Origin of the sequence: Paenibacillus allorhizosphaerae (genome assembly GCF_042659105.1) — a bacterium.
Lineage (GTDB): Bacteria > Bacillota > Bacilli > Paenibacillales > NBRC-103111 > Paenibacillus_G > Paenibacillus_G allorhizosphaerae.
Map to the genome: position 1 here is coordinate 173015 of NZ_JBHSRV010000003.1, position 57671 is coordinate 230685.

General features: G+C 47.0%; 52 protein-coding genes (2 of these 52 running past the window's edge). 14 read left to right on the forward strand and 38 right to left on the reverse strand.

Features of this window, described 5'->3' with window-relative positions:
- Window positions 1-58, reverse strand: the start of a protein-coding gene (locus ACFQI7_RS14075) for a Crp/Fnr family transcriptional regulator (protein ID WP_218097555.1). 647 nt of this gene lie to the left of the window's left edge; only the first 58 of its 705 coding nucleotides appear in the window; the start codon lies at window positions 56-58; its stop codon lies off the left edge, out of view.
- A gap of 301 nt (window positions 59-359) precedes the next feature.
- Here ACFQI7_RS14075 and ACFQI7_RS14080 point away from each other — a divergent pair, with 301 nt between their 5' ends.
- A complete protein-coding gene (locus ACFQI7_RS14080) occupies window positions 360-788 on the forward strand; it encodes a GAF domain-containing protein (protein WP_218097556.1) in 429 nt (142 codons plus the stop codon).
- 115 nt (window positions 789-903) lie between these two features.
- Here the strand turns inward: ACFQI7_RS14080 and ACFQI7_RS14085 are convergent, their stop codons facing one another.
- The 3 genes from ACFQI7_RS14085 to ACFQI7_RS14095 all read right to left on the reverse strand — a co-directional run bounded on the left by ACFQI7_RS14085 (window position 904) and on the right by ACFQI7_RS14095 (window position 2859).
- Window positions 904-1425, reverse strand: a complete 522-nt coding sequence (locus ACFQI7_RS14085) for a hemerythrin domain-containing protein (protein WP_218097557.1) — start codon at window positions 1423-1425, stop codon at window positions 904-906.
- 107 nt (window positions 1426-1532) lie between these two features.
- Entirely contained in the window at window positions 1533-2276 is a 744-nt protein-coding gene (gene mobA / locus ACFQI7_RS14090; RefSeq protein WP_329958206.1) for a molybdenum cofactor guanylyltransferase, read from the reverse strand.
- Window positions 2277-2415: 139 nt separating this feature from the next.
- On the reverse strand, window positions 2416-2859 hold the full coding sequence (locus ACFQI7_RS14095; protein WP_230414661.1) for a globin domain-containing protein: 444 nt from the start codon (window positions 2857-2859) through the stop codon (window positions 2416-2418).
- A gap of 305 nt (window positions 2860-3164) precedes the next feature.
- Here ACFQI7_RS14095 and ACFQI7_RS14100 point away from each other — a divergent pair, with 305 nt between their 5' ends.
- Window positions 3165-3641, forward strand: coding sequence for a DUF3574 domain-containing protein (locus ACFQI7_RS14100; RefSeq protein WP_218097559.1), 477 nt, complete (start codon window positions 3165-3167; stop codon window positions 3639-3641).
- A gap of 93 nt (window positions 3642-3734) precedes the next feature.
- Here ACFQI7_RS14100 and ACFQI7_RS14105 read toward each other — a convergent pair whose 3' ends face one another.
- Complete coding sequence (locus tag ACFQI7_RS14105; protein WP_377517130.1) at window positions 3735-4964, reverse strand: cytochrome P450; 1230 nt, start codon at window positions 4962-4964, stop codon at window positions 3735-3737.
- Window positions 4965-5301: 337 nt separating this feature from the next.
- Here ACFQI7_RS14105 and ACFQI7_RS14110 point away from each other — a divergent pair, with 337 nt between their 5' ends.
- Window positions 5302-5904 (forward strand): TetR/AcrR family transcriptional regulator, encoded by a 603-nt coding sequence (locus ACFQI7_RS14110; RefSeq protein WP_218097561.1) that lies wholly within the window; start codon window positions 5302-5304, stop codon window positions 5902-5904.
- Window positions 5905-6126: 222 nt separating this feature from the next.
- Here the strand turns inward: ACFQI7_RS14110 and ACFQI7_RS14115 are convergent, their stop codons facing one another.
- Complete coding sequence (locus ACFQI7_RS14115; RefSeq protein ID WP_230414662.1) at window positions 6127-6696, reverse strand: hypothetical protein; 570 nt, start codon at window positions 6694-6696, stop codon at window positions 6127-6129.
- A 358-nt stretch (window positions 6697-7054) separates the two neighbouring features.
- Here ACFQI7_RS14115 and ACFQI7_RS14120 point away from each other — a divergent pair, with 358 nt between their 5' ends.
- Complete coding sequence (locus tag ACFQI7_RS14120) at window positions 7055-8041, forward strand: hypothetical protein (protein ID WP_218097562.1); 987 nt, start codon at window positions 7055-7057, stop codon at window positions 8039-8041.
- Between the two features lie 114 nt (window positions 8042-8155).
- On the opposite strand, the gene ACFQI7_RS14125 is transcribed toward ACFQI7_RS14120, so the two are convergent.
- From ACFQI7_RS14125 to ACFQI7_RS14170, 10 genes are all read right to left on the reverse strand, one after another.
- Entirely contained in the window at window positions 8156-8377 is a 222-nt protein-coding gene (locus ACFQI7_RS14125; RefSeq protein WP_218097563.1) for a dihydrofolate reductase family protein, read from the reverse strand.
- Window positions 8378-8521: 144 nt separating this feature from the next.
- Window positions 8522-8731, reverse strand: coding sequence for a hypothetical protein (locus ACFQI7_RS14130; protein WP_218097564.1), 210 nt, complete (start codon window positions 8729-8731; stop codon window positions 8522-8524).
- A gap of 154 nt (window positions 8732-8885) precedes the next feature.
- Window positions 8886-10391, reverse strand: coding sequence for a glycoside hydrolase family 43 protein (locus ACFQI7_RS14135; RefSeq protein ID WP_218097565.1), 1506 nt, complete (start codon window positions 10389-10391; stop codon window positions 8886-8888).
- Between the two features lie 169 nt (window positions 10392-10560).
- On the reverse strand, window positions 10561-12999 hold the full coding sequence (locus tag ACFQI7_RS14140; protein ID WP_218097566.1) for a GH116 family glycosyl-hydrolase: 2439 nt from the start codon (window positions 12997-12999) through the stop codon (window positions 10561-10563).
- Window positions 13000-13469: 470 nt separating this feature from the next.
- Window positions 13470-14786, reverse strand: coding sequence for an ABC transporter substrate-binding protein (locus tag ACFQI7_RS14145; protein ID WP_218097567.1), 1317 nt, complete (start codon window positions 14784-14786; stop codon window positions 13470-13472).
- Between the two features lie 449 nt (window positions 14787-15235).
- Window positions 15236-15847 carry a flavin reductase family protein gene (locus ACFQI7_RS14150; RefSeq protein WP_218097568.1) on the reverse strand — a complete coding sequence of 204 codons (612 nt, stop codon included), beginning with the start codon at window positions 15845-15847 and terminating at the stop codon, window positions 15236-15238.
- Between the two features lie 89 nt (window positions 15848-15936).
- Window positions 15937-16623: an ArsR/SmtB family transcription factor gene (locus ACFQI7_RS14155; protein ID WP_218097569.1), complete on the reverse strand. Its 687-nt coding sequence runs from the start codon at window positions 16621-16623 to the stop codon at window positions 15937-15939.
- A gap of 213 nt (window positions 16624-16836) precedes the next feature.
- On the reverse strand, window positions 16837-18168 hold the full coding sequence (locus ACFQI7_RS14160; protein ID WP_218097570.1) for an ABC transporter substrate-binding protein: 1332 nt from the start codon (window positions 18166-18168) through the stop codon (window positions 16837-16839).
- A gap of 290 nt (window positions 18169-18458) precedes the next feature.
- Window positions 18459-18920 (reverse strand): VOC family protein, encoded by a 462-nt coding sequence (locus tag ACFQI7_RS14165; RefSeq protein ID WP_218097571.1) that lies wholly within the window; start codon window positions 18918-18920, stop codon window positions 18459-18461.
- Window positions 18921-19024: 104 nt separating this feature from the next.
- Window positions 19025-19639: a hypothetical protein gene (locus tag ACFQI7_RS14170; RefSeq protein ID WP_218097572.1), complete on the reverse strand. Its 615-nt coding sequence runs from the start codon at window positions 19637-19639 to the stop codon at window positions 19025-19027.
- Window positions 19640-19761: 122 nt separating this feature from the next.
- On the opposite strand from ACFQI7_RS14170, the gene ACFQI7_RS14175 reads away from it, so the two are divergent.
- On the forward strand, window positions 19762-20643 hold the full coding sequence (locus ACFQI7_RS14175) for an AraC family transcriptional regulator (protein WP_218097573.1): 882 nt from the start codon (window positions 19762-19764) through the stop codon (window positions 20641-20643).
- A gap of 234 nt (window positions 20644-20877) precedes the next feature.
- Here the strand turns inward: ACFQI7_RS14175 and ACFQI7_RS14180 are convergent, their stop codons facing one another.
- From ACFQI7_RS14180 to ACFQI7_RS14195, 4 genes are all read right to left on the reverse strand, one after another.
- Window positions 20878-21291 carry a winged helix-turn-helix transcriptional regulator gene (locus ACFQI7_RS14180; protein ID WP_230414663.1) on the reverse strand — a complete coding sequence of 138 codons (414 nt, stop codon included), beginning with the start codon at window positions 21289-21291 and terminating at the stop codon, window positions 20878-20880.
- Between the two features lie 97 nt (window positions 21292-21388).
- A complete protein-coding gene (locus ACFQI7_RS14185) occupies window positions 21389-21844 on the reverse strand; it encodes a dihydrofolate reductase family protein (RefSeq protein WP_218097574.1) in 456 nt (151 codons plus the stop codon).
- 236 nt (window positions 21845-22080) lie between these two features.
- Window positions 22081-22800 carry a YebC/PmpR family DNA-binding transcriptional regulator gene (locus tag ACFQI7_RS14190; protein WP_218097575.1) on the reverse strand — a complete coding sequence of 240 codons (720 nt, stop codon included), beginning with the start codon at window positions 22798-22800 and terminating at the stop codon, window positions 22081-22083.
- Between the two features lie 164 nt (window positions 22801-22964).
- Window positions 22965-24428 carry a DHA2 family efflux MFS transporter permease subunit gene (locus ACFQI7_RS14195; protein ID WP_377517132.1) on the reverse strand — a complete coding sequence of 488 codons (1464 nt, stop codon included), beginning with the start codon at window positions 24426-24428 and terminating at the stop codon, window positions 22965-22967.
- 344 nt (window positions 24429-24772) lie between these two features.
- Between ACFQI7_RS14195 and ACFQI7_RS14200 the strand changes: the two genes are divergently transcribed.
- From ACFQI7_RS14200 to ACFQI7_RS14210, 3 genes are read left to right on the forward strand one after another with little or no spacing between them, the layout of a single operon-like run.
- Window positions 24773-26206: a spore germination protein gene (locus ACFQI7_RS14200; RefSeq protein ID WP_230414714.1), complete on the forward strand. Its 1434-nt coding sequence runs from the start codon at window positions 24773-24775 to the stop codon at window positions 26204-26206.
- Window positions 26203-27360 carry a Ger(x)C family spore germination protein gene (locus ACFQI7_RS14205; RefSeq protein WP_218097577.1) on the forward strand — a complete coding sequence of 386 codons (1158 nt, stop codon included), beginning with the start codon at window positions 26203-26205 and terminating at the stop codon, window positions 27358-27360. The genes ACFQI7_RS14200 and ACFQI7_RS14205 overlap by 4 nt, the downstream gene beginning before the upstream one ends.
- Window positions 27361-27404: 44 nt before the next feature.
- Complete coding sequence (locus ACFQI7_RS14210; protein ID WP_218097578.1) at window positions 27405-28490, forward strand: GerAB/ArcD/ProY family transporter; 1086 nt, start codon at window positions 27405-27407, stop codon at window positions 28488-28490.
- 155 nt (window positions 28491-28645) lie between these two features.
- Here the strand turns inward: ACFQI7_RS14210 and ACFQI7_RS14215 are convergent, their stop codons facing one another.
- The 4 genes from ACFQI7_RS14215 to ACFQI7_RS14230 all read right to left on the reverse strand — a co-directional run bounded on the left by ACFQI7_RS14215 (window position 28646) and on the right by ACFQI7_RS14230 (window position 33741).
- Window positions 28646-28864, reverse strand: coding sequence for a hypothetical protein (locus ACFQI7_RS14215; protein ID WP_218097579.1), 219 nt, complete (start codon window positions 28862-28864; stop codon window positions 28646-28648).
- A 192-nt stretch (window positions 28865-29056) separates the two neighbouring features.
- Window positions 29057-29725, reverse strand: a complete 669-nt coding sequence (locus ACFQI7_RS14220) for a DUF4309 domain-containing protein (protein ID WP_218097580.1) — start codon at window positions 29723-29725, stop codon at window positions 29057-29059.
- 95 nt (window positions 29726-29820) lie between these two features.
- Window positions 29821-30366 (reverse strand): CBO0543 family protein, encoded by a 546-nt coding sequence (locus ACFQI7_RS14225; RefSeq protein ID WP_218097581.1) that lies wholly within the window; start codon window positions 30364-30366, stop codon window positions 29821-29823.
- A gap of 189 nt (window positions 30367-30555) precedes the next feature.
- Window positions 30556-33741: a bifunctional cytochrome P450/NADPH--P450 reductase gene (locus ACFQI7_RS14230; RefSeq protein WP_218097582.1), complete on the reverse strand. Its 3186-nt coding sequence runs from the start codon at window positions 33739-33741 to the stop codon at window positions 30556-30558.
- 183 nt (window positions 33742-33924) lie between these two features.
- Here ACFQI7_RS14230 and ACFQI7_RS14235 point away from each other — a divergent pair, with 183 nt between their 5' ends.
- Window positions 33925-34827: a LysR family transcriptional regulator gene (locus tag ACFQI7_RS14235; protein ID WP_218097583.1), complete on the forward strand. Its 903-nt coding sequence runs from the start codon at window positions 33925-33927 to the stop codon at window positions 34825-34827.
- A gap of 132 nt (window positions 34828-34959) precedes the next feature.
- Here the strand turns inward: ACFQI7_RS14235 and ACFQI7_RS14240 are convergent, their stop codons facing one another.
- Both ACFQI7_RS14240 and ACFQI7_RS14245 read right to left on the reverse strand, forming a co-directional pair.
- Window positions 34960-36159 (reverse strand): MFS transporter, encoded by a 1200-nt coding sequence (locus ACFQI7_RS14240; protein WP_268966808.1) that lies wholly within the window; start codon window positions 36157-36159, stop codon window positions 34960-34962.
- Between the two features lie 58 nt (window positions 36160-36217).
- Complete coding sequence (locus tag ACFQI7_RS14245) at window positions 36218-37048, reverse strand: metallophosphoesterase family protein (RefSeq protein WP_218097585.1); 831 nt, start codon at window positions 37046-37048, stop codon at window positions 36218-36220.
- A gap of 281 nt (window positions 37049-37329) precedes the next feature.
- Here ACFQI7_RS14245 and ACFQI7_RS14250 point away from each other — a divergent pair, with 281 nt between their 5' ends.
- The gene (locus tag ACFQI7_RS14250; protein ID WP_218097586.1) at window positions 37330-38097 is read left to right on the forward strand and encodes a DeoR/GlpR family DNA-binding transcription regulator; all 768 of its coding nucleotides are present in this window, start codon (window positions 37330-37332) and stop codon (window positions 38095-38097) included.
- A 60-nt stretch (window positions 38098-38157) separates the two neighbouring features.
- On the opposite strand, the gene ACFQI7_RS14255 is transcribed toward ACFQI7_RS14250, so the two are convergent.
- Window positions 38158-39477 (reverse strand): ABC transporter substrate-binding protein, encoded by a 1320-nt coding sequence (locus ACFQI7_RS14255; RefSeq protein WP_218097587.1) that lies wholly within the window; start codon window positions 39475-39477, stop codon window positions 38158-38160.
- Window positions 39478-39605: 128 nt separating this feature from the next.
- Window positions 39606-41903, reverse strand: a complete 2298-nt coding sequence (locus ACFQI7_RS14260; protein ID WP_218097588.1) for a hypothetical protein — start codon at window positions 41901-41903, stop codon at window positions 39606-39608.
- Window positions 41904-42079: 176 nt separating this feature from the next.
- On the opposite strand from ACFQI7_RS14260, the gene ACFQI7_RS14265 reads away from it, so the two are divergent.
- From ACFQI7_RS14265 to ACFQI7_RS14275, 3 genes are all read left to right on the forward strand, one after another.
- Window positions 42080-42904 carry an AraC family transcriptional regulator gene (locus tag ACFQI7_RS14265; protein ID WP_230414716.1) on the forward strand — a complete coding sequence of 275 codons (825 nt, stop codon included), beginning with the start codon at window positions 42080-42082 and terminating at the stop codon, window positions 42902-42904.
- A 452-nt stretch (window positions 42905-43356) separates the two neighbouring features.
- On the forward strand, window positions 43357-44838 hold the full coding sequence (locus ACFQI7_RS14270; protein ID WP_218097590.1) for an oligosaccharide flippase family protein: 1482 nt from the start codon (window positions 43357-43359) through the stop codon (window positions 44836-44838).
- A gap of 43 nt (window positions 44839-44881) precedes the next feature.
- Window positions 44882-45352 carry a GNAT family N-acetyltransferase gene (locus tag ACFQI7_RS14275; RefSeq protein ID WP_218097591.1) on the forward strand — a complete coding sequence of 157 codons (471 nt, stop codon included), beginning with the start codon at window positions 44882-44884 and terminating at the stop codon, window positions 45350-45352.
- A 46-nt stretch (window positions 45353-45398) separates the two neighbouring features.
- Here the strand turns inward: ACFQI7_RS14275 and ACFQI7_RS14280 are convergent, their stop codons facing one another.
- The 5 genes from ACFQI7_RS14280 to ACFQI7_RS14300 all read right to left on the reverse strand — a co-directional run bounded on the left by ACFQI7_RS14280 (window position 45399) and on the right by ACFQI7_RS14300 (window position 49175).
- Entirely contained in the window at window positions 45399-45767 is a 369-nt protein-coding gene (locus ACFQI7_RS14280) for a DoxX family protein (protein ID WP_218097592.1), read from the reverse strand.
- A gap of 52 nt (window positions 45768-45819) precedes the next feature.
- Window positions 45820-46719 carry a sensor histidine kinase gene (locus ACFQI7_RS14285; protein WP_329958207.1) on the reverse strand — a complete coding sequence of 300 codons (900 nt, stop codon included), beginning with the start codon at window positions 46717-46719 and terminating at the stop codon, window positions 45820-45822.
- Between the two features lie 17 nt (window positions 46720-46736).
- The gene (locus tag ACFQI7_RS14290; RefSeq protein ID WP_218097593.1) at window positions 46737-47486 is read right to left on the reverse strand and encodes an ABC transporter permease; all 750 of its coding nucleotides are present in this window, start codon (window positions 47484-47486) and stop codon (window positions 46737-46739) included.
- Entirely contained in the window at window positions 47479-48402 is a 924-nt protein-coding gene (locus ACFQI7_RS14295) for an ATP-binding cassette domain-containing protein (RefSeq protein WP_218097594.1), read from the reverse strand. Before ACFQI7_RS14295 ends, ACFQI7_RS14290 begins: the two co-directional genes overlap by 8 nt.
- Before the next feature lie 80 nt (window positions 48403-48482).
- Complete coding sequence (locus ACFQI7_RS14300) at window positions 48483-49175, reverse strand: response regulator transcription factor (RefSeq protein ID WP_218097595.1); 693 nt, start codon at window positions 49173-49175, stop codon at window positions 48483-48485.
- A gap of 175 nt (window positions 49176-49350) precedes the next feature.
- On the opposite strand from ACFQI7_RS14300, the gene ACFQI7_RS14305 reads away from it, so the two are divergent.
- Window positions 49351-50214, forward strand: a complete 864-nt coding sequence (locus ACFQI7_RS14305) for a hypothetical protein (RefSeq protein ID WP_218097596.1) — start codon at window positions 49351-49353, stop codon at window positions 50212-50214.
- Between the two features lie 74 nt (window positions 50215-50288).
- Here the strand turns inward: ACFQI7_RS14305 and ACFQI7_RS14310 are convergent, their stop codons facing one another.
- The 5 genes from ACFQI7_RS14310 to ACFQI7_RS14330 all read right to left on the reverse strand — a co-directional run.
- Window positions 50289-51173: a sugar phosphate isomerase/epimerase family protein gene (locus ACFQI7_RS14310; protein ID WP_218097597.1), complete on the reverse strand. Its 885-nt coding sequence runs from the start codon at window positions 51171-51173 to the stop codon at window positions 50289-50291.
- A 184-nt stretch (window positions 51174-51357) separates the two neighbouring features.
- The gene (locus tag ACFQI7_RS14315) at window positions 51358-52692 is read right to left on the reverse strand and encodes an ABC transporter substrate-binding protein (protein WP_218097598.1); all 1335 of its coding nucleotides are present in this window, start codon (window positions 52690-52692) and stop codon (window positions 51358-51360) included.
- A 440-nt stretch (window positions 52693-53132) separates the two neighbouring features.
- A complete protein-coding gene (locus tag ACFQI7_RS14320; RefSeq protein ID WP_218097599.1) occupies window positions 53133-54956 on the reverse strand; it encodes a carbohydrate-binding protein in 1824 nt (607 codons plus the stop codon).
- Window positions 54957-55481: 525 nt separating this feature from the next.
- Window positions 55482-56333: an aminoglycoside phosphotransferase family protein gene (locus tag ACFQI7_RS14325; RefSeq protein WP_218097600.1), complete on the reverse strand. Its 852-nt coding sequence runs from the start codon at window positions 56331-56333 to the stop codon at window positions 55482-55484.
- A gap of 194 nt (window positions 56334-56527) precedes the next feature.
- On the reverse strand, window positions 56528-57671 hold the 3' portion of the coding sequence (locus ACFQI7_RS14330) for an MFS transporter (RefSeq protein ID WP_218097601.1). 122 nt of this gene lie beyond the right edge of the window; the window shows 1144 of its 1266 coding nt (coding positions 123-1266); its start codon lies off the right edge, out of view; its stop codon occupies window positions 56528-56530.

A 57671-nucleotide genomic window follows, 5' to 3' on the forward strand; every position in this document is an offset into this window, starting at 1 on the left:
TATCAAGGCTTTCAACTGATAACACCTGGTCAATTCCTCTTCGCTGGATTTCGGGCATTGCACACGAACCCCTTTCAATTTCTTGTTAATCTAATCATAGCGCTGTTCGAATCTTTTTTTTATCGGGAGTTCCACTGATCTTTCAAGAGAAAAGTCCTTATTTTGTTGTGAGGTTCAGCACAGGAAATCCCCATATAGATTGGCACTTCTATCGGGAAATCGGCAAAAATGAGGGAAGTTTTCCTGATGTACTTTTAAGGGAATTCCCTGACTTACAAACGATCCAAAAAGAACTACAATAATTGATGTGAGCACGAATGGTGATCTCGCTTCACGGTGGAACGGAGGTGGCCCAAGAGATGCCCCTGATCACGCAAAAAATAACAAACGAGCTGGAGCGCCTGTGTCATAAAACTTCAAGCCATTTCGCCGCGTTATCGTTGGCATTGCCGAACGAGCAGCGATTTCGGTGGCTATATGCTTACGGCAACCGGAGCGAACGCTACAAGAGAATGGCTGTGAAGCCAGGGGCCGGACCCGACGGCTTATCCCTTAGAACGGGCAAACCCGTGTTATGGAACGAACAAACGGATCACAGTGGCAGGGTGATGTACGAATGCCCGCTGCTGACGGCCGAAAAACTTAAAACAGCCGCGGTTATGCCTTTAAACGAGGTAACCGGTCTGCTGTTCATAGCAAGACGCACTTCAGAGGCATACACGAATCGGGAGTTGATCTGCCTGCAAGAACAGCTGCCTTATTTATCCGAAATCCTGATATCTTCCTGAATAGGCAATTACGCCGACGTTTCGGAAGCCCGCGTCGCCATCCGGGACCAGACAAAAAACCTACTATGCGGAGGTTATCTGCGGATAGTAGGTTTTTTGTCTTCCAACTTTCAGCTTACTCCGGCAGCTCGGCCATTAAGGGATAAATCGTTTCTTCTTCCATTTGCAAATGGCTTTTAACCAAACGGCATGCCTGCAGCAGTTGCTCGGTACAGCGCCCGATGCCGGACGGATCCGGATTCCTGAAGATTTGCTCGGTCTCCTCCAGGAAGAGATGGAAATACATCGCAGCCAGCTCTTGTTCCTTTTCCAGCATCCATAGCGAAGTCGTCACGACCGGCCGGATCGGTAACTGAGAATATTCCGTCAAGAACGGGAACAGCTGCGTATCTTCCCAGTCTGAATGTTCGTCCAACTCCGCCAGTAAAGCTAGCGTTGTGTCCCTCAGTTCCTTCAGCCGCTCACGACGCACATTACGCTCCGCTACATTTTTGAGCTGGCTGGCCATTGTTTCCAGGCAATCTATAACGTCATACAAGTGATTATGTTCATTGCGCAAACGAGCGAAAGCGCAAGCGGGATCAGCCGTAACGTGCGTGGCGCCCGAACCGAATGAATAAGAAAGCCGTTCCGTCATACACATACACTCCTTATATCAGGTTTATCTTTGCCAGTCCGCCGCTATCCGATGAGTAAGTTCTATGTTGCGTTTTTCACAATCTTCTCGCTGCGACATGCCTCACACTACAGACCCAACCGATAATTCATTTGAAGCGATTCGTAAAAGGAAACCGCTTGTTCATAATCTTCCGGCGTGTTAATTGCGGTAACAAAACGGGGATCGATCTCTTTCTCTTTAAATAACGCTTCTGGCAGTTCACACCATAGCAATTTTTTAAGCATTGCCGAGAACGAGACCTCATCATTCTTAAGGAGTTCTCGAATCGGCTTGGCACAGCTTTTGTCGTATATGCCATGGAGCGGATATACTTGATTGCCGATCCAAGGAATGACCGCATCAATGGCATCCTTCTTACACGATAACATGAGCTCGGCTGCCTCGGCCGAGATAAAGGGCATATCGCATCCGACCACCCATACGTTTGAATGAAACGACAGAGTTAGTCCCGAAAACATTCCTCCAAGCGGACCTTTTTCTGGAAAATAGTCGGTAATAATCCGGATTCCTCGGTCTAACGTACGCAGATACGGTGCTGGATCCATCGCTACGATGACGATTTCACTGCAAATTTTATTCATTTCACGAATTTGCCGATCAATAAAGGTCATGTGATCCAGAACAAGAAACGCTTTGTTTTGCCCGTTCATTCTACTGTTTTTGCCTCCTGCCAAAATCACCCCGGACAGCATATCTGATCTTCCCCTCTCTGTGATAGACTCCTTTTCTCTTCGTTCATATATTAATAACACCATATTAATTAACTGTTGACAGTGATATGTGTCACTGGGCTTAGCGCATCCGGACATTAAAATCAAGCTTCTGACATTTAGATTTGCATAAAGGTACAGGGATAGATGATCTTGAATTCATTCGATAAGGGTAAAAAAAGAGAAGCAACCCACCTGGGGATGCTTCCTTGGTTTAGCGATATTCCAAATCGATTTGTTAATTATCAGCATGCTCCTCCCCGCCATGGAACGTATTCACAAACCGATGGGCGGCGTTCGTCAGCATCTGAAAAAGCATTTGTCCGGGATATTCGTTCAATCCGATCTCGTTCATTGCTTCGCGCATGCAGGACAACCATGCCTCAGCGCGTTCGGGTGTGATCCGGAAATGAGCATGCACTTCCCGCATGTTTCCGAATCCGTATTTATCCGTATATAACGTCGGCCCACCGGTAAACTGGGTCAGAAACAAATATTGTTTGGCCCGAATTTCTTCAACGCCGTCTGGAAATAACGGTTGAAGGGCCGGGTGCCCATACACTTTCGGGTAAAAAGCGTGAACGAGCCGATCGATCGTATCCGCTCCTCCAATTTGTTCGTAAAGGGATGGCAATGCATTGCTCTGGTTTGCCGCGGAATAACTCCTATTTGTATACATCATATTAATACCTCCGTTTTAATTTCGTACATATCTCATTTTAACCGGAGACTTTCCTTCGAGTTGTGATTCCACTCACATTATGACTACGATCATATCCCCCATTCCGCTAAATCGGACTCCGGCCTCAGCCTGGTAGGCTGGCAGACTCTGGCCATTTGGACTGATAGATTTTTCACATTACAAAATTCCCCTTTTTTTAATACGGAATTCCCATTGAACCACAACAACAGCCGCCTGTATAATATTTCCATACCATACCGCCCAGTTGGTATTGGAATATCGAACAAGCAAAGGAGATCGGCTTAGTGAAGAAAAGATTTTGGACCATTGGACTATCATTTGCATTTTTATTGGCCTTATTGATCGTACCCGTACAGCAATCATTCAGTGCATCCGAATCATCGGCCAATGCGGACAGCGTCTCTAGTAGTGCATTGAACGGGCAATATCATCTGGACCATGTCGTAAAAATTTATGTTCCTTCCACGATCAAAGGAGATATACCCATCAGTAAAGAAGCGCATGAAAAGTTCGTTGATCAGGCGCTTGCGCAATTTTCAGACTGGTTCGGCGGCGCTACGGCCGTCGAGGGAACAGGCGCTTGGATGGACAAAGACAAAAAATTGATCAAAGAAAAAGTGACGATCGTATATGCCTTCGCGGAAAAGCTGGATAAAGAGGACGTGAACCGAGTCGTTACCTATGCGAAGCAATTGAAAGAGGATCTCGTGCAAAATTCCGTATCCATCGAAGTTGACGGCAAGATGTATTTTATTGAATAATTCCAAATCACAGCAATTAATCAAGAGACAGAAGCGGCCCTTCTGTCTCTTGGATAAGCAATTGGTGATCGATTGTTTCACTATATAATAGTATTACTTATTATGGTCAACCATAATAGGCAAGTTCTCAAGAGATTGTCCTAACACCGAATCGGCTAAATGTTCGGTGACCTCGAATCCCGCCACCGGCCGAATATCGGCGAAACGTTTGACAAATGCGGTCAAAGCGATGCGCGCTTCCATACGAGCTAGCGGGGCGCCCAAACAGAAATGCGGTCCTGATCCAAAACTGAGATGGTGTTGAATATTCGGACGATGAATATCAAACTCTTCCGCATGGGCAAATTCGGATTCATCCCGGTTGGCGGAGCCAATCCACGCTACGATTACTTGCCCTTCCTTCATCTCATGCCCAAAAACATTAGTATCTTGAGCTACCCTGCGATCCATATGAGCCGTAAAACGGAAGCGCAGTACCTCCTCAATCATATTGGGAACTAATGATACGTCGGATCTCAACTCCTGATAAATACCCGGCTTGTCAAACAATATGCAATAAAAGACATTGGAAATCAGTTTCGTCGTTGTTTCATTCCCCGCACCGAGCAGTCCGATGGCGGACATGACCACTTCTTCATCCGTTAATTGTTCCCCCTCCAGTTCGGCTTTCGTCAAGTCAGAGATAATGTCATCCACAGGATGCTTCCGTTTTTCTTGGACGATGGGAAACAAATAATCACGAAATTCCTTCATTGCCTGCCTTTTTTGTTGGTCGATATCGACAAAAGCTTCTTTATTATAAGGGAGAAACAGGATATCAGACCAGGATTTAATGAGTCGACGATCTTTGGAAGGAACACCGAGCAACTCTGCGATGACAGTCACCGGAAGAGGGATCGCCAGCTTTTCCATAATATCCAACGTTGATTCGCCTTCCATATCCGCTATCAATTCATCAACAATGGCTTGAATTCGAGGTTCCCACTCTTTAAGGCTGCGGGGAGTGAACGCTTGGGATTGAAGAGCGCGACGTTTTCGATGTTCCGGCGGATCGACCATATTAACATTGCTTCGATTATCAAAACTCTTACTGGGAGTGGGGATTAAGCTTCGCTCTTTTTTATTGGAAAATAATTCATGATCAAACAGTACTCGCTTGGCATGTTCATATAAAAACACATTCCAGACATCCTGTTCGGCATCGTAAAAGACAGGGCTGTTCTCCCTCATCTCTTTGTACCAAGCAAAAGGTTCCCATTGCGATTGCTTCGACTTCAGCTTCGAAATTTCGTTCAAAAGGATATTTTGATTCATTGAACCAATTCCTCCTCAGACTAAATTTACACCATGTTTTATAATTTACACAATGTAAATTTATTTTATCCTGACATTATTGTACTTACAAGCTACATTCTTTGCCGCGGTGTAAACTATCATGCATTCAATTCTTTTTTTGTTGTTTATCTCGAAGTAATAAGACGCAATGCCTGGAATTTGTAGTTTATTGTTTTGGACATCGTAGACTTAAATTACACTGTGTTGTATAATTAACATCATATAAAATAGATGATATGGGTAGACTCATAATTACAAGCAACACATAGCGATCAAAATCGTGAAATTGTAGCTTCTATATGAATAAGGAAGGGAGAAGCAAAGGATGGATAATACAACAGCTCGCACGGACCCCCGCATACTTCGCACACGCCAGTTGCTTAAGGATTCTTTTATTGATTTGCTTCAGGAAGTGGATATAGAGAAAATAACGGTAAATCGCCTCGCCCAGCGGGCCACCATCAACCGCGTAACCTTTTATCTTCATTATCGGGACATTCCGGATATGCTGGAAAAAATGGCAGACGAAATGAATGAAGAGATTTATAGGGTATTGAAAAAAACGCCGGAAAATCCGAATTCCGTGGAAGAAGAAGAGCTGACGATGCTGGTTAATTTGCTCGAGCATATTGCAGAACATGCGAAATTTTACAAAGTTATTCTTGCCAAACAGACCCCCATCTTTACGGATCGTCTGTTGAAGCTTCTGACAGAATTGATTACTGCAAAAATAGAGAGAATGGATGGTGACTCCTACTATTTATCGGCCGGTTTTCAAAAAGACATCGCCATTTGGTACGGCTCTTCGGCCTTGATTGGTACAATCGTGGCTTGGCTTCGAAACGACTTGCCGTATACGCCACTCTTTCTTGCTAAGCAATTTTTTTTGCTTCACAAACTTGATACTTGTTGCAGGACCCCAGGTTGATTATAAACAAGACGCATATTGTATGTTTTAATACATCGAATTCCCTTTTATTGTGAACGCCAACCGTGCGCTGCAGGAGTTTTTTCCGATGAGATAGCGCTGGCCTGCTTTGACGATGGGAGCGCAAATTAGCCGAGTAGCCGCGAGGAAATGATCCTGCATCTACTCGGCTTTTATTATGCTACTCCGCTGTTGGCCAACCATCTCCTCAATCCGAAATAATTACTTTCTTGCTTTTCTCCAAACAAAGAACGTCGCCGTTCCTATTACAGCAATTCCAATCATTATAACCCAGATATATGGATGTAACCTGTAAAGTTCACCTTCAAGATTAACTTGTTCCGTTGGAATTTTGCCTTCACCTAATACAGCTAAATCCTCTTGCGCTTGACCTAATACATTCGTCCGGTCGCAGATTATTGTTATAAGTAACTCTTTGTCTCCGTACATGGTAGATGGGTGGGCATAAACTAAGTATTCCTTACTTTTTTCAAAATGAAATCCACAGTCTCCTCCACCGCTTCCCGTGTGAATAATGATTTGAGATTCATTTCCACCTTTCCATATATGGCTCACTTCGAATAGTACAGCTCTCGTTACGCTTCCATTCAAATATCTTTGCTCCTTTACTTCAAGGACACGACCTGCAAAAACTTCTTGCGACCGACTGAACTGCGCTACGACATCTTGGGGGCGAGCACATGAACAAGCATGAACCGTCGAAGGAACGAAGCTCGTCATGATACTTAAAAATAGAACAGTCATCAAAATCAAATTTGTAATCTTTCTCACTACAATCCCCCTCTCTAACTATGACATCGTAAACAAATTACGTAATTTTATAACGATCCATATTTACCAAATGTTGCAAGCCATGTCTTACTATTCTTCCCAGTGGACTCGGGTCTATTGGAATGCCCTTTTTTTCCTGAGGAGTTATGCGAATAATCCAAGCTATACAAAAATGGCAAGACCATACGCCTTTTAAGCCTAAATTTTCTGAATGATTGCGGTTTCAGGGTAATATATAATGATATACAATTGAATGAACAATTTCTTACGGTAATAACATTTGTTTACACCGCAGCCGGTTGGGAAACTCATTCAATTTATAAATCAATATAAAAAATAATTTTATGGAGGTAAGCGTATGAAGCGTATGTTTACAAAAAGAATGGGAACGATGAACAATTCCTTGATACCCGGAAAGCGTTTTATCCTTTTTGTTGCCTTACTCCTTTGCCTAACGATGATGATACCCATCACAGCCAGTGCAGCATATTACAACACCTACACCGACGTCGCAACGCTCAACAATGCAAATAGTGCTTACGCCGCACAGGGATTTGCCGTCGGATCTAGCTACGTCTATTCCGTAAAAGTCAACAGTGACAATACCACGGCAGTCATTTACCGTACCAAAATGAGTGACGGAACCACTACGCTCATGACAAACGGTGATAACGGAACTACTTACGCTACCTACCTCGGCCATGCCAACGATGTGGTGCTGAGCACAATCAACGAAGAATTTTATATGTTCGTAGTCACCATGAACGCCGGCAGTATGAGTCTCGTGAAACTGAAGTATGTAGGAACGACATATTACAAAGTTGGTAACTACACCATCAAATACAATGGTGCAGACAAAGCGATGTCGGGTGTGAAAATTACCAGCAAAGACGCTACCAACATAAACTTTCTCTTCAAATCCGGTCGAACTTTGTACAGGGGCACACTCCCGCTGACCGCAAACAGCGGGACAATTAATGTAACCTACGGCTTTTACCTGAATATTGAAGATGCACTGGTCAACGGCAGTACCATATCTAATATCACCTCATATGCATTCCAGGGTTTCGGTTATTATAACAATACAATATATGTTCCAATGACATATCAAAACGTCAGCATTGTACTTGTTTATCGTAATATATCTACTGCCTCGGGTACCATAGCTGCAGATAATAATTTGTCATTCCGCATTACGTCCTCTGCATACCCTGACCTTTTTGAGATCGAAGGCGTCGGAATCGCCAATGGGGATAAACTCTGGTTCAACACCAATCGAAGAACAGCACCGGGTGATACCGCTCATGACGGAGTGCACTATTTCAACGATTACAGCGCTTCCTAAATAATATTATAGGCTACAGGCAGTCACCGGGGCTCGTTTGTACCCATTATTATCAAGAACGTGACTAAACATAAATACGGCGGGTCTTAAGACTTGAAACAAAGTCTTAAGACCTTATTTGATGATGCGATATCTAAGATGGGTTGTCCCATGGGATTCTACGATCCTAATAGTTTCAAGCTGGATACATTCGGATCCGATATGATCAAACAACCGAATCCCCTCCGTAAGCAGTACGGGGGCAATATGCAGTTGGATCTCGTCAAGGAGAGACGTTTTAAGGCATTGTTGGGCTACTGCCGCGCCACCCAGCACATATACGTCTTTATCGAACATCTCATTCAGGACTTCGCTTTTCTTAATCCGGAACGGTCGAACACAAAAGAGGAGCTGCCGTCAAGCGTGCTCCTCCATTATGTTTCTTCCTTGGTACCGGTACGAGTATCGTCTTTGATTTCCGTTGATGAGGTGCGTCTGTGCCTAGGAATTCGTGTCTTTACTATCCGAAACTTTAGCCTGCATATGTTCTAGTTGGGCTTTGTAAAGCTCTTCTTTTGCTTCCTGTACGTCTTGCTCTCGATTAACATTACTATGTGCTGCTTCATTCAGCGTGTGGAGTGCATGATTCAGAGAATTTTGGGCTTGTGTCCTCTTGCTCTGCTCTTGATGGTTCGATTGTTGGTCAGTCATTAAGTATGCCTCCTTCATGTTTTACAGCAAAGTTAATATGGTCAGAATGTACATATGTAATTCATATTTTTTGGCAATTAGGCAAAATTATTTATTAAGAGTAGCCCATCTTCATCTTTATGTATTCAACGTATTTAGTTGGTGTTTTGACCAATTACTCGCCAATAACGACAATTTCGGAAAGCCCCGTCTCGTTGGTCAGCGCCTTTTCGATCACCACTTTGATGGATTTGACCTTTCGTTCCGCAAGATTGACTATCGCGGCGGCACCGGGTTCGGTAGGAAACTCGATATCTTTGATCTCCGTACCGTCATCCAAAATGATCTTTCCGGTTTGGAGCGCTCGTAAGCCGCTAGCGCTCTCATAGATCAATACGCTCTTGACGACTCGCTGAGTCGGCCAGGTCAGCTGCGCCCAAGCTCCGGCCGTCTCGTTGTTGGCCACCCAATCGTACTTATCAAAACGTCGGTACAGTCCGATTTCGCCATCGTTCAAAGCTTTCTCGGTAAAGCCTTGTTTGGTCGAGCTTACGGAAACCTTAGCGTCCCCTGCAATATTTTTCCACTTGCCGGTCGTGCCGGAGGGGCGCATTTGCCCTGTAATGGTCGGACCATTCACGTAAATCGAGCCGTCACTGCGGAACCCGATCCGATCAATATTGAGCTGGCGGTCACCACCGCCCTTCTTCACATCAATGTGCGTGTGATACATGATCCACCATTCCTTGCCGTCCGGGGACGGAATGATGGAGTGATGTCCTGGCCCCGATACTTTGGTGTGTTCGGCACTCATAATCGGATTGTCCTTATATTTGACGAACGGGCCGGTCGGACTTTTGGACGTGGCATAACCCACCGAATAATTACGGTTGCAATAGCAGTTGGCCGAAAACATCAAATAATAGGTGCCGTCATGCTTCAGAACGAAGGCGCCCTCGTTCCATCGATTGTTGCCGCTCTGCATCTCCCAGGACTGCTCCGGCTTCGCCACCGTGATCGGCCCACTTTTTATCGAGCTCATGTCCTCGTTCAATTCGACAACATTAATGCTGCTGACTTTTTTGTCGCCTTCCGGTAAAAGGTTGTTGGAGTAATACATGTATATTTTGCCGTTATCATCAATCAGAACATAGGGGTCAATGGTGCTGTATTCATAATTCAAGAGCGGCTCCTTCAGCATATCTTTGAAAGGACCCTTCGGCGAATCCGCAACTGCGACGTTGATATGCAGTTTTCCTTCGCCTTTCCCCGCTGAATAAAACATGTAAAACTTCCCTTTGTATTCCAAGACTTGCGGCGCCCAGAAATTTTTGTCTCCAAAGGTATCTGCCGCCTTCAATACTTGTCCTTCATCCTTCCACTGCACGAGATCACTGCTGGAATTGCCTCTAAAGCCGCCGCCGCCTGTCGGATAAGCATAATACTTCCCATCGCTGGCTCGAAACACGCCGGGATCGGCTCCGCGCTTGATAACCGGATTCGTGTAAAACAAATTTTTCGGCAGCTCACTCGGGCTTTTCAACTGCGCAGGTGCTGATGCTTGCTGGGCGGGCGGTGCAGCGGCCCCTTGGCTGCTAGGACCGTTGGTTTGACCCGTTGAAGTACAGCCTGCAAGCAAAAGGACAACCATTGCGGCAATATGCTGCGTTCTCCATTTCATTCAATATGTATCCCCTTTCAAAGTAGCCGGATCCAACCGGATGTCCTTTAACGGCAGGATGGCTCATTACGGTCACTAGGTGTCTGTGCCCAACTTCAAGTCACTATAAGCTGACATGGCATTGCCGCAACAAGCCGTCAGTTCGCCTAAGCTTGAACGCCCGCCATCCTTACAGGCAGATTTGTTGGCCGCACGCATGAATCAGAATGCCGGATGCATCGCCATAGAGCACATCGGCTTTCACTTCATACGTTCCTCTTTCAGTCTTCCATTGCGTGAACGTTCCCCACGCTTTCCCCGTACTCCAGAAAGTCGTGAAATGCTCTTTATTGATCACCGGATCGAACTTCAGCTCCTTCCGTACCATATCGAACTGAAAGCCGCCAAGAGCGTTCAGCAGCCCCCAGCTCGCAAGAGATCGCGCATAATGGTGCCCGCATTCCACCTCGTTCCACGGGTTACGATGCACACCGTCATACCTGTCCCGGACCGCCTTAACGACGGTCAGCCCTTCTTCGACGAACCCTTCGTAGATCAAGTGGACGGCCACCTGATACTCAATCCCGGTCCATACCTCGTCGGAATAAACGAATGGCAGCCGCGGTCGTCCTCCATTAGGCCATGAGCACAAGACGAGTCCTTTCTCGTCGTTGATTGCATAAACGCGCTGACAGTTGATATGATGACGAAAATCCGTCTTAAAGTTGTTGGCATATACCGAGCGAATGGCGCTTTTTACGTGCTGCTCCGGAAGCAAATAGCCGAGGCCGTATAGGTGCGCAAGCTGCTGTGCCAGGACCTGGTCGGACAAGCAGCCTAGGCCATGCTGGTATTTGTACCGGTTGACGTCGTCAAGCCGCTGAACGTAGAATTGTCCGTTCCACAGGATGTCGTCGGCTCTCGCGGAGCTTTTTTCGAAGGCGTCCCGGTAATTGCGCGCCTCGGATTCTTCGCCCAAATAACGCGCGATCTCTTCGCCTGCCCGCAGCGCGCCGAGAAACATGAAGGAGGCCAGCGGATTCGGCCCGTAAAATTCGATGTCATACGTGTTATGCTGCACGCCGTCGAGAACCAAGTCGCCGTCCGTATCCCAGTGACGGAAAGCATAATCTAGCGCCTTCTTCACACCGGGCCATACTTCTCTAAGAAACACGTCGTCTCCGGTCAGCTTCCACTCGCGGTATACCCTCATAATGGCACCCAGCTGCCCGTCGGAGGCGGCCATCTTTTGCCATGCGCAGTCAAACATCTTGCGTACGCGAAAATTCAGCTTCCCGTCTTCCTCCACTTCCTCCAGAAACTCGGTCCGCCGCATGCTCTGCTCCAGGGTCGGGAACAGGAAAGCGAGCGTTTGAGCATAGTTCCATACATGATTGCAGTTGCCGTCACAGCTGCCCTCCGTATCCCCGCTGCCCTCAAATGCCAAAAAGCGCCCGTCCATCAGCCAAAAGCAGGTTGTGCTTCGCAGCACCGTAATGTTGGAGGACAGCGCATCGAGCACGACAGCCGGCAGCGAGCTTGCAAACAGCGCGTCGCGAAATGCGTAGGTATCTTTCTCGAGCCGGGGCAGTTGGTCAACGAGATAGGCGGCGACCTCCCAGGAGCTGTTGAACCGGTTGGCATAATGATTTTTCGTCAGTTCCTTGCCTTCCCTTCGGTCGCGGATCCCCTCGTTCCAGCCGTTGATGCGATTCGGGAAAAACCAGGTTAGAATAAAACGAATCTCCTTCGTTTCTCCCGGCTCCAACGATTCACGCACGCCCAGCGTACCCGTATCGGTTTGCTTCGGTCCGGCGGGCTGATCGTAACCGAGATCGTTCAGAAGACCGTCTTCCGCGAAGTCATCCCAGAATTCCTGGAGAAAATCGTACCAAGGTCCCCGAAGCCATGCCCGTTTGTACGTAACCTGCGAATTCGTAGTGACGATTGACATGTTACCATCATGAAGCGCATTCGCTGGAACCTGTTCGGAATGGAAATAAAGTCCGGAGAACGCTTCCTCCTGCTTGAATGTATTCGTATTGCCTATAGCCGCCGAAGGTATTTGGTAACCTTCGGGAGAATATGTCGTTCCGCCTACCGGGTTAACGAAAGATCCGGCGATCGTCAAGTCGACTCTTCGTTTGCTAATATTAGTAACGCGGTAAGTAAAAACCGCTCCGGGAATGCCGGAATCCTCGGGGTTGAGCGGAATAAACGGTGTGTAAGCTTCGAGCTCGACCTTCACCGGTAAATCGGTATCTTCAAAATCCACTTTGGCAACCGGATATTCACCATGAAGCACCGAATGATCCATCCGTGGGAGACCGTAGCCCGTGATTGGGTGGTACCCGGTGCCGCGGGTAAATGGAGGGTTCAACCGTGATTCCAGCACTTTGGCAACCGGCTCGCTCCCCTCCTGCTTTGCCCAAATCGCAAAATAGGAATTGGGCAGCAATCGTCCCTTCCCCGGGCGGTTGAAAAATTCCCAGTCTCGTAGCTCCCCCCGGCTGCCGAGAGAAATATTCCCTGTACCGATTCCCCCAAGGAGAAATGCAGCTTCCTTCGCCTCTCGTGGAAATGTCCTCGGTTTCCATGGTTCGAACAATTCATCCCGTGAATAAGTCATATTTCCGTTCGCCTCCCGTTATTTTTTTGAATTAATGAAGCTGAACTGCATAAATGATAAGTTGGCGAATCGGAGCAGTTTCCATTTGTTGGATTATTTTTAGATTCAAAATTATAGTATCATCGTGATGTTTTGTTGACAATACAAAATCGCGACACGACAAATTTATTTGAAATTGGTTCTGCCGATCGAGCATGGCATCGGACAGCAGTCCGACCGTCATTCAAGCCCCGGCTTTATTCGAGTATATTTGTGTCGTGCTTTGATGGATTAATTACATTTGCTTCGTGTCCATACGACCTAATTGTGCTTAATCACAATCGTTAAAATGCGTGAACGTCAAATCACCCCCACCTAGCAATCGATGGGGGCAGAGTATGATGAGAACCAAAATGAAGTCAAGCGGCAATTCATAAACAAACATTAACAGATAGGGTAGATGTTATTTTTACGACTAGTTTATTGATTCTTTATTGCTTCATCAATTCCGCAATCTTCTTGTCCGCTGCTTCTTGCGTTTCTCTGAGTACTGTGTTGATGTCCTTTTTGTTGAGAGCCAATTCCGCCCGCATGTTGCGAATCAGCGCTTGTACCTCTTTATCATATAGGTTTGGAGTCGGCGTCGGAGTAGACGGGTATTTGAATATGGCCGCTGTATTTTTGCTTTTCAGCATAGGGTTCTCCGAACCGAATGCTTTTTCGATTTCAGGATCATTCAATACCGGAATTCGGGAAAACTTACTCATAAGCATCTGCGACTCTCGAGAGGCAAGCAATTCAATGACTTGCATTGCTTGTTCCTTATGTTTGCTGCCTTTCGTAATGATCAGCATATTCGTCAGGGCATGGCGCCCCTTCCCTTTTTTATCCTCGAAGGTTGGATTGGTCGCCATATCCCAGTTCGGAGCGCCACCCTTCTCCTCAGCTTCGATAAGTTGACTGAGTATTTTCGAAACCCAATCCGCTTCCATAGCCAATCTTTTTTCCTTCATAAACGTACCCTCTGCATAGGCATACGACTTCCCTGTAACAACACCGGGTATGTTATAATTCGCTTGGAACAATTCCAAAATCTTTCTATACATCGGTATATCCACGAGCGCTTTATTTGTCTTCGGATCGACGAACGGCTGCGTATACGGACTGATGATATGGTCAGGGAAGCGCGGATCCCAGCCGATATATTGGACCCCGTCCTGCAACCTTGTCACTTTACGGGCCAATTCAAGCACATCGCTCCAGAGCATGTCATCCTTCGGATAAGGAACGCCGAACTTATCAAAAATATCTTTGTTATAGAATAAAGCTCCCGTATTTCTGCCAATCGGAATGCCCTGCAATTCTTTCCCCTTTGGATCCAGATTTCGGACGGCTTGGACCGTTTCCGGGATAAACTTGCTGAGGTCAAGCTTGAATTTTGCAACTAAATCCGTTATATCTGCAGGAAGATCCAGAGCCGTGAGCGGCATATGCCAGTCATTGTCTGAAAAAATTAGATCGGGCATTTCTCCGGCGACAATCAGCTTTTCCAGATTCCCTTCCATTTTTTCCAGCGTAATGTGCGGATATTTCTTTTTAAGCGGATCGACTATGAACATCTTATACTCCACATCCGTAAGGCTCACATTGGCAAAAAACTTTAAAGTGACCGGATCCGTAGATACTTTAAATTCGGATTCCGCTCCCTTCAATGTATCGCCTGAAGCTGGCTTGCCGGATGTACAGCCTGATATTGCAATTGCAGCGATAAGCAACGGTAGTGTGATTCTTTTCAACGGATTGGTCATTTGGACTCTCCTCTTTGACGATTGTGATAAGGCTTTCATATTTGTTCGCTTCTTGTTCGAAAAACTTCTACCACCCCCTTGGAACAAGCTCGCCTCAACCTCGCGTTCGTGACCAGTACGCCCCCTTTGCCCTTTGAACATCCGATTGTTCCCAAGTCATGAAACATTGGTTGCGCTTTCAAAACCTCGCTCTTTTATACGGCTATCCTGAAGGAACCTTTTTCGTAAGGAAAACGCACATGCTCCAAAGCGGGTTCTCACGGTCTCTCCGGTTGTATATAAAAAACCTTATCCGTGTAAACATACCCAGCCACACAAAATGGAAGGATATGATTACGGATAAGGTTTTTCTCCAGGACTCAAGCCTACGCCGTATATTCATATGATTACACTAACTATAGAACTTCAGTAAAAAATTGTCAACCCCAAATCAGCAACACGAAGCTGATCTATGTCTCTGACTTAAAGGTCTTGCCTAACTCCTGATCCAGGCCAAAGTAGTGGCGAAAGCTGTAAATCAGCGGGTTCCACGCGGCTGGATTGACATGCTGCTCACCCAGCACAATCGCTTCATGAGCATGGACTTTTTGCACCTCTACCTCGATGATGGCAAATCCTTCCGACTCGTGGAGGTTGACGACTTTTGCCTCGATTTGCAAAGGGCACTCTTCCACTCGCTGCGGTTGTACGACATCTGAAGCAAGCGGTGTGAAACCACCGGTTGAAAATTTGTCGTGTTCAAACCGGTACAGCTTCCGTTTGTAGTCTGGCACCGGATTGGCCCCAGTCAACCTGGCCAATTTTTCTACCTGCCCCCAATGCTGGGCATCTGGCAGATTGACGACGCATTCCCCACAGCGAAGCAAATTGACTAACCCCTTCCCGCCCCCGCTAAGCCCGAGAACGATGCGATTCCCTAGCGCCCAGGCAGATGACATCGGTGTAAGGTTTGTCGTCCCATCCTCATTCAATGTTGAGAGCAATACGACCGGAGTGCCAAAGTACAATGTTTTGGGCTGAATGACCTGAATTGCTGTTTTCGTTTTCGTTTGTTTATTCATTTTAATCACCTCAACGAGCATTATAGCCGGACAAACATTCGCTCTTCATCGAATAATGAATGCTGCGCGTTGCTGAGGTGATCTGCTTGTCATAGTCTCAGGCCAAACTCGTCAGCTAAGCCATTCAAACCAGCGTCCGTTACGCGTACTGCTCGCCCGCCGGGAATACGCGTAATCCATTCGAGTTCAAACAATCTGTTGGTAATCGCGGCACCAAGACCACCGGCGATGTGGTGCCTCCTCTCACTCCAATCCAGACATTGCCTGGCGAAATGGCGCCGCCCCATTTGCACGGTATCTACATCGATGCCGAAGTGCTTAAAACGATCATAACCCTGTTTGCTAACGACATAGTCTCGGCCGGATCGTTCGATCATTCCCAATGCAAGCAGCCGATCCGTAAGCCTTACACCCACTTCTCCCGCGATGTGGTCGTAGCAAGTACGGGCATACCGTAACACTTTTGACTGGTCGTATTCCTTGAGTGACCGAATCGGCTTTTGCGTTGCGATGGCATTGAGCGCTTCAAGTGCGTATGCGACTTCGGGTCCGGCCAACCGATAATAGCGGTGTCGGCCGCTCATCTCCACGACGAGAAGGCCACCCTCGACCATTTTTGCCAGATGCGAACTTGCCGTCTGTGGCGTTATATGCGCGGCACGCGCCAGCTCGCTTGCCGGAAGAGCCTTTCCGCCTAATAATTCCAGCAGCATCGTCACGCGCGAAGGATCGCCGACGAGTGCTGCCACTTCTACGATATTCGGTTTTGACACCATCTTGTCCCCTCCTGTACCGTGTGCTCATCTGTTGAATATCGTACCACAATTATGATTCGATGGCGGCCGAAGTTTCATGTAAATGTCTTCTTCCTTAGCGCGTGAAACACAACAGAGCAGGACGCCGCGACGCCTGCTCCAATTGAAGTCATTTCACTATCGTACCTGTTTCTCTTCATGAATTCAGTGTCCGTTTTTCCCGGGATTGCCTATTTACTGTCCGCTTGTAATCATCCTGGCGATTTCCTGATTTGCTTTTTCATTAGCCGCCCGCAGAGCCGAGTTAATATCGGTTCCCTTCAGCACTTCATTTACAGCGTTATCCAGTCCGGTATTAGCGGGACCGTTATACTTCGTAAACGGCGGCACTGCTGAGGCCTGCGTTTTGAATATACTTTGTATATTTCTCCCTACGGCTACCTTTACGTCAGCAGCAAAGTCTTTCTGCAACGCCGGATCCTTAAACGCGGTCATTCTTCCCAGACGGGTGCGCTTCACCTGCTCCTCGCGAGACGATACTGTCTCCATGACCTGGAATACCTGCTCGGGATGCTTGCTGGTGGACGAGAGCATAAGCAGTGTAACGTCCATGCGCCTTCTTAAGCCGGGCGCTTCTGAGAATGTCGGGTAAGAAGCCATGTCCCAATTGATCATGGATCCTTGTTTCTCAAGTTCTTCCAATTCGGCCATCAAACCGCCGTTTATCGCAGCCATCGCGACCTTGCCGGCCTTAAAATCGGCTGCCTCCTGGGTGGCTCCCTTGCAGGCATTGCCTGGAATTTGATGAATCGCGGTAAACTTGTCAATCAGCATTTTCCATTTATCCGTTTCCAGAATGGCCTTGTTCGTCTTCGGATCAACGACTGGCAGCGAGAGCAGCGTGTTAAATTGGTTAAATGCACCCGGACAAAGGGTAGTAACTTCTCCCGAGGATTTGGCCGAGATTTGCTTGGCAAGTGCGATAGCATCGTCCCAAGTCATATTGTCCTTCGGGTAAGCAATCCCATAACGATCGAAAATATCCCGGTTGTACCACAAGGCAGAGTAGTTATCCAAGAACGGGATCGCATACAGCTCCCCATGATCTGAATACACCTTGAACTGATCGATGATCCGGGGATTAAAATCATCTATGTTAAAATTCTTCTTTTTGATCATCGGATTCAAATCGACAGGCAAATTCAAAGATTTGTAAAAATCGATCGAACCGATACCGGTGAATATGAAATCGGGAAATTCACCCGCTGTTACCATTTCCGTAGCTTTGGCATTTGAGCCTCTGACCAGTTCGAGCGTAATATTGGGGTATTTTTTCTTGACGGGTTCGACGAAAAAGCTGTTGAAGTGTTCATCCGTAATGGCGGTCGACGATTGGAACATTCGAATCGTCACCGGCTCCGTGCTAACGGCGCTAGCCTCAGCGCTTGCCCCTCCTTGCTGCTCAACAATTTTGGAGGCGCTTTCATTTTTACTGCAGCCGCTCAGCACAATCATCACAATCAGGGAAAGCATGAAGCACAACTTCCCATAAACTTTTATCTTCATCTGTAACAATACCTCCCTTAGAAAGATAGCGATTGTCCTCTTTACGACTCCTCCATCGACTTACGATATGAATATAATCAATGACTTTTCTTTTAACAATCACATAATATTCCTATTATATAACAATATTCATTTTACCGATGTACGGTGAAAATAAAGCTAAGTCTGACCCCAGAAATTGACCAGCGACAGCCATGGACGAGAAAATAGTCCTAGACTGCCGCTGTTTCATTCAACTAACCGTATTCAGGAGTGTTGGAAACGAAGATATGTTAAGGTCGCTTCAACAGCTAACTAGGTCGATAACAAAGTCTGAGAATATTACCATCCGGGTCCCATACATCAAATGCTTTTCCACATCCCCCGAGGTCTGCAATCTCACCTAAAATCTCACCGACCTTTACTCCACTCGCAATTAGTTTGTTCCGAACAACCTCTGCTGGTTCCCCTATCTCCAAAATCAAAAAGTGATGTGGTTTCCCATCTCGTGTGAAGCCAAGTCGTTCATTCCCTTCTGTTTGCCAAAGCATGATTTTAATACCTTCTGTCGGATACATAAATACTTCTCTACTATCTTCCCATATGGAAGGAGGGTTTTTCGAAAGATTGATATAGAAACCTAGTTGACCCGCATAAAACTCGATTGCTCGTTGCATATTGGTCACTGGAATTTCAACTATCAATAATTTTTTTATGATTGCTGTCTCTCTATTGGTCGGAAACGCTTCCAAAAAATTAATTTGATCGGACATATCCCATTCCCTCCGCCATTTTCCAATTGATAAACATAATCTCTCTATAAAATGGCATTTTTTAGGCGAAGAGTCAAGATAAATTAAAAGATTAGGAAGTACCGTTATGGCAGTACTTTTCTTTCTTCTTCATCAGTTACAGCATATAGCCCTTCTGCTTCAAATGACCGAATCGACTGCAAATCATTTGGATATTCATAGGTAGACATCCAATACGCAAGAGTTGAATGCTTTTCGGAGGTTGGCGGATTATCGTTTTCGATAGGAGAAGAAATTTTAGTCAGCTCAATTGCAATCTGGTACACTCCTTCTTTCATCTCAAGGGATTCATGAACGGATTCCAATAAACTAAGTAACGAATATGAACCTCGTGCATTCAATGACCATGCATGCAACAAGCCATTTGGATATTTGTGCTTATTCGTGCGATGCGCCATTTTCAAGAGTTTCTCCGATAATATACTATAATTTTCAGATAATCCCGAATCTTGATGTTGAGCGAATCTCGGCATCTTGGTATTATACGAGTGCGCCTTTTTCCTTCGATGGATTACCGGTAACTTCAACCCCCAATTTTTGATATATCTATAGTATGTGGCTTTGCTAATCCCCCACCGATTACACAATTCTTTTAAGGAATAGCATGAGAGTAAATATACCAATATATCGCTTTTCTCCTCATTCGATAATGCTTTTATCACATCAATATCTGGAAACATGATCTCCCCCCTCACATCCAAACGTACAATTGCTTTCATTTTAGTTCAAACTAATCAATAAATGTATCAACCCGGTTGTTGAAATATTGCACTGTATTGTTATAATTATTGGAACAATAATAATGCATGAAGGAATGAGACGATTGCCGTTCTCTGACGATTTATTACAAAACAGGCAGTTCCGTTATAAATACAGACATTTAACCAAAGAAGCCTTTAAAGATACTTACCACTATCATAGAGGAATAGAAATATTGTTTGTTCATCAAGGAAATGGTCAATTGGTTTTAAATAACAGGATGTACCCCTTGAACTCAGGGTGCATTATTTTTATCCAACCGTTCCAGCTTCACCGAGTCCATTTTGAAGTCAGCGATGAATGTCCTTATGAGCGTTCCGTACTGATCTTCGAACCTCTATCTTTCGTTCCCTATTTGAAATTGTTTTCACGAATTCATCGTTTTTTTGAACATATGTGGAAAGACGATCTTAATAATCAGGTATTCCGCATGAATCATGATAAAGACTTCATCATAGCCATACTTGAACGACTCTATAAGGAGTTCCCTGGTCGGGCTGGAAACGATAATGTTGAAGATGCTGCTCCTTTGCTCATCCATATTTTGGATTACCTGCACTCTCTGAATGAAGACAGTTATTCTCTAGGAATGCCTCGCAAGGAAAGTCATGTTGAAAAAGTTTTGCAATGGGTCGAAGAACATTACCCCGAGCCATTTAACTTAGACGTATTAGCAGAGGAACTTCATCTTTCCAAGCATCATATCTCTCATCTTTTTCGAAAGAAAACCGGAAGCAGCATTACCGACTATTTAATTGCTCGAAGGATCAGGCAAGCTTGTTGGCTGTTAGAGACCGAAACGATATCGTTAGAACAAATTGGGTCGCTTGTCGGAATACCCAATTATTCGTACTTCTGCCGTATATTCAAAAAGAACACGGGACTTACACCAAATCAGTACCGTAATAACCGTCATTTTCAATAAAAACATATCCAACTATCCAAAATGCATCATAAATATCCATATTCATTGCGGATGGTGTCAACTTCGCTGGTACAACCTCTTGTAGGTGCGGTGATGCAGGTCAAACACGGATGGATTCGTAAGGTACTAACGCACGAAAAGGCTCTCCACTCCTATTAGCATAGGGTACTGGAGAGCTTGTCGTTTACTTGGATGCTTCTATGCAAGCAATGGCGCCAACGCCAATCTTTCTTACTAAGGATCCTTCAGCAGCCGCGCCGCCACACAGTTCTCTCCCGCAAAAATACTTCCGCCTTGAAGTACCGTTTCGCGAATGATCTGAATAACCTCTTCACGGCGTGTTCGTACAACCTCAAGCCACTCCATGGGGAGTTGTTCCGCCGAGTCGCTGTATTTCGCCCCCCACTCTGCCATTTCCAGCAAAATAGGGATCATGTCAAGACCCATCTCCGATAAATCATAAATGTCTTTTCGCTTATCGGATGGATGCGCTTTTTTTATTAGAATTCCGTGTTGTGTCAGCTTGGCTAAGTGATCAGCCAATATATTTCGCGCAATGCCTTCTTCTGAGCCAACAAATTCACCATACGTTTTTTTTGCAAAAATACACAATATCCCGAAGAATGAGTAGCGTCCAGGAATCTCCAAATACCTCAATGGACAAGTTGATCGGACAATAGGAACGGCGTGGGTGTAATTTGGTCATGATGATCTCAGCACACTCCTTCTCCTTTGCAATACCCGTTTAATGATCCCCTTGGTTCGTATAATCCACTTTGTACTGCACAAGGACGTTCTCAGAGCCTTCGAACTTACGTGTATCGAAATGACGGAGCGTGAGCTTCGGATCATTATAGGCGATCGGTTCGATGAATATGGGAGTCCCGCCGCCGATAACCACATTGACGATCATCAAGTGAAGTTCGTCGATCAAGCCATGCGCCAACAAATCATTCCAAAGGATGCGACTGCCAAACATGACAATGTCTTTACCTGGTTTGCGCTTGAGCGCGGCGATTTCGTCATAGACACGGTTGCCGCCGATGATCGTTGTGGTATCGCGCCACGGGGCCGAATCCTCAAGTGTGAGATCGTTCGATACGGCTTCCTTTCTACCAAGTTGTTTAGGCGTGAGAACTCGCGATTCGTTGGCGAAGCATCGGGATGACTGGCTCCTTTGTATTTCAGTTTTAATTTGCAACTAATATGAGTGTAAAATATATTTCCTACATTGTAAATTCATTCCTTTTGCCGCAAACCCTTTGTATGATTACCGACCTACGGGGAATGAGATCTTGTTCTTGTCATCTGACAACAATTGACTCCTATACGAAAAGCCTGGGGCTGAGCCCCAGGCTTTTCAATAAAATAAAAAATCCCCATTTTACGGGGATATTGATGCACCTAAGTTTGAGTCGTGCGACAATTGAATGCTTACTATTCTAAGAAATCTACATTGTGATAAACTCGTTGAACATCTTCCAGATCTTCAAGGGTATCAATCAGTTTCTCGAATTTTGTCAGCTCTTCCGGTGAAAGAGTCACGTAATTTTGTGCAAGCATGGTTAGCTCTGCCACGGTAAATTCCGTAATGCCCGCCTGTTTAAGCACGGTTTGTACGGCATGAAACTGGTCCGGTTCGGCATAGATAATAATGGAATCGTCTTCTTCTGTGACATCTCGAACGTACACATCCGCTTCCATTAATAACTCCAATATTTCGTCGGATGTTTTTTCTTCTACTCCGATAACTGCCGTCGGACTGAACATATAAGAGACAGAACCATTGACGCCCACGCTTCCGCCGTTTTTATTAAAAGCCGAACGCACGTCTGCTACTGTTCGGTTGACATTATTCGTCAGAGTGTCAACGATGATCATGGAACCGCTCGGTCCGAATCCTTCATAGCGGAGTTCCGAATAACTCTCTTCCGAATTTCCTCTAGCCTTTTCGATCGCACGGTCGATGATTGCTTTCGGTACATTGTATGTCTTGGCTCGCTCAAGCAAAAACTTTAAAGCTTGATTAGATTCCGGATCGGGTTCCCCCTTCTTCGCCGCTACATAAATCTCGATTCCGAACTTAGCAAAGACCCGACTTGTGTTGGCGTCCTTTGATGCTTTTTTCTCTTTAATATTATTCCACTTACGTCCCATGCTGTACCTACTTTCTTTCTTATGCTTTATTCCTATACAAGTTTATCACATTTTGAAAGGAGTGAAATACGAAATTCTCGGGCAGAATGGTTAGCCCCACCGCTAGAACCATAGCCTTCCGGCAATGACGGGAATAAGGGAGCCTCTGGCCCCCCTTTGGAATATTAATGCATCGGATTCATCGCCGCACGGTTGACAATGACGCGGCGGATAAAGAACGCCGTGGCCAGACCGATCATCGTCACGATCATCGCAAACAAGAACACATTTTGCGAACCAAGCGTCATCGCTTTGGCCATCTCGGTCATTTCGTTCGGTGCAGGGGAGTCGTGGAGATACTTCTCCATACCGTTTGTAAGAATGCTTATCGCGATCGCTGTGCCGATCGCGCCGGCAACCTGCTGCAGCGTATTCATGACCGCTGTGCCGTGTGGATAAAGCTCCGGCGGCAACTGGTTCAAGCCGTTCGTCTGCGCCGGCATCCACACCATGGAGATGCCGACCATTAGGCCGATATGCAAAGCGACGATGAAAGCGATCGAAGACGCCGGCGTAATCCCGGAGAAGAACCATAGCATTGCCGCGACGATAACGAGGCCAGGAATGACGAGCCACTTCGGCCCGTACTTGTCGAACAAACGGCCCATTTGCGGTGATAGAATGCCGTTCAATGCGCTGCCGGGCAGCAGCATGAGCCCGGCGGCGAACGCTGACAATCTCATGCCTTTTTGCAGATACATCGGAAGAATAATCATGCTCGATAAGATAATCATCATACATGAAAGTATCATAAGCAGCCCCACGATGAACATCGGGTACTTGAAGACGCGCAAGTTCATCATCGGCTCACGCATAAACAGCTGCCGCAGCACAAACACCGCGAGCGCGACCATCCCGATGACGATCGACACGACTACAACGGCGCCAGTCCACCCTTCCGTGCCCTCGCCCGCCTTGCTGAATCCGAACACGACGCCGCCGAAGCCGATCGTAGAGAATGCGACAGACAACGGATCGATCCGCGGTCTTGTGACCTCGGTGACGTTTTCCAAATACTTTAGCCCTACCAACAGTCCAATGACCAAAAACGGCAGCGAGAGCCAGAAAATATAGTGCCATGTAAAATATTCGATCAGAAGACCCGCCACGGTAGGGCCGATCGCCGGAGCGAACATGATGACCAGACCGACAAAGCCCATCGCTGCCCCGCGCTTCTCCGTCGGATAGACGACAAGAATCGTATTGAACATGAGCGGAATCAACAGCCCCATGCCGGCAGCCTGCAGAACGCGAGCGACCATCAGCATCTCGAAATTAAACGCAAGCGCAGCGATCAACGTACCAACAATCGAGCTCACGAGTGAACCGATGAAAAGCTGCCTCGTCGTAAACCATTGAAGCAACAGCCCGGTCATCGGCATCAGAATACCGAGCGTCAACAGGAATCCCGTCGTCAACCACTGCGCGGTTGCGGCGGAAATTCCGAACACCTCCATTAAGTTACTGATTGCAATATTGAGCGCCGTCTCACTGAACATGCCGACGAAGCCGCAGATGAGTAGCGACGCCATGATGGCCCTCGTATTGTATTGCTTCATAATCGCTTCCACTTTCCTCTCCTGAATAATCTCTATTTATACGAGACCCTGTAATAAGTCCACTGTCTGTTACAATAATGTTTACAGTTAAACAAGTCAATACCCAGGACATATTTTTTTGTTAATCAAAGGGATTTAAGGTATGTAAGCGCTGTCGTCACTTGCGCGCTCTATGTGCGCTGCTTACAGGTCAGGAAATGATACCAATTTCATTGCGTAAACGATGGAAAAATTGGGTACGATACTTAATAGCTTCAGCACGAAGGACGTGGACGTTGATGAACGGGTCTTGGAAATCAAACTTATGGAAAACAAAGCATCAAAACAACAACGATCCCTCTATCGAAACTCCGAAGCAACATATTGGAAAAAACATTGCTGAGAACGAGCTAATTTTAAAAGATATATTTCAACATTGCTCTGACGTTCAGCTTCGCGAAATAAATGTCCAAAGCTTTCCCAAGCTGCTGTTGATTTACGTTGACGGAATGATCAATGCTGACATGATCATGTCCAACGTTCTGAGACCACTAATGTACGACGGGCTGCCTCAAGGTCTCGGGACCATCGACAGTGTCGCTCAAATGCTCCATGAGGATCTTTTTTCCATCCTGCAGATCAAGAAGCTATCCGACTTTAAAGAAATAACGGAACACATTTTAAAAGGAAACCTCGCCATACTAGCCGATGGAGATGACATTGCCCTTCTCGCGGATGTCTCCATGTTCGAAACACGAAGCGTAGAGGAATCTTCCGGCGAGATTACTCTTCGGGGTTCCAGAGAAAGCTTTACCGAGCATCTGCGGACGAACACCACATTGCTGCGCAGAATATTGCCGACACCCAAGCTGAAATTGGAAACTATGCAACTCGGAAACTTGACGAAGACCGATATCGTCCTCGCCTATATAGAAGGAATCGTTTCCACTACTGTATTAGACGAAGTCCGGAAGCGTTTAAGCCGAATACAAATCGATGGAATACTGGAATCGGGGTATATTGAAGAATTCATAGAGGAGAATCGTTTTTCTCCTTTTTCCCAACTGGGGAGCACCGAGCGGCCGGACGTGGTTGCCGCCGGAATGCTGGAGGGGAAGTTTGCCATCATGACTAACGGATCTCCATTCGTTCTTGTAGCCCCGATAACGTTTTGGGGCGGATTACAGGCGCCTGACGATTATTACGAACGATTATTGTTTGTAAACTTTAGTCGCTGGATTCGTTATTTGTTTATTTTCTTTTCTGTTATTTTTCCTTCGATCTATGTTGCATTAACCAATTTTCATCCGGAGATGGTGCCTCCAAAACTGATGGTGACCATTGCGGCGCTCCGCGAAATGTCCCCGTTTCCAACCGTGATTGAAGTCTTTATCATGGAGCTGATGTTTGAAGGCTTACGGGAAGCGGGAATCCGCTTGCCGCAACAGATCGGTCCGCTCGTGACCGTCGCCGGGGCACTAGTCATCGGCGAAGCGGCGGTCCGCGCCGGAATCATTTCCGCGCCTATTGTCATTGTCGTATCGGCTGCAGGCATCGCATCGTTTGTCATTCCGAGATATCGAGCGGGCTATCCTTTGCGGATATTAAGATTCCCGTTATTAATGCTTTCCGGAGCATTCGGTTTATTAGGCTTAGCCATCGGGATCATTGTGATCATCATTCACATGGTTCAACTGAATTCATTCGGGACACCATTTCTCGCTCCTGCCGCTCCGTTTAACCCTCGCGGGCTGCAGGACGTGTTAATGCGGTGGCCTCGTAAACCAGCCAAACTTACTGCACCTAATCATAAGGCGGATCGTCCATGAAGAGCGCAGGGAAGCTTTGTATCGTATTGCTTCTGGCGGTATCGGTCTCAACCGGCTGCTGGGATCTTCGGGAACCGAATCAGCTCGCTTTCATAACCGGGGCTGCAATGGATCTCACCCATGACGGTCAATTTGAAATAAGCTCACAAATAGCGATTCCCGCAGCCATCGGTGGCGGACAAGACAATGCCGGCGGCGCTGGAAATAAAAAAAGCTTCAGTGTCGTGACCGCTACCGGAAAGAACTTTATGGATGCGGGACAACACCTGCAGTCACAGCTTTCCCGGCAGTTGTTTTACGGCCATCGCCAAACCATTCTCGTCGGACAACGATTGGCGGAGTATGGGGTCAGCAGCTTTATCGACATGATTATTCGTAATCCTCAATCGGAGATGCGCTCAATGATATATGTCGTTAAGGGCGGAGATGCGAAAGACCTCCTTTCGATCGAACCGATTTTTGACCCTTTTTCAGCAACGGCGCTCGTAAATGAACAAGCCTCGTTAAATTTGATACCGTATTATTACCGGATTTTTTTATCCGATGCTTTGAGTCAAGGAACACAGCCCCTATTGCCGGCGGTCAGCTTAACGGCCTCAAAGAAGTACGTTTATGTTGGATCTGCGATATTAAACAAAGACAATGGCTTAAAATTGGCAGGATTCTTGAATCCCAAAGAATCTTTTTATGCTAATTGGATTACAGGCAAACAAACGGGCTCTATCATCACTTCATTCATTCCGCAAGGAAATGGAACCGTCAGTTTGAGACTGCAATCACTAGGTCGACGTATTCGATTAAAAAAAGTCAATGATCGATTACAGATTGACCTGCGTCTCACTGGAAAAGGAACCATTGTCGAAAACAATGCGAATCTGGATCCGTCTCAGCGAAAAGATCTTCAAATCATACAAGACGAACTCAGTCAATCGACTCAGAAATCGATACAACAGCTCGTCGAGAAAGTACAGAAGCAGTACAAGACCGACATCTTCGGTTTTGGTGAAATTGTTCATCGACAAAATCCTGAACAGTGGAAAACCTTGAAACAAGATTGGGGCGAGACTTTTTCTCAACTTCAAGTTGCGGTGAAAGTAGAACTTCGATGCAAGGATCCGGGCCAAACCAGTTCGCCTATTGTAGGAATGCCATAATCCTGGACCGGGCTGTATATCGTTGTAGAGGAGTGTAAAGAATCATGAAGTTGTCCGGGTCGCAACTATTTTGGATTATTGTAACGACGGAAGTCATTGCGATGATTGGGCTACGAATTTCGCCGGCGATCGTCATATCCAAACAAGATGCGTGGATTTCGATGTTGATTGGGGGAGGCATCGGCGCAGCCTTTACGTATCTCTTTGTTCATTTGAGCACGCTTCATCCCAATCAAACGTTGACTAAATATAGCCAAGCTATGCTGGGCAAATGGTTAGGAAGAATCATTGTGCTGCCGTATCTTGTGGTATGGTATATGTTGTCTGCTGCTTTACTACGATCCTTTGCAGACTTTTTACATCTTATTCTTGTTGACAGTACGCCCCTTTGGATGATCATGGTACTTTTAATTGGCGTCACGATATATATGGTCTATTCTGCAGGGATTATGGGAATCGGCCGTTTTTGCGAAATCATGGGACCGATTATTTTTTTAACATTGATTGTCAGTTTCATACTTAATGTAGGCAATGTGAACTGGCATCATGTATTGCCTGTTTATTTTGATTCCGGATGGTTGAATATTTTAAAAGGTTCGTTTGCTCCTGCTTTTTGGTTCTCGGGCCCATTTACCACATTGGTTATCGTCTCTTTTATGCAAGAGCCGCAAAAAGCGCTTTCAAAGTCTGTGTTAGGTGTAGTGACTACCGCTTTTCTGGTTTTTGCTTCCACTCTTATGGTTCTGTTGATTTTCGGTCCGAATTTATCTGCCAAAATAAGATTTCCTTACTTTATGTATGTACGAACGATCGATATACTGAATTTCATACAGAATGTCGATATATTCATAATGTTTATTTGGATTTTCGGAGTATCCGCCCAATTGTCATTATATTTGTTCATCGCCAGCTACGAATTGACGAATTGGTTTAGCGGGAAAAGCTGGCGGAGAACGATTTGGTTCGGAGCGCCGGCGGTTTATATTTTGGCTCTTTTGATTCCGGACGAGACGACCCTTACATTGTACGACAAACTTTGGTCATCCATGATTTTCCCTGTTTGCGGGGTCGGGATTCCCCTCCTATTATGGATCATTTCCGTATTCAAAAAGAACTCGGTGAAGCAATGATCCTTCGGCTGTGGCGCTAGCGTCCGCATGTTGATTCAAAAAACAAAAAAAGACTCACAACATCGGACTGCGAGTCTTCATTGGATGCAACTTGTTCGTGATCACTATTCTAGCGAAACAACCAAATCCTTACCCTTCTCAAACGTGTCACTGCGTTACTGCTTTTGATCGGACGAGGGATCCGATTTCTGCATCTCTTGTTGAAGCTGCTGCAGCTGATTCGAATTTTGCTCTACCTGCTTTTGGATTTGCTCTAACTTCATAACATTCACGTCTTGTGTCAGCTGCTCCGTTTGCTGCGTCACCTGCTGGGCTTGCTGCGCGGCCTCTTGTATTTTTTTCTCTAATTGTTGTTGCTGATCTTCCTGCGGCATCGTTTCTCAACCTCCTACATTATTTCCTTCTAAGGGTTTACGAAATTATGTTAAATTATACCAAGTGAAAACGAGGCATAGAAAAAATGCTATCCATCTATTTACGAATCTTTTTAACCCCTTCGGTTGCGATTAAACTTCCTATCGTCGCAGCGATCGCACTTGAAGTAGCTCAATGATATGATATGTGTTTCATTTCTTCTTTAAGGTCATATACCGAATCATGCCGTTCTTGCTATCCGCATTAAAAAACACTTGGTACTCTCCTGCCTCGTAATACAGATACCACCCGTTTTCAACATCGTTTACTCCTTCGTCTATTGGCCCGCCGATGATTTTCTTCACATCAACGACTGAATATTTGACGGTATCTCCGCCTACGCGAATGGCGCTGACGCTTTCATCCGGGTTGCCAAAGAAATAATAATAATCAAACCATGAATAATATGGCGTTTGCCAGCTTCCTGTTTTTTGGGGATCTCCCCACTCTTTCACAATATCTTGTTTATTGGAGCCTATTCCAAACTCAATTCCTTTGATTTTGCCTTCTGAAACGTACGAGAAGAAGTCTTTATCCAAAGGCAGTTTTTTACTTAGATTCGTTTGATCAATTGAAATCGTTTTGGTCGTATCTTCGTATTTGACGAGTGCCCCCATGGACTCTGCAACAAAACGAACAGGTACATAAACGTGACCGTTATGATTTAAAACTACATATTCGTTCCCATTCGCTTCTTTTGGGGCCCCGTTAAATAAAAATTTGGCAGGAAACAAAGTTGTTTGGATGATATTCGAGGCGAATACGCCCGTTGTCGCGGTTAAACCAATCCCGAGAATTAACCCTAAAATAATTTTTTTCAAAGCTCACCACGCTCCTTCTACAAAATGACGCATTGTACGAACTTAAAGTTGCAGTTCATGTTGCTCATTCGAGGCAAGACCCGTCTGAACTCGGATCATTTTAGCTGCGTAATGGGAATGTGAAAGTAAGGAATCACCAACATGGCGCTTATAACAAACACCAGCCATGCGAAGAACGGTTTTGAATGATGAAGTCGCAGCGTAGGGAACGTGACAAACCAGAACAACACGGACCACCCCCAATTCCAGCCGTTATGATAAGTTGTGCATTGCAAAATGACGAACACCCCTTCAATTAACGACGTTATAACTGCCCAAATGCTAGTATAAGCTGCTTGCATGAGCCAACGTGACTTATAGGGATAACGTGACAGAAACATAAAGCATATCAGAGGGAATTGTGTAAAATTAATCCAAAGATCATTGAGGGTATGATTGGGGATGAACAGTGCCTTGTGAAAATACCAAAGCCAGTGTTCATAGGTAAGAACGGAAACAACCAAACTTACGCCAATCGTAAACAATATGGTAGGGTAATAATACCTCCAATTTTTCCAATCCTTAACGATAAACAAAGAAGCAAATACTAATAAGAGTGGAAATATGACTGCCGCCCAATACTCACCAATAACCTTTAGCACGAAACACCCTCCAAATTCAGGCAACTATTGAAATAATGGTAAAAGTATGCCCCAAAAAGGGATGTACTGATGCCCTATCGCATGATGTAATCAAGCCGATTTTTAAGATTGGACTTGGTTGGTTTATGAGAGGTCCGGCAAAAAAAAATCATGCCTGAAATCATCGGATTCCAGGCATGAAATACGGGATCAGCCGTTATGTGCCCAAACATCTTTCGCATAGCTTCCATTCGATTGAAGTTGACTTAGCCATTGTTCGGCTTCTTGCTTACTGACGCCGTGGACCTGAATATAAGCGTTTAGCAGCTCGTTTTCTACTTCCGGAGCCATTTTGCTGCCGTCACCGCATACATAAAGCCGCCCTCCGCTATCAAGAATGCGGATTAACGCTGCTGAATCCTTTGCCATCAAATGCTGCACGTATTTTTTCGACACGCCTACCATACGTGAGGTTGCCGTATGGAGCTTAACCACTCCGTCTCTTTCAAACTGCTCAAGTTCTTCACGGTAAATATAATCCGCATCGTTGCGGCACCCAAAATAAAGATGAGCTTCCCCTAGCGGTTTTCCTTCCCGCTTCATCATATCGCGAGCCTGCAGAAATCCGCGGAAAGGCGCTACTCCCGTCCCCGGACCCACCATAATGATAGGGATCTGTGGATCTTCCGGGAGCTGGAATCCGGATTCCGGCGTACGAACGAACATGACGATGTCATCGCCGGATTTGCGCTCGGCTAAATAATTCGAGGCCACCCCGCGATACTCGCCTTGTCCGCTCTTTGCAGCGCTGCGAACCACCGCGACGGTAATGCTGGCGCGTTCCGCGTGTACCCGCGGCGAGCTGGATATCGAATAATATCTTGGCTTCAGCGGGGACAGCAGCTCCAAAAACTTCTCAAACGGCATCTCGCATGCTTCGTATTTTTCAATCAGATCAAGCATCGAGATCCTCGTTCTCCTGACATGTTCTTCAAAAATTCCCTCCGCCAGCAATGCCTCTAATTCCCGTTTATGCGGCGGACACACCGTATAAGCGGCGACTTCACGAATCTGGGCCCGCGTTGCGGGTTCCTGCAGCTCTACGCTATGGCTGAGCAGATCTCCAAGAGATACGGGCCGATCCAATGGCAGATGGGATGCGCTGACGCCGCTTGCCGTCAATATTACTTGATCTATACCGTTCAAACCAAACCGCCGAAGAACCCGGTTGACATTCTCTTCGCTGTTGTCAGGAAACACGCCAAGATGATCGCCTTCGTGAAACGTCACTCCCTCAGGCAATTCGATCTCGATATGCCGCGTGCTGCGTTCGCTCCCATGTTGTTGAAGTTCGCGATTATCCACAACAACGGCGTGAATCGCTTCGTACGATTGTGCAAGGGGCGTTTCGGCAAAGCCGTTGACAAACTGAATGTTGAGGGTACTCCGTTCTTTCTCCGCATTCTCGTTCAGCTTTAAATCGAACGTCTTCATCGCATCGAGCCACATTTGACTCCTCCATGCTTCCAGCTGCTTTTCGAAGTCTCCGCTCGCATCGGCCTCTCCGCGCTGCGAGAACCGTGTAGCCCCTTTTTCGGCCAGCTTCTCGTCGATGAATCTCGGCACCTCTTGATACGTAGCGGCCCAGTTGCGGTCCCCACAGCCGAATACCGAATAGTGAACGCCGTTAAGCTCACCCGGTTCAACCTGTTCCAGCCATTGAATGAACTGCCGCGCATTGCTTGGCGGTTTGCCGTTATAAGAAGAGGAGATAATTAATACGGCCCCTTCTTTTGGCAGTTGGCCCAACCGATCGTTAAGGGCCGCCGCTTCGCTCCGAATGCCATGCAGACGGGCGATGTCCGCCAGTTCTTTGGCAATCCGCTCGGCTGTTCCCATATTGGAACCGTATAGGACCAAAAGCGGTCTATTGTTTACCCCAATGATGGAAGCCTTCTGCATCGGAGTCTCTTGCATAGAGACAGCGGCGGCAGTTTCTTCAGGCTTCGTCGTGATCGCAATGGCATTGTTCTTATCACGCAATTGAACGCGTATCTTAAAGCCGTCCGGCTTCAACGTCAGCGTTTGCTTTACCTTCAACTGATAATTCATCGCGTCTACCAGTTGAAATTGTTTAAGGATCATGCCAAGCACCAAAGTCGCTTCGTGTAGAGCGAACTGCATGCCGATGCAAGCGCGCTGGCCGTTTCCGAAAGGTTTATACGCATAGTTCGGAACCTGCGAAGGGTCTTCAAACCGCTCAGGGCGAAACTGTTCCGCATCTGCCCCCCATACGCCCTTATCCCGATGAAGTTGGGGAATAAGAACGGATACACCCTCCCCCTTCGCAATCGGATATTTCCCGCCAATCCTCGTGTCTTCCTTGGCGAACAAATTAAATTGAGGCGCGGTTGGCCATAAGCGTAAAGCTTCATTCAAAATCATTCGAATATATTTCAGCTTTAACACTTGTTCATACGTCGGCAGCGGGTCGGTTAACACTTCATCCACTTCTGCGTAAGCCTTTTTTAACGCATCCGGGTGTTTCAACAGGAAATACGTTGCAAATGACAACAAACCGCTAGTCGTTTCGTGACCCGCGATTAAAAAGGTAATGATTTGATACCGTATATTCTCGTCATCAAGCCGCTCTCCGGTTTCGGGATCCTTCGCGTGCAGCATCCGGGAGAGCAAATCGGTCTCTCCTTGATCGCCGCTTGCTTTACGGTCTGCGATGATCTTATCTACGACGGAGAACATCGATTGAATATCGCGTTCGTACTGACGTTTAGTTTTAATCATCAGCTTGTTTTGAATCGGCAGCCGGTTGCCGTAATGCATGGCTTCATCCAGCGCGCGTACCATGCTAACGATAAATGGATTGGGCGTTTCTCTGTAATAGCTATTGAAACGGTAGTTAAAGCCGCATAATCCGATGGTATCCAGTGTAAGCCGCGTCATATCCTCGGGAACGTCGATGCTTTCGTCCGGATTCAATCGCGCCCATTTTTGAACCAGCTGCAGCGCAATGTCCAGCATCATGCCGTGGTACCCTTTCATGGCTTGCTGGCTAAAAGCAGGCATCAAAATGTGATGTGCTTTTTTCCAATTCGGTTCTTCCGTCAAGCTGGTGAATAAACCGTCTCCGGCAAAATCGCGCACTTTCAGGATGTGACCGATGCCTTTGTCAAAACGCGACTCATCGCATACGTCGGCCACTAAGTCGGGTCCGGAGACGATGAGCACCGATCTTCCGAATCCTTCGAATCGAAAAATAGGGCCGTACTCGTCGGCAAGTTTACAGAAAGACAGTGTAGGCGAATCCTTATCAATTAAGGGGATGTTCCCTAGAACGCCATATGTTTTCGGCTGGGGAATCGGCATCCGATTGTCCATAAACAAAACTCCTCTCCAATATCGTTAACCAATATGCGATAGTGGCAGTGTGATGAGTCATTCGGTGAATCGATCCCAAAAAATTTTACTCATTATGTTTATTTTAACCGGGAAGATTGATACTATCCAATGTATAATTGAGCATACATTCATTACATTGAGTTAATCTATGGGGTGTGGAAAATGGAATTGCAGCAACTTCGATATTTTCAAACGGTCGCTCGATTGGAGCACATGACGCAGGCTGCCGAGGAATTAAACATTACACAGCCGGCACTCAGCCGAACGATCTCCCGATTGGAAGAGGACATCGGCGTCCCTCTATTTGAAAGAAAGGGGCGTCATATTCGGCTTAATCGATACGGCGAGATTTTTCTAGCCCATCTGGAGCGCTCGTTTCTGGAGCTGGATCAAGCTAAGAAAAAAATTAACGACCTGGCTCGGTTAGAAACGGGATCGGTGTCTATCGCTACAACCAACGTCAGCATATTTCCGAGTTTGGTATCGTCTTTTCTGCGCCAATATCCTGATGTGCGGATCCGTCAGTACTTGCGAAGCGACATCAATATGTACCATCTGCTAGAAAAAGGCGATATCGACTTGTGCATTTCCTCCGAACCTGTCGAAGGCCCCGATATTGAGTGGGACCCTTTATTTTCGGAACAATTGTTGCTGCTGGTGCCAAGAGAAGAACGTTTTATTCAACGTAAAGAAATCCGACTTATGGAAATGGCCGAAGAAAAGTTCATTAGCGGAAACGCGATCTACGATTCAGCCAACGGGCTGGAAAGTCTTTGCCAAAAAGCCGGATTTACTCCCAAAATTTCATTCGAGGGAAACGATTCGGTTGTCATAGGAGAAATGGTAAGTCTCGGTCTGGGAATCTCGTTCATCCCGAGCCTGCTTTGGGAAAAATTTTCCGACATCATTAAAGATCGGCTTCATGTTCTGAACATTACGGATCCGGTTTGTACCGTTACAACGGGGATCTCGAGAATAAAGGACCGTTATTTGCCGGCCGCCGCGAATACATTTTATGCCTACGCTATTCATAAAGCGTGGGATCATAAGGGTAATAGGGTTTGATGAACTTCCCTCTTTTGGATTGCCGGCATAGTTGTCATATGAAAACAGCAGCACGACAGGATCTTTCCAAAATCCATGCCTGCTGCTGTTTTGATTAGCTATAAATGGTTGCCGCTCTTGCCATTCCGATTTTCATCCATTCCTTGCGGCACTTGATGTTATCGTTGAATGATCGCGGAACGTATCCTTTTCGAACCAAAGAATACACAACAAGAAGAAAATAAGGGCTCCACCCCAATACGTATACAACAAACCGTTCTGCAGCGTTAGAAGCAAGAAGGCTAGCATCGGACCCGCCGCGGCGCCAAAATCGAGAACTACCGAATACAATGTCATAACAGAGATGGAATGCGTATTTTTTGAACAATCGGACGCAAGTGTATCCATCAAGGTCGTCAGCGCCGTAGCTGCAATCATGACAAGCAGCATTACAGGAATCCACCAGTAAATGGACATGACTATTGGTATGCAGCCAAAGCCGAAGGCTGCGATGATTAGAAAACTGCAAAACCAAGGCATCCTGCCATTGGGCCCGTCCGACCAATGGCCGAACTTAACGGCAAGGAACGGTTCCCACGCCCAACGGCTCGCTTGTATTATACCGGATAACGTTGCGGCCGCCAGAGTAATCCCCCAAATGCGGACCTCCTCTGTAAATCTGTAATCAATGAGAAAGCTTAACGTTGACGTCAGCACACCTTGAAATAATAAGGAGACGAGAAAGCCGCTGCTCATGACTTTCCATAAAGCGGGGGACTTCCAATTCAGCGATCCGGAATGAACCGCTTTGGAGCGGGAAGGATCCGCCGCTGTCCGAGGCTGTACAAATAGCAGGATCAACGGTACGCCTAACAAGGAGATCGCTCCCATGATGATGGCTACCCATTCGATTCCGATAAGAGTGGCCCCACCCCCTCCGAGAAGCATCCCGAACAAGCTCCCCAAACGGTAAAGCCCGTTGTAAGTCCCCATTAAGTATCCGCGATTGTGATCTTCCGCTGTCGTAACCACCGTCATTAACCCGCCCAGCCTCAATAAAGACCAGGCAAACCCCCAGATGCATCGCAGTATAAGCCACATCCATAACCCTTGAGCGATACCGTACCCGGTTGTAGTCAATGCCGATAATGCCACAGCAACAAGCAGCCCCGTTCGCAGTGAGATTCTCGTATATAACCATCCCATGACCGGGTTCAAGGGCAATCGAACGAACCGGTTAATCGATAATATAAGACCAACTTCCCATAGGGACATAAGCCCCGTTTGATGCCAATAAATTGGAAGAGCAACGTAAAGCATCGAATCGCCCAGCAGGCAGATGGCCGTGACCAACGAAACGGCGATGACTTTGTTTTTTCCAACATTACTAATGCGTATCGGCTCCTTTATGCTATCCGTGTAAGATCGTCAAAGCTTGATCCGCATCGAATCCGGCCGCCTCTGCTTTAGGTTTGAATCGTTTCATATTCACGCGTACCAATGCCGCCAGCTCCAGAAGCTGCTTATCTTCGATATGAATCATCGTTACGAATAACTTCCCGTTCACGTATTCAATCATACGAAATGCCGGTATATCAAGGCACGCAGCCGTTTGTACGAAATGCCATTGATCCCTATTCACAATCGAATTGACGTGATTATGCCCGCAGAAGTAATACCCGCGGCCAGACTTTTTTTGCATGGCAGACCAAACGTCAAACTCGGGATGGATGCGGAGCATGTTCCGATCCGATAAGGCCGTCGTATCCGGAAGCGGATGATGCCCGAACATAAACACCGGCTTGTCAGCGGACTGCTGCAGTACGTTTTCCAGCCAAGCCATTTGTTCCGGATCGACTTCTCCGCCGTAATCTTTAGGGCTCATCTCTTTTGTCGTATCAAGAAAAACGAGAACAGCCTCTTCCGTCTCCATCCTGCAGTAACGTTGTTGTCCGGTGATCGACAAGATTTCGGTTTTCGGTATGTTGTAGGTATCATGATTGCCAAGTACATGAATAAATTGACGGGCTTCTTTGCACCCGCGGATTTGTTCAAACACAAAGCTAAATTCTTCCGGAAAACCTTCGTTCGTGAAGTCGCCTAACGAAATGTGATAATCCGCCTCGATTTGCAAAAACGCTTGAATCATACCGCTAAAAAATTGCTGACGCGCCTCTAGCAGCTCCGGCGTCCCGTGCTCCATGACGGGATAGTGAAAATCGCCCATAAGTACCAGCTTCATACCATACCCTCTCCCCATGTTTTCATCGTCGATACTCCAAAGGTGTTGCGGCATTTGGTTTCGGATGCTTACGCCTCATGCCCATTTCCGTATCCTCCTGCCTGCAGGTCCCATTATAGTACATCATCATGCATCATTCAACAGCTTTTTGCAGTTTTTTGCGTTTTTAATATTTATTTTGCCGTTTTTTCGCGTTGCCCACTGAGAAGTCATTTACTTTGCTGCATCGATTTTGTTAATATATATTCAATCAAACTGACGATAAAATAAAAGGTGATTCCATGCTGGCTCCCGAACGTTATAAACGAATTATGTCGGAAATCGAAAAGAATGGCCATGCGTCGATTGCCGATCTGAAGCAGATCCTCGGCGTGTCCATTGATACGGTGCGCAGAGATTTGGATTCTTTGGAAAAAGCCGGCAAGTTAAGCCGCGTCCACGGCGGAGCTGTGATGAAAGAAGAACGGGTCACCAACGAGACGTTCTCCCGGAGGAAGACGGCCAACATTGAGGAAAAGCAGGAGCTCGCCGCAGTAGCAGCTCAGATGATTAAAGAAAATCAGGCTATATCGATGAACGCCGGCACGACCAATATGGAACTGGCTAAGCAATTAGTTGCCAAATTCGCCAAGCTGACCATCGTGACGAACTGCTTGAAAGTGGCGGAAATATTAGCTTCAAATAAAGATTTTACGATCATCATCCTCGGCGGGACATTAAATAATGAGGAATTTGCGTTATATGGCGCCTCTGTCGAGGAAGAAATTTGCCGCTACAATCTTGATGCCGCTTTTATAAGCGTTAACGCTGTGTCGCTGGAAAAGGGGCTAACCGACTTCCGGCAAGGCCAGCCTTCCGTCATACGAGCGATGATCCGCAGCAGCAAGAAAGCGATTGCCGTCGTCGATTCAAGCAAGTTCGAGACGGTGTCTTTCATGAATGTGTGCGATATTCACGATATCCATGCTTTCGTGACGAACCGTACCCTGGACCGGGAAATCTTGCGAAAATATGAGCAATATGGGGTCACCATCATTCAGAACGGATAAAAGACCCCTCTTACCCGCTTGTAAAATCTCGGGAAAATGGGGTCTTCTATTCATTTGGCTTTATTTTACTCTCAGGGCCTCGATTCCTTTGGCAGCTTCGTCTTCCGCCCCGCGCAGCAGCGTGTTCAAATCGATATTGCCGAGCGTAAGATCGGCGAGCTTGCTGCTGTATGCCGTCGTTACCGGACCGTCGTATATCGTTTTGACCGAAATCGGGGCGAATGAGCTGTAGAGAGCGGACTTCACGTTCTTGTCTTTAAATTTGGTATCTTGCGCAAATCCATTAATGACCGCGGCGGTTTTCACCACCGGCAGCGTGCCCCCGCGGGATACCCACGCCTGGTATTCATCGGAAAGCAAAAATTTAATGATTTGCATCCCTTGATCCTGGTATTTGCTGCTTGCGGTCACTCCGAAATACGTCGGATACGGCTGCGGGTGTACGTTCGGCGCTTCCTTGAACGTAGGATACGTGACAAAGTCCCAATTCAGCTCGGATACGTCCTGCGTCATATGCATGTTGGCAAGTCCGGCCAGCATCGCCGTATCCTTTGTCTTGACGAAGTTGTTAACGCCCGGGATCCCCTTCAGCTCCTGAACCTTTTCCTTGTATCCAGACGCTTCCCCCAGTCTCGAGTACGTGCTGAGCAGTACTTTCCACTTGTCGTTATTGATGATCGGCTTGAACGTTTTCGGATCTACTTTGGCCAGCGAGAGCGGATTGATGTCGAAATAATGGCTTTGGGAAATGCCGAGTCCGACGTATTTCAACGTTCCGTCCTCGCGAGTCAGCTTCTTGTTCAGATCGAACACTTCGTCCCACGTCATCCCGTCCTTCGGATACGGCACTCCGAATTTATCGAAGATGTCCTTATTGTAATAAAGAGAGAGCGTATTGTTAACGACAGGAAGCACATACATTTTGCCGTCCGACATGGCCTTCACGGCTTCGATCATCGTCGGTTCGATGTGACTCGTATCGATATTGTGCTTCTTGATGAGCGCCGTCATATCTGTCTGGATATTGTACTGCAGCATATTGGCAAAGTTGCCGATCGATTCCCAAATGATGTCGATCTGCTGCCCGGCTGTGATCAGATCTTCATACCCTGTTCCTTTTGTGCTTTGAATGTACTTGATGGTATGCTGCGGAAATTTTTTACGGATTGCGTCGCCGAACTTCTCGTTGAACGCCTCCTCGGTCCAGCCGCTTCCGGAATAAATGACCAGATTGGCGGACTCGGTACCTGCGGACGGATTGGCGTTTGGCTGAGCTGACTCCGGTCCGGCAGCAGGCTGGTTATCTGACGAACAAGCGGTTAACACAACGAGAACGGTTAGCCCGATCAGCACGCTGCCGTACATGTTTCTCTTTCTCATTCGATCCCCTCCGTTATCATCGGTACATTCGGCGTATGAATCTGTATTAAAAAAATCATTTGTAAGCGCATACAATTAAGGTGTAAGGAAGAAATGGCAACCGCCGCCTTCTTCCTTATTTCCTCCGTTTATGAGATCCGGACGAGCCGAGCCGAGCCGGGCTGAAGCCCCAACCGCACCTGACCTTGGTGTCCGGAGCCGACCGGCTGTCCATTTGCCATATCGATGGCATCCGCCGCCTCCAGCGCAAGCGTTGCTTCGGTGCCGCCGAAATTAGCGGCGAGCACGTACGTATGCGCGTCTGCGCCTTTCACACGAACCGCGCGGACTTCGCCCGTATCGTGCTGAATGGCCGCTACAAATGTGCTGTCCGGTGCGGCGTAAGCACGGGTCGATTCGTGTTCTTCACCTGCCTGAATCACATAGGCGGCATCGACAATTACCTGCCCCGCTTCAACAGCCTGGAGCCCCACTTCGAGCGGTCCGCACAGCTCGTCGGCGTACAGCATCCCTGTCGAACCCGCCGTGACGAGCTTCTCCTTCAGTCCGATCTGCCTGCGTCCCGGCCGGTGTATCGACAATCCTTCCGTGCCGTATACGGCGACGATGCCGAGCCGATCGTCTACATTAACCCAACGGGATCCGGTCCGGATCGTCTCCTCCGCGCTTCCCGCCCCCTGCAGCACAGCTTGCCCGCTTGCCCAATAATACGTGCGCTCGCTGCCGTTGAACAGATCGTTCGGCATCAGCAGGTTCAGCCCTTTTACTTCATGGACGTACGTTCTGCGCGCGGCAGTCGCGTATTGGATCACGATCATGTGCGTGGCATCCGGCAGCGCCGCGCAGGCGATAGCACTGCGGGCGATCGGATGATCCTTCTGCCCTTCGGCCATTAGCCCTTGCGTCTGGACGAGGGTGCTCCCCCAGGTAATGAAGCCGCCGTCGAACATCGTACCGTCATGCTTCTCAAGCCGCTGCTCCGTCACTTTCCCGAGTCCGCGCAGCCGCGGGGACAAATTTTCCCGCCACTCCGCCATGTCGCTGGCGCCTGCCGGCAGACACAGCCCTTGCGGCTTCTCGGCCGACTCCCATACCCAGGAAGCGTCCCGCTTGGCGCTGCGATGCACGTAGGCACCGTGGTATGCGTCTTGCCAGCCTAGACCGGACGAATCGCGGACGATGGGCGAGCTTGCGCAAGCTTGTTCCTTCCCGGCCGTTTCTAACGCGGCTCCAGCCTCTTCTTTCCAGCCGCCGGTTCCGCCGCGCACGAGCCGCTTCCAAGCGAGACCCATGGAAAGCGCCACGGCGCGGTCCGATTCCAGCCTCGTGTAATAAAGCGGCGATGCTTGCTCCAGCGGCCCGCATCGCTCGGACAAAAACGTGCCGTCGCCGTTTCGAACCGTTTCTAGTTCGATTTGCTTCAGCCAGCCTTCCTCGAAGCGGGCGCAGTCGGGATCGCCGAGCACATCGCCGATCATATGCCACACCGGGAGAACGTAGTCTTGACAATAAGTGTAGCGGACGCGCGTATCCCCGCCAATGCGCAGCAGCCTGCCGTCTTCGAAGGTGCACAGCTTGACGACGTCCCACAGCTCTTTCATATGATGATACAGCGCCTCTGGTGCCTGTATGCCCTTGCTCCGATACATGAAGTGAAGCATAGCCATGTTGGACAGGCAGATCACCATGTAGCCGACATTCAAGTAACCGTGATGATTGAGCGATAACGTATCGAAGAAATTAGCACCGACAAACCGGTCGGCGATCTTCTTTCCGTCCATCACCGTTTCGTCATGCGCATCGGACGGTACGGATATCCCATTGATGAGGAAACCGAGCGCCTTCTCGCGATACGCTTCCGCCCGCGGGCAGTCCGTATACATAGCGAGCATACGGAGCATGAAAGCGCCGTTCCACAAGTTGCTTTCCGGCTTGTTATGGCCGTCTTTGGCCAGCAAACCGCCGACGATCGGATAATGGTCGAGCAGCCAATCGCTCTCGGAAAGCAGCACCTTCCGCAGCAGCGTCTTGTCGGCATCCTGCAACAACGGACTCAGCGCATCGACGCCGTGCATCATCCGTTCCAAACCGAGCACGCTGATCCACGTATGCCCCCATGAGGCGTTGTCCGTGCAGTGATAGTCGCCTTCGATATGCGATTGCAGCGAATACCGGAGCATTCGCAGTGCGAGCTCCTGCAGCTCCCAACGCGATATCCCTGCCGCTGCGGCTTCGAATCGTGGATCGGCCGCCACGGTAGCGAAGGCGGCAAGCGCCTTTTGATTGGTCTGTACTCCCCAGGTATCTTCGCCAGTGCCGTAACAAGCAAGCTCGGGCCGGTCAGGAAAATAAATCACATGCTTCCGTGCGCCGTTTACCCATTTCTGAAGCAATGAAATGTAGATTTGCGTCGTATCGTTTGTCATCGCAGTTCCTCTCCAATGGACATAGTGGGATAACCATCAAATACTTACATATCCCCATCATAACAACCGTTCCCGCTGAAAAACATAAATAATATTTTTCTTTTCCTGTACAATATTTCGTTTTATACTCATATCAATGAAAGCGCATTCCACAAAGGGGGTGCCATTCCTTGCGAATGGAGAACATCGCTTATTTTCAGTACGGCCATGCGCGGTGGGTTGGTCACGGACCGATGACGAAACCGTATCATTTGTTTATGTTCGTAGACAAGGGCAGTCTCGCCTATCGGGTCGAAGGCGTCCGCTATGTGCTGGAGCAGGGCGATATTTTGTATATGCGGGAAGGGGCCGAGCGGATCGGGGAAGCGGTGACGGAAGAGGCGCATTCCAAATTTTCCGTGCATTGGGCGGGTGACGGGCTGTTCGGGCATTTCCCCCATCTGGCCGACTGTGGGGCTATGCAGTTTCGCCCTGCTTCGCTGTTCGCTTATTTGAAGCAAACCTATTCGCATATGTACCAACAATGGATGCGGAAAGACTCGTACTACGAGCCGCTCTGCGAAGGCATGCTGCTGGAGTTGATGGCGCGGGTTCATCAGGACCATTCGGCGCAGCAGTATACCGGCAAGCAGGCGCGCGTCGTACGCCAGGTGCGCGACTATATTTTGCAATATTACCGCGAGCCTTTGTCGATTGACGAACTGGCGCATTTGACCGGTCGCGGTCCCTCCTATCTCATCACCAGCTTCAAGAAGCATTACGGGATCACGCCGCTTGAATATATGCACCGGACGCGCATTTCCAAAGCGGAAGAACTGCTGCTCGAAACCGACTTCAACATGGAGACGATCGCCGCCGAGCTCGGCTACTGCGACGCTTCGTATTTCAACCGGATGTTCAAGAAGATGGCCGGCATTACGCCGTCCGGATTCCGTAAACGCAACATTCCGCAGAGCGAGTCGGAGCTTTCTCATCGTTCCTTGACCGCCGATCCGATGTAATGCATCGGCGCTTCTCGACACGATTTCTGCAATTTTATAGAGAGACATCTTGCCGCTGGTTGTTGACTAAGCTCGTTGTCCGTTGCCATAAGTTTTGATTTCGCTGACCGTAACAACCGTATAGGCGGCATCGATATCTTTAGCGGCAATAGAAAAATTTGCTCCTTGCGTTTTAGGCTTCGTCTGGTCCGACTGGACGATAAGAATGCCTACACCAGTTTTTTATATGCCGCTTCAATCCCCCCAAAAACAGCAAAAAAAGCATAGATCCGCTAGCATTTCCTGATCGGTAAAGGCCTGAAATAGCTTATAAAGAAGTCGAAACCGGACGTCTTCCTATTGCGCAAAATTTGATCATTGTAACCCGAAGCATGGTCTGGTACGATAAATCATCATAACTAGCGCCGGTTCTTCAATGATCAGCCGTCAAACAACAAGAGGTGGCCGCACGAATGCACAAGCTATTGCTCCATTTGAACGAACATCAGCGATTTTTACTGCGCAACGTATCCATCATTGTCCTAGGTCTGTTCATTAATCAGATGCTGCAAACTGTGGGCAGCATCATCATTGCAAGAATGTTAAACGATCCGGTCAAATTCGGCGAAGTGAACTTGTTGCTGCAAATTTTCGGCATGATCGCGCTTTTTCTGAACGTCGGCTTTAACTCTGCGCTTGTGTATACCTTCTCGACGGATGCACGGGAAGCGGTGCAAAATAAATTTCGGCTTGCGCTGGCAGGCAGCACATCCTTTGGAATCGTGATCAGTGTTGTGGTAGCGGCGCTCTCTCCCTTCCTTGCAAAAGTGTATCAACTGCCTGCTCTGCAGACGGCGCTCGCGCTCGGTTCCATCATGTTTGTGTTCAATTCCGTCGTCAATATGGGGGTATCCTCCTTTTCCGGCAACCGGAATTTCGTTACTCAAGCGGTTTTTATGGTGATCATGACCGTTTTCTCTACTCTAGGCACAATTGCAGGGGTCATCTGGCCGCTTTTTGGCGATCCGCTTTACCTATGGGGCGTTTCCTTCTGGATGGGCATCGGGGCATTGCTCACAGCGCTTATTACCAGCTGGAGAGTGCAAAAAGTCCATCGGCCCAGATGGATTGGCAGCATTCCTTTGCCTGAACTATGGGGAATGATGAAGTATGGGGTTCCGCTTTGGGCTGGGAATATTGCCAAAGCGTTTCAACAGCCGTTTCTGGTCATGATGATCGGCTCCAGCTCGGTTGTTGCCGTCGGCCATCTTGCCAATGCATCCCGCATTACCGGATTTATCGGTATTGTCACATGGGCGTTTATGATCGTTACTTTTCCCTTTGTTGCCGAAAGCTCGCAAGATCTGCAGGAAAGCAAACGACGGGGCACGCTCTGTATCCGTTACAATAACATCATCCTTTATCCGTTAACGCTGCTCATCTGCTGGTTTCCCGACCAGATTAACGGATTTTTGTTCGGTTCGGATTACGCTACAGGCGAATCCGCCATCTATATCCGGCTGCTGGCGCTTGGCGTGTTTTTCTCTTCCGTCAGCAGGCTAGGAGGCAATATTCTTGCAGGGATCGGCCGGACGAAAGCGAATTTCTGGGTCATGATCGTAGCGGGGATTTTCGTAATTACACTTGTGCCTCTACTCGCTGCCGATAAACCCGTATGGGCGGTGTGGATCTATACCGCAGGCTGGGCTTTATCGGCGTTGTCCATGATCTGGTTTTTCTACCATGAAAGCTTTGCGCTGGACTGGTGGGATGCGTATGGGGAGCCTCTGCTGCCGACGGTGCTCATGGGCATTATACTAATGATAGGGCAATCAATCGGAGTCGGATTTCCCGTATTTGTCGTTACAGCCGCTGTCGGCCTGTTTGCCGTCACGATATGGATCGAGACCAAAGCCTTCGCCCAAGTCAAAAAGGCTGTGTTACGAGGTCATTAAACTCGCACACTCCACAGCCCATATAAATGAAAGGATGCTGGGTATGATCACTCGAACAGTAAGAGCATCGGATTATCCTGAAGTGATTGCCGTCATTAATGCGTGGTGGGGTGGCAGGAATATGGCTGATATGCTGCCCAAATTATTTTTTGTTCATTTTCAAAATACGAGCTTTATCGTAGAAGAAAAAGGACAGATCCTAGCTTTTCTCATTGGCTTTGTATCGCAAACCAATACCAACGAAGGTTATATCCATTTTGTCGGGGTTCATCCCGATCACAGGAAGAAAGGAATGGCCAAATGTTTATACGAAACATTTTTTGGTAAAATAAAACCGTTAGGATGTAACACGGTCCGCTGCGTTACTTCACCCGTCAATAAAAATTCTATTATGTTTCATACGAATCTAGGGTTTCAAGTTGAACAGGGGGATAGCGAAGTGGAGGGCATTTCCGTTCATACGAACTATGATGGAAAAGGAGAAAGCCGCGTATTGTTCGTAAAAAAAGTTTAGCAAACACCATAAGTGGTCTATTACGCTTCCATGACGCATTCCTCCTTTAGGCTTTGGCTTTCATTATTTTTCTTTGCCCCAATAAAACAATCAAACTTAGCAGCAGAAGAACCAATGGCATCATGGCAACGCCAAACCCTTGACCCGCTTGGAGATGCGTAAATACGGCCCCGGCCATCACAATGATCAAAACGCCACTAACCACAGGGACTATCTTATGCCACCAATATCCCAGTATTAATCCCGCTGCCGAGAGAACTTCTACTCCCCCTACAACATACATGAACCCGGTGCCATACCCGTAAATATTATTAAATGCTTCTACCTGTGCGGGATCTCCGCTTAATTTCATAAACCCGAATAAAAGGAACCCAACCCCAAGCAAGCCTTGCAAAATTCGAACAGTCCATTTCATTTCTATACTTCCTCCTTGAAAACGTTATTTATAGCGCTACGTAATTTGACCGTTATCTGTCCCATTCGCAGATCATGACTAATTTAGTATCTTTTAATTCAGAAGTCAGTTTGCCCTGCATTTTTATCATAAGGCTCTTAGCGATCGATAATCCCAAACCCGTGCCCTTTTCGGATCTTATTTTATCCCCTTTATAAAATCGATCAAAAAGAAATACAAGATCATTTTCACTTAACCGGCTAACCGCGTTGCTGACGATCAGCTGTACGGAAGAATGCGATTGTTCTAGGCTAATCGATACGTTTCCGTCGGAGTGTTTAATGGCATTATTTATTAAATTTTCAACCACGCGTTTTACTGCGGACGGATCAGCTATGATGCTTATCTCTTCCTCTGGAATTTGAAGCTCCGGCTCAAGGTTGTGATGATTAAATTGATCGTAAAAGCCGACCAATACTTCCAAAAGCAGTTGGTTCAGCTTGATTTTTTCCAGCTTTAGCGGATAATCTTCCGATTCGATGAGCGATAATTCAAAAAAGTCTTTCAATAACGCTTTTAATCGGAGCGCCCCAGTTTTAATGGTCGTAATATACTGCTTTCGTGTTTCTGAAGGTAACTCATCCGACTCCAAAAATTGAATATATCCCAAAATCGAGGTCATCGGTGTACGAATATCATGCGATATATTGGCAATCGCCTGTTTCAATTCGTTTTCTTTATGCCGTTTTTCTGCATTGGCCTGAACGGTGAAATCGATTTGATGATTAATTTCAACCGCGAGCTCTTCAAAGTCTTTATCATAATAGGACATATCGATTTTCTTACCGGTCTTTTTGGAGTTGTACTGACGTAATTGCTTGGTCGCACTTTTTATTTCTTTTTTTAACAAATAAAAGCGAGTGAGAAAAAATAAGGCGACCAGCACCGAAATGAATACAATATAGATCATCATCCTCACCCGCTTTCTTATTACTTGATTTCCTTTTTTTGAAACACGAAACCGCCTATAAGTCCGAAAATAACAAAAGTTACGATGGGTACGATCATTAATTTAATCACATCACCGCTACCCAAATTAAATTTGCTAATGTCTAACACCAGTTTAAAGGCAGAATAATTATAGATCGTTTCGATTAAAGTAAATTTCTGACCTAACGTGTACATAATACTATCAAAAAGAGAGAAAAATATGATCAAAAAGCCAATCGTCTTGCCGCTATCTGTAAATAGGATGGCAGCTAAAGCCATAATCGACGCAAAGGCCGATGCATAGAGGATGGTAAATCCGACGGTCTGAATAAAATAATCGAGTCCCGGCATATCATGGAACCCATAAAAAATAGTTCCAACCAGTGTCAATCCCATAGGAAAGGATAATGAAATAATTACAGTACCAAATGAAAATACGATTAATTTAGCAAAATAAATACGGATTCTGCCGTTACCGGAAGTACCGATACTTTTCATTGTACCGATAGAATATTCGTTGGAGATAAAGAAACCTGCAAGAATGCAAGGCACAAACTTCACGATATAGCTGTTTCCCCCTTCCAGACCTACTGCAGCATATAACTCTTTTATAGATACGGAAGGAGTTTTCAAAACAACGAAGATCAGCACAAGATACGAAACAGCTGCCGCGATTAATCCAATGACCAATGACCAAAAAATTCGGTCTTTCCTCAGTTTAAATAATTCAGATCTCAACAAATTACTCATGCTTGCCGCCCCCGATCCGATTGGTAAAATACGTTTCCAAATCTTCCCCGATCGGCATGAATTGTTCGATAATCAACCCTTCATCCGTCAGTGTTTTGGATACTTTACCTGGGGCATGAACATGCTCAAACAGTTTTATCGTTCCGTCAGGCAATACTTCATAACGAGTAGACCTGAGCTGAGTTTCGATCACCGCTGCCGCTTTATCCGTGTTATCCACATTAATATGGATATACTTTTGGCACTTCTCGTTAAGTTCATTGACAGTTAATTGCTCCAGCAATTGCCCTCTATGAATAATGCCGAAATGCGTAGCAAGCAAGTGGAGTTCCGTTAAAATATGGCTTGAAATTAAAATGGTAATTCCATACTCTTGATTCAGCTTTTTCAATAACTCCCGGATTTCGACTACGCCCATGGGGTCAAGTCCATTGATCGGTTCATCAAGAATTAAAAATTCCGGATCTCCTAATAGCGCAATGCCGAGACCAAGCCGTTGTTTCATCCCGAGGGAAAAATTTTTCGCCTTCTTTTTTCCTGTATCTTGCAGTCCAACAAGAGAAAGTGTTTTTTCAATGCAGGCTTTCCCGGGAATCCCTTTTAACAACCTGTGCGCTTCCAGATTTTCAGCGGCACTCATATGCGGATACAATGCAGGGCCCTCGATAATCGTCCCGATTCGCTTTCTAGCCTGAATAAGCTCCTGTTCGTTGCTGCATCCGAATAATTCTAGCTTCCCTTTGGTTGGAAAAGCAAGGCCGGTTACGACCCTAATGAATGTTGATTTGCCCGCGCCGTTTTGCCCGATAAACCCGTAGATGGATCCCTTTTTTATAGAAAGATCCACCTTATTCAGAGCCAATTGATCTTTGTATCGCTTGGACAAACCGCTTGTTTTTAGAACATAATCGCCCATTTATTTTACCTCCTTATATAATACTTTTTAGTGTAGGAAGCAAAACATAAGAAAGGCTTAAGATGGTTCTTAAAAAAAGCTTAAGCTTTTAATCGATACCCCATCCCCCAGATTGTTTCTATATACTCCTCGTCAGGATTGGCAGCGGATAGCTTGCTCCTGATATTGCTCATGTGAACATTGATTGTATTGTCATCCCCGTGGAAAACTTCCTTCCATACACTTTCGAACAGGTTTGCTTTCGTAAACACTTTCTTGGGAGAAGACAAAAGAAGGTGCAAGATTGCGTATTCCCGTGCCGTAAAATTAATTTCCGTCCCATTGACATTTACGATTTTAGAGTCTGTATCCATCGTAATGTCTTTATAGGTGATCACTTTGTTTGGTGCAGGCTGGTCGGCACGTCGGGATCTTCTTAGGAGAGAATCGATTCTCGCAGATACTTCCTCAATGTCAAAAGGTTTTGTAATATAATCATCCGCACCCTTTCGTAGAGCGTCGATTTTCGTCTCTTTCTCCATCTTTGCCGAAATAATCATGACCGGCGCTGAGCTTTGCTCGCTTATTGCTGCAAGAATCTTTTCCCCGGTCATTCCGGGAAGCATTAAATCCAGCAATACCATATCCCATTCCTGCTTCTCCAAATAAATCATGGCTTCTGTGCCGGAAAAAGCGGATTGAGGAGAATACCCGCTATTTCGAATGATGTTGCACAGTAATTGATTAATATCATTATCATCCTCAACGACTAAAATCTCGACTTGCTTATTCATTTTATCTACACCCTATGATTAGATTCCAATATTTCTAGTTTAAACGGAATCGGTTGCATATTTCAAAATTTATATTGTTGAATTACTATAAAGGTTAGCCGTTGGATAGTAATATTTACTTCTATTAACTGGAAATGTCCGGTATAATCTTGCTTAGATTAGAGGGGGCTAACGTATGTCGTACGTGTTTGCATTCAGTTGTATAGGAGCCATTATTTCCTTATTTATGGCGATTATATCCGCGTTTAAGGGTAATGGAAAATTTTTAAAACCTTTGTTATGGGGCACCATATTGGCGATTATTTGCTGCTTCGTAAGCTTTTTTATCCCTGACACCGATTTAAGTTACAAACAATCATTGAGCCTGGTAGGATTCGTGATATTGCTCGGAGTCTGTTCGTTAGGATTCGTTGCTTCTATATTCATGGCTCTTTTTGCATTGTTCAAAAGAAGTGGGGAATTCAAAAAATATGTTCTAATCGGTATTTCGTGCATGATTTCCGTATTCATCATACTCATCGTCGCTGGCGCTACAATGAAAACCGACAACGAGGAAGCGGCAATAGCCGAAGGCTCGGCGACCGAACAGCAGGAAATGACGCAGACGCAGCGTGAGCGTTATGCCGATTTCGAGAAAAAGATACTGGATTTGGCAGCTCAGATGAATGGAGAAGAAAATGGATACCTCGCTTTTCAAAACGCATTTTTAAAAGAACCCGTTCCTTCTCCCGAAAACTACGAAAATGCCAAAAAATACAAAGATGCGATCGCCGTACACTTTAACCATCTGCAAACCATCGATGTCCCCAAGGACTTGCCAAGAAAGCTAAAGGAACTGGCGACAAAAGGCCGCGGCCATATCAACGAAGCGATCGCACGAAAAGAAATGGCGCTGAATGCCTTGTTAAATTATATAAACAGCAAAAAAGTGAGCGATCTGAACACGTTTAAGGAAAACGCGCTTTTGTACACAAATGAAATTAACAGCGGGCTTGAGAAGTTTTCCGAAGCGAAAAAAGCGATGGAACCGACAGAATAGCCGAACTGCGAAAAGGCTGCCAATGCGTTGGCAGCCTTTCGTCACGCTCTCGTTCTCCATCGAACGACCATTTGTTATTTTGGATGAACCAACGTGAGGCAGTATTGCGCGATTTCATAGCCGACTTTAGCCAAATGATCTTTAATCGGCTCCGGCAGGCCGTTGAACTCCTTGTGAGTTTCATATGTGAAATCGCCTTCGTATCCGATCTCGGCAAGCACCGGCAAAAGCGAACGCCAGTCGACATTGCCGTGGAACGGAAACATATGCTCATCAGAGCTTCCATAGTTATCGTTCACATGCGTCGCCTTGAGCCGTTTGCCGAGCGTGCGAAGCGCAGGACGCTGATCCTTGTACAGGAAGTTCGCATGACCGAAGTCCCAGCATGCCCCCACTCCCGGCTCATTCCACACGTCAATAATCGCTGCAAGCTCGGACGCATGGCTGGCGAACCGCCGCATGGACGCCGGCCGCTCGATCATGTTCTCGAAAGCGATACCGACGTTGTGCTTGACGGCAAGCTCCACGAACGGCGAGAAATGCTCCACATTGTCTTTAATGCACGCTTCTACGTCCAGTGCCGTTTTCGCCCGATCCTCATGCGGATGGACGACTGCCCATTTGACGCCGAGGATAGAGCTGGCGATGATGGAACGGCGCATCATTTGATCGTATACTTCCAGCTTCTCGGCCGTGGTATTGTTCGGATGGGCCGGTAAAAATACGGGATGCGATTGCGAGAAGACGATGCCGAGCTTCTCCGCTTCTTCTCTGAGCTCATGCATCACCTGCTCCCAGTTCTCGCTTACAAGATCGGTTTGGCCGGTCAAAGCACGGCAAAAATTAATGTCCAGCACGTCGTACCCGGCTGCTTTCAATCTTCGGATTGATTCCTTATACGGCGTGTAGCCCCCATCCAATCTGAGGCTGAACGTGCCGGTTGTCGTTGATAATCTCAAGCAAATCTCACCCTTTCGTTAGTTACATGGCTTCGGCCAGCGGTCGCAACGATTGCGGCTGTGGAAACGGTTTCCCCTTTGGTCGATTAATTCCATCATACAATGGAGAATCGGGCTTGAAAATGCAATATTGTTTCATATCGGATATATTATATTTCAAAACTACTTACTTTCTGCCCTTCGCTTATTTCTTTTCAATCGCAATTGCTTTATTAATTTCCTCGTCCAACTCCCGCAGCGTCGTATTCACATCTTCCTTGCCTGACAAAAATCCATTGAATTTCTTCTCGGTTAAAGGTTCGGCGATTTCCCGGAATAAGTAGATTGGGTATTTCACCGGCTTGCTTTTCAAAATTCCGGCGACGTTTTTGGTCTTCAAAGACTCATCGCCTTGCCCGAACGCTTTTTGCACGGCTTCATTTTTGAGCGGCGAGATGCGGCCGGCTTTGGAGACGTTCATCTGCACTTCGTCGGAAGTTATCACTTCCATAACCTGCAGCGCCTGTTCCTTGTATTTGCTGGTCGGGACGACTCCAACCATGTAAACCGTCGAATTGCCGTACGTATTCGGCTTCTCCTTGTAGAACGGATGCTGAACAACATCCCACTGGAGTCCGGTCTTCTCCGCCTCTTTAAGCTGCGAGAAAATGTTGGTTTGGTTCAGCATCGCGATGGATCGATCGGTCATGAATCCTTTCGTACCATTCTTGTCTGCACTGGACGACGGCGCATTTCCGGGAATCTCATAAATTTGCTTGCCCATTTCGAAAGCGCGTTTCCAGCCGTCACTTGTCATTATGGCTTTCTGTGTTTTGCGGTCGATATATTCCATGCCGAGCGGCTGCGCCATTCTCACTACGCTCCCCATGTCCCAGCCGCGGTACTGCACACCGTCTTGAAGCCGCGTCATCTTCCTGGCAGTCTCCAGCGCATCCTCCATTAACATGCCGTCTTTTGGGTAGGCGACACCGAATTTATCGAAAATTTCCTTATTGTAAAACAGCGCATGAAACCCGGTTTCAATCGGCAAGCCGTACAGCTCTCCTTTTTCGGTAGCGGCATATTTGATATCGTCCAGAAAGTTGGACTGGAATCGGTTTAAGTCGATCTTATTACGCTCAAACAACGCCGTCATGTCTTCGTTGATGCCACGCTCCTTGAGCCCGGGCATATTGCCGTTAAACGAGAGATACAAATCCGGAAGCTCGCCTGCCGCGATCATCTTGTCGTATGCCGCAAACGAGCTGGCGCTTATTAGCTCCAGCGTAATATGCGGGTACTTCTTCTGGACAGGCTCGATGTACAGCCGTTTGAACTCATCATTGATCGGCAAATGTACAGCAAACTTGAGCGTAACGGGCGTCGTGTCCACGATTTTCGCCGGTACGGACGAGTCGCCGGATAAGTTCTTCTGCCCGGCTGCTTCGTTCCCGCTACCTTCCTTGCCGCAGCCCGCCAATACAGAAGATGCCGCTAGTGCCATACTTACGGCCAATGTAATTTTTGTCATTCTTTTCATGTGTTCTACCTCCGATTTTCTGCTCGTCCCATCATCAAAATACTTCAGACATAAATAAGCATAATTCGACATTGTTTGCGCAATGTTTAAGAGTCGTAAAGATTTGGTAAATAATAGTCATCTGCTGCTATATAGAATATTCAGAACCGTTTAATTAAGCGCTTACATTATTTTGAATTACCCCTTACTTTCTACAGAATACGCAGCTCGCTTCGATGCTTTAACCGGCCTTAACGTTTAGTATTTAAAAAAAATGGACATCTGCTCTATTAATAACAGATGTCCAGCATTACCATATTTAACATTATGAATAAAGTTTGAATCTCAGACTTATCGATAATTCTAATTTTCACCCTCCACTAGCTCAGCGATCATACGTATGAATGGGAGCGATGCTTGACCGAGGCGCAACCGAGAATGGGATTGCACTGTTGGGCTCTTTAACGGACATTTCGCAGTTCGACGTAGTCAAGATTAATCGCTCCGTGGTCGGAAGCCGTTCGCTCGAGTGTCAACAGGTTGACGCCTTGATGCAGCTTCACGGTGTCCAGCTTGCTCTTCCATGTGTTCCAGCTGGCAGCATTCGGGAACGAAACCGTTTTGCCCGGCTGCACGACGCGGCCTTGCTCATCAGCTACGCTGACTTGCAGCGTGCTTGCAGCGCCTGTTGCATTACCGTATCGATAGCTTATGCTGTAAGTGCCGTCGGCCGGCGCTTGCACCGCGACGACAAGTTTCGCGCCAACCTTACCAAGTCCGTCGACGAAACCGAAGCCATTGTAGCCGCTATGGTTGTTGTTAAAATTCGTTCCGCCGAGCCATGTCGCCACTTCCGTCTGATAGCGTACGTGCGAACCGTTCGGGGTAATTTGAACGACGCTTGTCGCGTGTGCCGGCAAAGACGGCTCGTATGCGGACATTGCGCCTAGCTGCCGGTTTTTCCACAATTCCTTCGTTGACGCGGCTCCGCTCAGACCCAAGTGTTTGATATAGTCGATCTTACGGGTAGCCGTCTGGTCGGAGCGGTTAAATAACCCCACGACCCAAGTCCCGTCCGGCAGTTGGCCTAGCCAACGTTCCGAGTCGCGGGAATAAAAATCTTTGCTGTAAGGGTTGCCATTGTAATAAAACGGCTTGCCTACGAATCCTTGATTATGAAGCGCCAGCATGTTCTCGTTCTTATAATATTTGCCGGTCGATCCAATGGTGGAATGTTGGTCCGTAATGGCGATTGGCGAACCGGCAAGCGTAAACAGCGAGATTGCGGTCTTACGCTCCTCGTCGTTCTTGAACGTGTTCATCCGTAGGAAATCCCCATCAAGAATCATATTGGAGCCTCGGCCCGCGATGTCCGAGAAACCGGTGAATCCCAGGAACGGATTGGCCCATTGCGACCAGCCGTTCCTCCATGTTTGGCGTTGACCGCTTAAATTTTCCCAACCGCCGTGGGCAAGATCTTCATTAATTCGTACCATATCGCCGTACGGCAGCTCGCTGGCCCCGTGTCGGTCCAAATGAGGCATGACGAGACTGATTTCCATGTCGTCCCCCGCGGCTTCATGCATCCAGCGCATGGCGGTTTGGTAGTTTTCCACGCCGTGCGCTTTACCGATCGTTTTCCCTTTATCGATGCCGGTTTCATACCAAGATAAGAAATCGATGCGCAAATATTTGACGCCCATCTTCTTAAAGTAATTTACATAGCCTTGGATATATTGTTTGGCACCTGGCTTGGTGACGTCTACCCAATATAAATCATCGTTGAATTTGTCGTTCGACGACGCAATGGAACCAACTTTATGCGTGGTGCCGACGATCGTCTTCGACGAATCGTTCGCCGCGCTGCGCGTCACCCATAGCGGGTTGTAATAGACGCCGAGCTTCATTCCTTTCCCTTGGATGTAATCGGCCCAATACGCCCAATCATGCTTCCATCCGTCGTTATGCGATATAATGTAACCGTTCTCATTCGTTTGCTGAGCTCCTTCAATCCAACCGTCAGATACGATCATATCGTAGCCGGACGACTTGTAGTCGGAGGCAATCCAATCGATATTTTTTTTCCACTCGCCTTCATCCATAGGAGCGTCCTTCGTGTATTGATATTCATAGGTGCTCCAGTAGAGCGGACCTACGCCACCGCGCGTAAAAGAGCTCTCGCGTGCGGCAGCAGGGACGGCGGCAACAATGCTGGACACAAGGAGCGCGGCGCAAATAGCGGATGTAAGACGATGGATATAAGTTTTTTTATTTTTGCGGATCATAGGAATCCAACCTTTCCAAGCGAGCTATTAATCGCTGTAGGTAAGCGATTGCATAATGTATACACGTATATTGTACACGCTTTCAACATGCGTTCCTATGACTTAATTTCTCCATGGAAACGGTTGGGCCGCGATCCTGAGGTTTCCACATGAATCCCTCACCATTTATTCTTATGGACGTTAAATGAATGAATAAAGTTTTCTGGATTATCCTTAATGATGTACGGATAAACGCCTTGATTTGTATGCAAATATAGAAAACCTTCCTTGTCTCCGATATGCCGATAAGAAATATCGAACACTTCGTCGAAGGAAAACGTTCGAAATCGGGTAACAATTTTATCTGGATATAAGTACATGGTTCTGCATTGCACAACTATTTTTTGCTCGAGACCGTTAAGTTCTCTCTCTATTTTAAAGTATGGTTGACTTACGATCCAACTCATCATATTCCCCTCTCTGACACAGAATAATCATGATGATGTAAATAACCCATTCTTTGCTCGCCGTTACCGCATTCTATCGCTAAAGCCTTCTTCTGATCTCGTGAAGAAGCAAATTCCTTTCCGCCTCGCATACATCCGCGGTCAGCTTGCGTGCGGCGATCGGAGCAATCCATGCATCGATGTCATCGTACGTCGTACCGCTCATTTTCGAGTATTCATCCATAAATATTGTAACGATCGATTCTCTGATCGTGTCAAAATACGCCACCGCTTCGCCCGGCAACTTGGGGAAATACGACAAAAGTACCGCGTATCTGATCATGATTATGTATTCAGCGAGGTCGGCTTCCGGATTACCGGTTGCTGCGCAGACCCAATCAATCACAATCCCCTTCCCGTCGCGAATCAAAATATTTCCTGGATTCGGATCGCCATGACATAATTGTTTCTTTTCGGGCAAAGCATCTAGAATCGCAAGGACAGCACTCTTCTCATCCGCCGTTAAGTAAGCGGCACTCTCTATCGCGCGCTTTATGATGTGTCTTTGCGAAGGCAATGGCACGTTGGATCTTTGATGAATATCGTATAATATTCGCGCCGTAATTCGTACAAAATCATTTTCACCCGTGGATAAGGCATCTTCCCCCGAAAACGAACGGTTCACAATTTGATTCATGAAACGCTTCATTAGCGGCTCCCCGTAAACGCGCTCAAAAACGATACCCGGACGCCCGTCGATATCTACGACAGCAAAAGGGCGAGGAACAGGCAGTCCGTGCTGCCATGCAAGACGAGAATTTTCATATTCCAGATTGATGGAATAACGATTAGTATTCGGTTTGGCCAGCTTTACTATTTTGTGCTCATTCTCCCATTCAAATACTTCGGAGCCCTTTCCTTCGCCAATTTTCGCGCCAAATTTAATGCTCATGAATCACAGCTCCCTTACTGCCAATTTTAGGCGTTAGTCAAGCCCTCTTTTAATAATAACGCTTCGACCGTCGCATGCAGGCCTACTTCGGATATCATAACGCGTAATCAACGCGAACAAAAGCCCTGAAAGAAATCAGGGCTTGGCAATGTTTCCGCATAATGCATTGAACACTGAAGCTATTTATTGCTCGCTTAGGCATGGCTTTCTTGTGTAGGCAAAGACAAGTTCTTCGCTTCCGGAGACTTGTACTTCATGATCGGTACCATCGTCAGCGCCCCGATCGTAAACAGACATCCGGCAACGGTAAAGATGGATTCAAGCGGAAACGCTCCCTTTAGCACCCCGGCAAACGACATGGATATGACCATCATCCCCATAAACATCGGATTAAGTACACCGTTCACCCTTCCGACGATCGATTCGTGCGACCATTTCAAGATCATCGTGCTAATCCCGATGTGGATGCATGGGAATGCAAGTCCGTTCACAAACTGTGCGGCAAGCGTTACAGGAACCATGGTTGAATATCCGACAATGACCGTGCAAATGGCGCTGACAAGCATTCCGATCGCCAGCAAAAGCTGCGGCGCGACTCGTTTTGAGAATACCGCGACCACTCCGCCTCCGATCAGCATAGCCGCTCCGTTCACCATTAGTATATATTGCAAAAACTGCTCCGGTTTCCCCAGCTTCTCGGTCACGATGAACAGGTTGAGCGTGTGAGCAAGGCCTACAGCAAGACCCGCGAGGATGAATGCGAGGCCAAGCACCCTCAGCACCTGACTTTGCCATACATAACGAAAACCTTCAATAAACTCTTTACGAAATTGACCTTTCCCCGCTTCCGTTCGAGGCTCGTCTTTATCCTTGGGAAGGCGGACGAGGACCAGGGCGGACAGCAGAAAAATACAGCCCATAAAAGCGATGGAAATTTCAAGCCCGAGGTTGGTGTATACATAAGTTCCAAGCATGGGACCGAGCACCAAAAATATCGCCATCAGTGATTGGAACAAAGCCATACCTTGCTGCATCTGCTGCTCCGGTACGTGCTGTTTGAACAAACGCATGCCCGATGGCTGCGAGAACTGCGACAATATAGCCGAAATGAACGTTACAAAATAAACGGAATGCCATGAGCCATAATGAATCGTCAAGAGCACGATGAATACGGATACGGCGGATAATACATCGCACCAGACCATCGTTCGTTTCGGCTTCCAGCGATCGGCGAACGTGCCGCCTATAAAAGAAAACAGGAAGATCGGCGCAAATTCTACTACGCTGATCAGCGAAATCGCGTATGGATCTTTGTTTGTTTTTTCGGCGACGTAGAGC

Bases quoted from the DNA above. Each gene is read 5' to 3' on its own strand.
- ACFQI7_RS14265 (WP_230414716.1), top strand. From the start codon at position 42,080: ATGGAGAACATCGCTTATTTTCAGTACGGCCATGCGCGGTGGGTTGGT.
- ACFQI7_RS14135 (WP_218097565.1), bottom strand. From the start codon at position 10,391: ATGAAATGGAGAACGCAGCATATTGCCGCAATGGTTGTCCTTTTGCTT.
- ACFQI7_RS14300 (WP_218097595.1), bottom strand. From the start codon at position 49,175: ATGAATAAGCAAGTCGAGATTTTAGTCGTTGAGGATGATAATGATATT.
- ACFQI7_RS14305 (WP_218097596.1), top strand. From the start codon at position 49,351: ATGTCGTACGTGTTTGCATTCAGTTGTATAGGAGCCATTATTTCCTTA.
- ACFQI7_RS14250 (WP_218097586.1), top strand. From the start codon at position 37,330: ATGCTGGCTCCCGAACGTTATAAACGAATTATGTCGGAAATCGAAAAG.
- ACFQI7_RS14150 (WP_218097568.1), bottom strand. From the start codon at position 15,847: ATGAATAAACAAACGAAAACGAAAACAGCAATTCAGGTCATTCAGCCC.
- ACFQI7_RS14255 (WP_218097587.1), bottom strand. From the start codon at position 39,477: ATGAGAAAGAGAAACATGTACGGCAGCGTGCTGATCGGGCTAACCGTT.
- ACFQI7_RS14325 (WP_218097600.1), bottom strand. From the start codon at position 56,333: ATGAGCATTAAATTTGGCGCGAAAATTGGCGAAGGAAAGGGCTCCGAA.
- ACFQI7_RS14170 (WP_218097572.1), bottom strand. From the start codon at position 19,639: ATGTTTCCAGATATTGATGTGATAAAAGCATTATCGAATGAGGAGAAA.
- ACFQI7_RS14120 (WP_218097562.1), top strand. From the start codon at position 7,055: ATGAAGCGTATGTTTACAAAAAGAATGGGAACGATGAACAATTCCTTG.
- ACFQI7_RS14205 (WP_218097577.1), top strand. From the start codon at position 26,203: ATGAAGAGCGCAGGGAAGCTTTGTATCGTATTGCTTCTGGCGGTATCG.
- ACFQI7_RS14260 (WP_218097588.1), bottom strand. From the start codon at position 41,903: ATGACAAACGATACGACGCAAATCTACATTTCATTGCTTCAGAAATGG.
- ACFQI7_RS14280 (WP_218097592.1), bottom strand. From the start codon at position 45,767: ATGAAATGGACTGTTCGAATTTTGCAAGGCTTGCTTGGGGTTGGGTTC.
- ACFQI7_RS14230 (WP_218097582.1), bottom strand. From the start codon at position 33,741: ATGGACAATCGGATGCCGATTCCCCAGCCGAAAACATATGGCGTTCTA.
- ACFQI7_RS14270 (WP_218097590.1), top strand. From the start codon at position 43,357: ATGCACAAGCTATTGCTCCATTTGAACGAACATCAGCGATTTTTACTG.
- ACFQI7_RS14245 (WP_218097585.1), bottom strand. From the start codon at position 37,048: ATGAAGCTGGTACTTATGGGCGATTTTCACTATCCCGTCATGGAGCAC.
- ACFQI7_RS14295 (WP_218097594.1), bottom strand. From the start codon at position 48,402: ATGGGCGATTATGTTCTAAAAACAAGCGGTTTGTCCAAGCGATACAAA.
- ACFQI7_RS14145 (WP_218097567.1), bottom strand. From the start codon at position 14,786: ATGACCAATCCGTTGAAAAGAATCACACTACCGTTGCTTATCGCTGCA.
- ACFQI7_RS14155 (WP_218097569.1), bottom strand. From the start codon at position 16,623: ATGGTGTCAAAACCGAATATCGTAGAAGTGGCAGCACTCGTCGGCGAT.
- ACFQI7_RS14215 (WP_218097579.1), bottom strand. From the start codon at position 28,864: ATGCCGCAGGAAGATCAGCAACAACAATTAGAGAAAAAAATACAAGAG.
- ACFQI7_RS14085 (WP_218097557.1), bottom strand. From the start codon at position 1,425: ATGACGGAACGGCTTTCTTATTCATTCGGTTCGGGCGCCACGCACGTT.
- ACFQI7_RS14095 (WP_230414661.1), bottom strand. From the start codon at position 2,859: ATGATGTATACAAATAGGAGTTATTCCGCGGCAAACCAGAGCAATGCA.
- mobA (WP_329958206.1), bottom strand. From the start codon at position 2,276: ATGTCCGGATGCGCTAAGCCCAGTGACACATATCACTGTCAACAGTTA.
- ACFQI7_RS14110 (WP_218097561.1), top strand. From the start codon at position 5,302: ATGGATAATACAACAGCTCGCACGGACCCCCGCATACTTCGCACACGC.
- ACFQI7_RS14080 (WP_218097556.1), top strand. From the start codon at position 360: ATGCCCCTGATCACGCAAAAAATAACAAACGAGCTGGAGCGCCTGTGT.
- ACFQI7_RS14320 (WP_218097599.1), bottom strand. From the start codon at position 54,956: ATGATCCGCAAAAATAAAAAAACTTATATCCATCGTCTTACATCCGCT.
- ACFQI7_RS14210 (WP_218097578.1), top strand. From the start codon at position 27,405: ATGAAGTTGTCCGGGTCGCAACTATTTTGGATTATTGTAACGACGGAA.
- ACFQI7_RS14190 (WP_218097575.1), bottom strand. From the start codon at position 22,800: ATGGGACGTAAGTGGAATAATATTAAAGAGAAAAAAGCATCAAAGGAC.
- ACFQI7_RS14235 (WP_218097583.1), top strand. From the start codon at position 33,925: ATGGAATTGCAGCAACTTCGATATTTTCAAACGGTCGCTCGATTGGAG.
- ACFQI7_RS14125 (WP_218097563.1), bottom strand. From the start codon at position 8,377: ATGTTCGATAAAGACGTATATGTGCTGGGTGGCGCGGCAGTAGCCCAA.
- ACFQI7_RS14315 (WP_218097598.1), bottom strand. From the start codon at position 52,692: ATGAAAAGAATGACAAAAATTACATTGGCCGTAAGTATGGCACTAGCG.
- ACFQI7_RS14130 (WP_218097564.1), bottom strand. From the start codon at position 8,731: ATGACTGACCAACAATCGAACCATCAAGAGCAGAGCAAGAGGACACAA.
- ACFQI7_RS14140 (WP_218097566.1), bottom strand. From the start codon at position 12,999: ATGACTTATTCACGGGATGAATTGTTCGAACCATGGAAACCGAGGACA.
- ACFQI7_RS14175 (WP_218097573.1), top strand. From the start codon at position 19,762: ATGCATGAAGGAATGAGACGATTGCCGTTCTCTGACGATTTATTACAA.
- ACFQI7_RS14285 (WP_329958207.1), bottom strand. From the start codon at position 46,719: ATGATGATCTATATTGTATTCATTTCGGTGCTGGTCGCCTTATTTTTT.
- ACFQI7_RS14165 (WP_218097571.1), bottom strand. From the start codon at position 18,920: ATGTCCGATCAAATTAATTTTTTGGAAGCGTTTCCGACCAATAGAGAG.
- ACFQI7_RS14275 (WP_218097591.1), top strand. From the start codon at position 44,882: ATGATCACTCGAACAGTAAGAGCATCGGATTATCCTGAAGTGATTGCC.
- ACFQI7_RS14290 (WP_218097593.1), bottom strand. From the start codon at position 47,486: ATGAGTAATTTGTTGAGATCTGAATTATTTAAACTGAGGAAAGACCGA.
- ACFQI7_RS14160 (WP_218097570.1), bottom strand. From the start codon at position 18,168: ATGAAGATAAAAGTTTATGGGAAGTTGTGCTTCATGCTTTCCCTGATT.